General features: G+C 66.7%; 55 protein-coding genes, 1 tRNA gene and 3 pseudogenes (1 of these 59 only partly in view). 36 read left to right on the forward strand and 23 right to left on the reverse strand.

The window, feature by feature from the left end:
- Positions 1-65: 65 nt before the first annotated feature.
- Complete coding sequence (locus tag SCH01S_RS11500; protein WP_046348967.1) at positions 66-1,250, reverse strand: phosphoserine transaminase; 1,185 nt, start codon at positions 1,248-1,250, stop codon at positions 66-68.
- 222 nt (positions 1,251-1,472) lie between these two features.
- Between SCH01S_RS11500 and SCH01S_RS15905 the strand changes: the two genes are divergently transcribed.
- The 4 genes and pseudogenes from SCH01S_RS15905 (at position 1,473) to SCH01S_RS11520 (ending at position 4,578) form a co-directional block, all read left to right on the forward strand.
- A complete protein-coding gene (locus SCH01S_RS15905; RefSeq protein WP_052733916.1) occupies positions 1,473-2,117 on the forward strand; it encodes a PEPxxWA-CTERM sorting domain-containing protein in 645 nt (214 codons plus the stop codon).
- A 699-nt stretch (positions 2,118-2,816) separates the two neighbouring features.
- Positions 2,817-2,915, forward strand: a pseudogene (locus SCH01S_RS17485) (PEPxxWA-CTERM sorting domain-containing protein); the annotation flags it as partial.
- A 104-nt stretch (positions 2,916-3,019) separates the two neighbouring features.
- On the forward strand, positions 3,020-3,667 hold the full coding sequence (locus SCH01S_RS11515; RefSeq protein WP_046348969.1) for an extensin-like domain-containing protein: 648 nt from the start codon (positions 3,020-3,022) through the stop codon (positions 3,665-3,667).
- Between the two features lie 38 nt (positions 3,668-3,705).
- Complete coding sequence (locus tag SCH01S_RS11520; RefSeq protein ID WP_046348970.1) at positions 3,706-4,578, forward strand: LOG family protein; 873 nt, start codon at positions 3,706-3,708, stop codon at positions 4,576-4,578.
- A 3-nt stretch (positions 4,579-4,581) separates the two neighbouring features.
- On the opposite strand, the gene SCH01S_RS16190 is transcribed toward SCH01S_RS11520, so the two are convergent.
- From SCH01S_RS16190 to SCH01S_RS11540, 5 genes are read right to left on the reverse strand one after another with little or no spacing between them, the layout of a single operon-like run.
- Positions 4,582-4,842: a hypothetical protein gene (locus tag SCH01S_RS16190; RefSeq protein WP_084689536.1), complete on the reverse strand. Its 261-nt coding sequence runs from the start codon at positions 4,840-4,842 to the stop codon at positions 4,582-4,584.
- Between the two features lie 48 nt (positions 4,843-4,890).
- A complete protein-coding gene (aroC, locus tag SCH01S_RS11525; protein ID WP_046348971.1) occupies positions 4,891-5,958 on the reverse strand; it encodes a chorismate synthase in 1,068 nt (355 codons plus the stop codon).
- Entirely contained in the window at positions 5,958-6,761 is an 804-nt protein-coding gene (gene fabI / locus SCH01S_RS11530; protein WP_046348972.1) for an enoyl-ACP reductase FabI, read from the reverse strand. Before fabI ends, aroC begins: the two co-directional genes overlap by 1 nt.
- A complete protein-coding gene (locus SCH01S_RS11535) occupies positions 6,758-7,750 on the reverse strand; it encodes a YihY/virulence factor BrkB family protein (RefSeq protein WP_052733917.1) in 993 nt (330 codons plus the stop codon). The genes fabI and SCH01S_RS11535 overlap by 4 nt, the downstream gene beginning before the upstream one ends.
- A 5-nt stretch (positions 7,751-7,755) precedes the next feature.
- Positions 7,756-8,688 carry a DnaJ C-terminal domain-containing protein gene (locus SCH01S_RS11540; protein ID WP_046348973.1) on the reverse strand — a complete coding sequence of 311 codons (933 nt, stop codon included), beginning with the start codon at positions 8,686-8,688 and terminating at the stop codon, positions 7,756-7,758.
- A gap of 136 nt (positions 8,689-8,824) precedes the next feature.
- Here SCH01S_RS11540 and SCH01S_RS11545 point away from each other — a divergent pair, with 136 nt between their 5' ends.
- Complete coding sequence (locus SCH01S_RS11545) at positions 8,825-9,229, forward strand: hypothetical protein (protein WP_046348974.1); 405 nt, start codon at positions 8,825-8,827, stop codon at positions 9,227-9,229.
- Between the two features lie 49 nt (positions 9,230-9,278).
- Here SCH01S_RS11545 and SCH01S_RS17490 read toward each other — a convergent pair.
- The 4 genes and pseudogenes from SCH01S_RS17490 to SCH01S_RS11565 all read right to left on the reverse strand — a co-directional run.
- Positions 9,279-9,392 (reverse strand): annotated as a pseudogene (locus tag SCH01S_RS17490) (PEPxxWA-CTERM sorting domain-containing protein); the annotation flags it as partial.
- A gap of 1,772 nt (positions 9,393-11,164) precedes the next feature.
- Entirely contained in the window at positions 11,165-12,859 is a 1,695-nt protein-coding gene (locus SCH01S_RS17495) for a PEPxxWA-CTERM sorting domain-containing protein (protein WP_439645810.1), read from the reverse strand.
- A gap of 249 nt (positions 12,860-13,108) precedes the next feature.
- Positions 13,109-13,216: pseudogene (locus tag SCH01S_RS17500) on the reverse strand (PEPxxWA-CTERM sorting domain-containing protein); the annotation flags it as partial.
- A 1,809-nt stretch (positions 13,217-15,025) separates the two neighbouring features.
- Positions 15,026-15,928: a LysR substrate-binding domain-containing protein gene (locus SCH01S_RS11565; protein ID WP_046348978.1), complete on the reverse strand. Its 903-nt coding sequence runs from the start codon at positions 15,926-15,928 to the stop codon at positions 15,026-15,028.
- Positions 15,929-16,211: 283 nt separating this feature from the next.
- On the opposite strand from SCH01S_RS11565, the gene SCH01S_RS11570 reads away from it, so the two are divergent.
- Positions 16,212-18,509 carry a CDC48 family AAA ATPase gene (locus SCH01S_RS11570; protein ID WP_046348979.1) on the forward strand — a complete coding sequence of 766 codons (2,298 nt, stop codon included), beginning with the start codon at positions 16,212-16,214 and terminating at the stop codon, positions 18,507-18,509.
- A 19-nt stretch (positions 18,510-18,528) separates the two neighbouring features.
- On the opposite strand, the gene SCH01S_RS16510 is transcribed toward SCH01S_RS11570, so the two are convergent.
- Positions 18,529-18,678 carry a lmo0937 family membrane protein gene (locus SCH01S_RS16510; RefSeq protein WP_157032905.1) on the reverse strand — a complete coding sequence of 50 codons (150 nt, stop codon included), beginning with the start codon at positions 18,676-18,678 and terminating at the stop codon, positions 18,529-18,531.
- Positions 18,679-18,833: 155 nt separating this feature from the next.
- Here SCH01S_RS16510 and SCH01S_RS11580 point away from each other — a divergent pair, with 155 nt between their 5' ends.
- The gene (locus SCH01S_RS11580) at positions 18,834-19,220 is read left to right on the forward strand and encodes a DUF6632 domain-containing protein (RefSeq protein ID WP_046348981.1); all 387 of its coding nucleotides are present in this window, start codon (positions 18,834-18,836) and stop codon (positions 19,218-19,220) included.
- Positions 19,221-19,262: 42 nt separating this feature from the next.
- Here the strand turns inward: SCH01S_RS11580 and SCH01S_RS11585 are convergent, their stop codons facing one another.
- Positions 19,263-19,700 carry a DUF1810 domain-containing protein gene (locus tag SCH01S_RS11585; protein WP_046349076.1) on the reverse strand — a complete coding sequence of 146 codons (438 nt, stop codon included), beginning with the start codon at positions 19,698-19,700 and terminating at the stop codon, positions 19,263-19,265.
- Positions 19,701-19,775: 75 nt separating this feature from the next.
- On the reverse strand, positions 19,776-19,943 hold the full coding sequence (rpmG, locus tag SCH01S_RS11590; protein ID WP_046348982.1) for a 50S ribosomal protein L33: 168 nt from the start codon (positions 19,941-19,943) through the stop codon (positions 19,776-19,778).
- 467 nt (positions 19,944-20,410) lie between these two features.
- Between rpmG and SCH01S_RS16515 the strand changes: the two genes are divergently transcribed.
- The 8 genes from SCH01S_RS16515 to SCH01S_RS11625 all read left to right on the forward strand — a co-directional run bounded on the left by SCH01S_RS16515 (position 20,411) and on the right by SCH01S_RS11625 (position 27,708).
- Positions 20,411-21,154, forward strand: coding sequence for a P-loop NTPase family protein (locus SCH01S_RS16515; RefSeq protein ID WP_157032906.1), 744 nt, complete (start codon positions 20,411-20,413; stop codon positions 21,152-21,154).
- A 110-nt stretch (positions 21,155-21,264) separates the two neighbouring features.
- On the forward strand, positions 21,265-22,029 hold the full coding sequence (locus tag SCH01S_RS11595) for a hypothetical protein (protein ID WP_169746391.1): 765 nt from the start codon (positions 21,265-21,267) through the stop codon (positions 22,027-22,029).
- A 354-nt stretch (positions 22,030-22,383) separates the two neighbouring features.
- Positions 22,384-22,698 carry a hypothetical protein gene (locus tag SCH01S_RS11600; RefSeq protein WP_046348984.1) on the forward strand — a complete coding sequence of 105 codons (315 nt, stop codon included), beginning with the start codon at positions 22,384-22,386 and terminating at the stop codon, positions 22,696-22,698.
- 96 nt (positions 22,699-22,794) lie between these two features.
- Positions 22,795-23,292: a Dps family protein gene (locus SCH01S_RS11605; RefSeq protein ID WP_046348985.1), complete on the forward strand. Its 498-nt coding sequence runs from the start codon at positions 22,795-22,797 to the stop codon at positions 23,290-23,292.
- Positions 23,293-23,338: 46 nt separating this feature from the next.
- Complete coding sequence (locus SCH01S_RS11610) at positions 23,339-25,000, forward strand: formate--tetrahydrofolate ligase (protein ID WP_046348986.1); 1,662 nt, start codon at positions 23,339-23,341, stop codon at positions 24,998-25,000.
- The gene (locus SCH01S_RS11615; RefSeq protein WP_046348987.1) at positions 25,000-25,938 is read left to right on the forward strand and encodes a DUF808 domain-containing protein; all 939 of its coding nucleotides are present in this window, start codon (positions 25,000-25,002) and stop codon (positions 25,936-25,938) included. The genes SCH01S_RS11610 and SCH01S_RS11615 overlap by 1 nt, the downstream gene beginning before the upstream one ends.
- A 58-nt stretch (positions 25,939-25,996) precedes the next feature.
- Positions 25,997-26,839 (forward strand): subclass B3 metallo-beta-lactamase, encoded by an 843-nt coding sequence (bla, locus tag SCH01S_RS11620; RefSeq protein WP_052733918.1) that lies wholly within the window; start codon positions 25,997-25,999, stop codon positions 26,837-26,839.
- Positions 26,836-27,708 carry a LysR family transcriptional regulator gene (locus SCH01S_RS11625; protein ID WP_174436038.1) on the forward strand — a complete coding sequence of 291 codons (873 nt, stop codon included), beginning with the start codon at positions 26,836-26,838 and terminating at the stop codon, positions 27,706-27,708. The genes bla and SCH01S_RS11625 overlap by 4 nt, the downstream gene beginning before the upstream one ends.
- Here SCH01S_RS11625 and SCH01S_RS11630 read toward each other — a convergent pair.
- The gene (locus SCH01S_RS11630) at positions 27,683-28,255 is read right to left on the reverse strand and encodes an alpha-ketoglutarate-dependent dioxygenase AlkB (protein ID WP_046348989.1); all 573 of its coding nucleotides are present in this window, start codon (positions 28,253-28,255) and stop codon (positions 27,683-27,685) included. The genes SCH01S_RS11625 and SCH01S_RS11630 overlap by 26 nt on opposite strands.
- Before the next feature lie 3 nt (positions 28,256-28,258).
- Positions 28,259-28,417, reverse strand: coding sequence for a hypothetical protein (locus SCH01S_RS16520; RefSeq protein ID WP_157032908.1), 159 nt, complete (start codon positions 28,415-28,417; stop codon positions 28,259-28,261).
- A gap of 175 nt (positions 28,418-28,592) precedes the next feature.
- On the opposite strand from SCH01S_RS16520, the gene SCH01S_RS11635 reads away from it, so the two are divergent.
- The 10 genes from SCH01S_RS11635 to SCH01S_RS11675 all read left to right on the forward strand — a co-directional run bounded on the left by SCH01S_RS11635 (position 28,593) and on the right by SCH01S_RS11675 (position 37,880).
- Positions 28,593-29,144: an RNA polymerase sigma factor gene (locus tag SCH01S_RS11635; protein ID WP_046348990.1), complete on the forward strand. Its 552-nt coding sequence runs from the start codon at positions 28,593-28,595 to the stop codon at positions 29,142-29,144.
- On the forward strand, positions 29,134-30,078 hold the full coding sequence (locus SCH01S_RS11640) for a FecR family protein (protein WP_046348991.1): 945 nt from the start codon (positions 29,134-29,136) through the stop codon (positions 30,076-30,078). The genes SCH01S_RS11635 and SCH01S_RS11640 overlap by 11 nt, the downstream gene beginning before the upstream one ends.
- Positions 30,065-32,404: a TonB-dependent receptor gene (locus SCH01S_RS11645; RefSeq protein ID WP_046348992.1), complete on the forward strand. Its 2,340-nt coding sequence runs from the start codon at positions 30,065-30,067 to the stop codon at positions 32,402-32,404. Before SCH01S_RS11640 ends, SCH01S_RS11645 begins: the two co-directional genes overlap by 14 nt.
- Positions 32,391-33,143 carry a DUF2334 domain-containing protein gene (locus tag SCH01S_RS11650; protein ID WP_046348993.1) on the forward strand — a complete coding sequence of 251 codons (753 nt, stop codon included), beginning with the start codon at positions 32,391-32,393 and terminating at the stop codon, positions 33,141-33,143. Before SCH01S_RS11645 ends, SCH01S_RS11650 begins: the two co-directional genes overlap by 14 nt.
- A gap of 66 nt (positions 33,144-33,209) precedes the next feature.
- On the forward strand, positions 33,210-34,151 hold the full coding sequence (locus SCH01S_RS11655; protein ID WP_157032909.1) for a hypothetical protein: 942 nt from the start codon (positions 33,210-33,212) through the stop codon (positions 34,149-34,151).
- Positions 34,148-34,663 (forward strand): DUF2141 domain-containing protein, encoded by a 516-nt coding sequence (locus SCH01S_RS11660; RefSeq protein WP_245612246.1) that lies wholly within the window; start codon positions 34,148-34,150, stop codon positions 34,661-34,663. Before SCH01S_RS11655 ends, SCH01S_RS11660 begins: the two co-directional genes overlap by 4 nt.
- A complete protein-coding gene (locus SCH01S_RS11665; RefSeq protein WP_046348996.1) occupies positions 34,660-35,814 on the forward strand; it encodes a glycosyltransferase in 1,155 nt (384 codons plus the stop codon). Before SCH01S_RS11660 ends, SCH01S_RS11665 begins: the two co-directional genes overlap by 4 nt.
- Positions 35,811-35,969: a hypothetical protein gene (locus tag SCH01S_RS16525; RefSeq protein ID WP_157032910.1), complete on the forward strand. Its 159-nt coding sequence runs from the start codon at positions 35,811-35,813 to the stop codon at positions 35,967-35,969. The genes SCH01S_RS11665 and SCH01S_RS16525 overlap by 4 nt, the downstream gene beginning before the upstream one ends.
- 46 nt (positions 35,970-36,015) lie before the next feature.
- Positions 36,016-37,704: a DEAD/DEAH box helicase gene (locus SCH01S_RS11670; RefSeq protein ID WP_046348997.1), complete on the forward strand. Its 1,689-nt coding sequence runs from the start codon at positions 36,016-36,018 to the stop codon at positions 37,702-37,704.
- A complete protein-coding gene (locus tag SCH01S_RS11675) occupies positions 37,701-37,880 on the forward strand; it encodes a hypothetical protein (protein ID WP_046348998.1) in 180 nt (59 codons plus the stop codon). The genes SCH01S_RS11670 and SCH01S_RS11675 overlap by 4 nt, the downstream gene beginning before the upstream one ends.
- Here the strand turns inward: SCH01S_RS11675 and SCH01S_RS11680 are convergent.
- Entirely contained in the window at positions 37,877-38,077 is a 201-nt protein-coding gene (locus SCH01S_RS11680; protein WP_046348999.1) for a hypothetical protein, read from the reverse strand. The two genes, SCH01S_RS11675 and SCH01S_RS11680, sit on opposite strands and share 4 nt — an antisense overlap.
- 84 nt (positions 38,078-38,161) lie before the next feature.
- Here SCH01S_RS11680 and SCH01S_RS11685 point away from each other — a divergent pair, with 84 nt between their 5' ends.
- Positions 38,162-40,033 carry an ABC-F family ATP-binding cassette domain-containing protein gene (locus tag SCH01S_RS11685; protein WP_046349000.1) on the forward strand — a complete coding sequence of 624 codons (1,872 nt, stop codon included), beginning with the start codon at positions 38,162-38,164 and terminating at the stop codon, positions 40,031-40,033.
- Here SCH01S_RS11685 and SCH01S_RS11690 read toward each other — a convergent pair.
- From SCH01S_RS11690 to SCH01S_RS11700, 3 genes are all read right to left on the reverse strand, one after another.
- A complete protein-coding gene (locus SCH01S_RS11690) occupies positions 40,030-43,272 on the reverse strand; it encodes a tetratricopeptide repeat protein (RefSeq protein WP_052733920.1) in 3,243 nt (1,080 codons plus the stop codon). The genes SCH01S_RS11685 and SCH01S_RS11690 overlap by 4 nt on opposite strands.
- Positions 43,273-43,382: 110 nt before the next feature.
- Positions 43,383-43,469 (reverse strand) — tRNA-Leu (locus SCH01S_RS11695).
- Between the two features lie 81 nt (positions 43,470-43,550).
- Entirely contained in the window at positions 43,551-44,246 is a 696-nt protein-coding gene (locus SCH01S_RS11700) for an MJ0042-type zinc finger domain-containing protein (RefSeq protein WP_046349001.1), read from the reverse strand.
- A 120-nt stretch (positions 44,247-44,366) separates the two neighbouring features.
- Here SCH01S_RS11700 and ftsE point away from each other — a divergent pair, with 120 nt between their 5' ends.
- The 4 genes from ftsE to SCH01S_RS11720 are packed head-to-tail and all read left to right on the forward strand — an operon-like array spanning position 44,367 to position 47,156.
- Positions 44,367-45,071, forward strand: coding sequence for a cell division ATP-binding protein FtsE (gene ftsE, locus SCH01S_RS11705; protein ID WP_046349079.1), 705 nt, complete (start codon positions 44,367-44,369; stop codon positions 45,069-45,071).
- Complete coding sequence (locus SCH01S_RS11710) at positions 45,068-45,949, forward strand: cell division protein FtsX (RefSeq protein WP_046349002.1); 882 nt, start codon at positions 45,068-45,070, stop codon at positions 45,947-45,949. Before ftsE ends, SCH01S_RS11710 begins: the two co-directional genes overlap by 4 nt.
- Entirely contained in the window at positions 45,946-46,476 is a 531-nt protein-coding gene (locus SCH01S_RS11715; protein ID WP_046349003.1) for a YdcF family protein, read from the forward strand. Before SCH01S_RS11710 ends, SCH01S_RS11715 begins: the two co-directional genes overlap by 4 nt.
- Positions 46,477-46,481: 5 nt before the next feature.
- The gene (locus SCH01S_RS11720; protein WP_174436039.1) at positions 46,482-47,156 is read left to right on the forward strand and encodes a lysophospholipid acyltransferase family protein; all 675 of its coding nucleotides are present in this window, start codon (positions 46,482-46,484) and stop codon (positions 47,154-47,156) included.
- Between the two features lie 59 nt (positions 47,157-47,215).
- On the opposite strand, the gene SCH01S_RS16530 is transcribed toward SCH01S_RS11720, so the two are convergent.
- Positions 47,216-47,374: a hypothetical protein gene (locus tag SCH01S_RS16530; protein ID WP_157032911.1), complete on the reverse strand. Its 159-nt coding sequence runs from the start codon at positions 47,372-47,374 to the stop codon at positions 47,216-47,218.
- A gap of 125 nt (positions 47,375-47,499) precedes the next feature.
- Between SCH01S_RS16530 and SCH01S_RS11725 the strand changes: the two genes are divergently transcribed.
- Positions 47,500-48,246 carry a proteasome-type protease gene (locus tag SCH01S_RS11725; protein ID WP_046349005.1) on the forward strand — a complete coding sequence of 249 codons (747 nt, stop codon included), beginning with the start codon at positions 47,500-47,502 and terminating at the stop codon, positions 48,244-48,246.
- Here the strand turns inward: SCH01S_RS11725 and SCH01S_RS11730 are convergent, their stop codons facing one another.
- Together SCH01S_RS11730 and hisC are read right to left on the reverse strand one after the other, a co-directional pair.
- The gene (locus SCH01S_RS11730; protein WP_046349006.1) at positions 48,247-49,155 is read right to left on the reverse strand and encodes a prephenate/arogenate dehydrogenase family protein; all 909 of its coding nucleotides are present in this window, start codon (positions 49,153-49,155) and stop codon (positions 48,247-48,249) included. It abuts the gene before it with no gap.
- On the reverse strand, positions 49,155-50,255 hold the full coding sequence (hisC, locus tag SCH01S_RS11735; protein WP_046349007.1) for a histidinol-phosphate transaminase: 1,101 nt from the start codon (positions 50,253-50,255) through the stop codon (positions 49,155-49,157). The genes SCH01S_RS11730 and hisC overlap by 1 nt, the downstream gene beginning before the upstream one ends.
- Positions 50,256-50,312: 57 nt before the next feature.
- On the opposite strand from hisC, the gene SCH01S_RS11740 reads away from it, so the two are divergent.
- From SCH01S_RS11740 to metW, 4 genes are all read left to right on the forward strand, one after another.
- Entirely contained in the window at positions 50,313-51,428 is a 1,116-nt protein-coding gene (locus SCH01S_RS11740; protein ID WP_046349008.1) for an alanine racemase, read from the forward strand.
- Between the two features lie 37 nt (positions 51,429-51,465).
- Positions 51,466-51,816 (forward strand): RidA family protein, encoded by a 351-nt coding sequence (locus SCH01S_RS11745; RefSeq protein WP_084689553.1) that lies wholly within the window; start codon positions 51,466-51,468, stop codon positions 51,814-51,816.
- Positions 51,813-52,925, forward strand: coding sequence for a homoserine O-acetyltransferase MetX (gene metX, locus SCH01S_RS11750; protein ID WP_046349009.1), 1,113 nt, complete (start codon positions 51,813-51,815; stop codon positions 52,923-52,925). The genes SCH01S_RS11745 and metX overlap by 4 nt, the downstream gene beginning before the upstream one ends.
- A gap of 136 nt (positions 52,926-53,061) precedes the next feature.
- Positions 53,062-53,649, forward strand: coding sequence for a methionine biosynthesis protein MetW (gene metW / locus SCH01S_RS11755; protein ID WP_046349010.1), 588 nt, complete (start codon positions 53,062-53,064; stop codon positions 53,647-53,649).
- Here the strand turns inward: metW and SCH01S_RS11760 are convergent.
- Entirely contained in the window at positions 53,635-54,213 is a 579-nt protein-coding gene (locus tag SCH01S_RS11760) for a TetR/AcrR family transcriptional regulator (RefSeq protein WP_369385552.1), read from the reverse strand. The genes metW and SCH01S_RS11760 overlap by 15 nt on opposite strands.
- 151 nt (positions 54,214-54,364) lie before the next feature.
- Between SCH01S_RS11760 and SCH01S_RS11765 the strand changes: the two genes are divergently transcribed.
- Positions 54,365-55,152 carry the beginning of a TonB-dependent receptor gene (locus SCH01S_RS11765; protein ID WP_046349081.1) on the forward strand. It continues 1,579 nt past the right edge of the window, so the window shows 788 of its 2,367 coding nt (coding positions 1-788); its start codon is at positions 54,365-54,367; the stop codon falls past the right edge of the window.

A 55,152-nucleotide genomic window follows, 5' to 3' on the forward strand; every position in this document is an offset into this window, starting at 1 on the left:
GGACCGCCCTCACCCGTCTCGCTTCGCTCGCCACCCTCTCCCGCAAGCGGGAGAGGGGCTGCTTGTCAGGGTTGGATTGAGTGCCAGCCCCAGTCGAGCCACGGGCCGAGCGCTTCGATGTCCGCTGCGTCCACGGTCGCGCCGCACCAGACGCGCAGCCCGGCCGGGGCGTCGCGGTGGCCGGCGATATCGTAGGCGGCGTCTTCCGCTTCGAGCCTGGCGGCGAGTTTCTTGACCAGCGCCAGCCGGCCCTCCTCGTCCACCCCTGCAACCGCGTCGTCGGCGAACTTCAGGCAGACGCTGGTGGTCGAGCGGATCGCCGGATCGGCGACGAGATGATCCAGCCAGGGCAGCGCCTCGACGACGCGGTCCAATGCCTCGGCATTCGCAAGCGACCGCTCGATCAGCGCCTCGAGGCCGCCCAATTCCTTCGCCCATTCGAGCGCGAAGATATAATCCTCGATCACCAGCATCGACGGCGTGTTGATCGTCTCGCCCTGGAAGATGCCCTCGTTGAGCTTGCCGCTTTTGGTCATGCGGAAGATCTTGGGCAGCGGCCAGGCGGGCGTGTGGCTTTCCAGCCGCTCGACTGCGCGCGGGCCCAGGATCAGCACGCCGTGCGCCGCTTCTCCGCCCAGCACCTTCTGGAAGCTGAAGGTGGTGACGTCCAATTTGTCGAACGGCAGCGGCATCGCGAAGGCGGCGCTGGTCGCATCGGCGAAGGTCAGGCCTTCGCGGTCCGCCGGAATCCAGTCGCCGTCGGGCACGCGCACGCCGGAGGTGGTGCCGTTCCAGGTGAAGATCACGTCGTTCGAGAAGTCGACCGCGGAGAGGTCCGGCAGCGCGCCATAGGGCGCCTTCATCACCGTGGGGTCGAGCTTCAGCTGCTTGACGGCATCGGTGACCCAACCTTCACCAAAGCTTTCCCAGGCGAGCAACGTGACCGGGCGTGCGCCCAGCATCGACCACATCGCCATCTCGACCGCGCCGGTGTCCGATGCGGGGACGATGCCGATGCGGTGGGTGTCGGGCACCTGCAGCACTTCGCGGGTCAGGTCGATCGCGTGTTGCAGCCGGCTCTTGCCGAGCTTCGATCGGTGCGAGCGGCCGAGCGATCCGTGCGGCAGCCGTTCGAGCGCCCAGCCTGGGGGCTTGGCGCAGGGTCCGGATGAAAAATAGGGGCGCGCCGGCTTTTCGGCGGGGCGGTCCGGACGCAATTCGGGCGCCGGTTCAGTAAGCAGTCCACTCATCTAACTCTCCTTGCAGAGAGCACGCGCCGCGTTGGGACGGCGTGGCCCGCCGACGGAATTAGCGGCGGTGGGAGCGATGTCAATGCGGCCGAAGGACCGGACGACTCGCGAATCTGCTCCAGATTAATGTCATTTGAGTCCCCACGTCGGCCGATCATGTGTATGGTTAACGCAACAACAAAACAGGCACGGGAGTCGCGAACTCGAAGCAAGGGGGTTCCGATGAAGAATGCTCTCCTCTACGGCGCCGTGGCACTCGCCACGTTCGCATCGGCCGGCGCGGCCAGAGCAGCCACGATCATCCACAACAATGGCGCGCCCTATACCTACAAGGTGCACGCCAACAGCGCGGGATCGGGCAATTCGCTGGTTCTGCACACAAAGCAGATCCAGAGCTTCGTGACCGTTTCATCGACCGACATGATCGATGTCGGCAACGGCGACGGCGAAGCGCAGGTGAACGGCGTGGGCAGGTTCGACTTCGCCGACGTGACGATCAATCCGGACCTCAATTTCTCGATTATGCAATTCAAGGTCGACGGCCCGAACGGCAACACGCCGGGCCATGATTTCGATATCCTCGTCACCTTTGTCGGTGGCGCGACGCAAACCTTCTCGAACGTCCTGCTTCCGGCGAACGACAAGCTCGATATCGTCGCGGGGCTGGGCGAGGTGATGGACAAGATCACCTTCTCCGACATGCGGAGCGCTGCCGGGGCTTCGCAGGACTTCCGCGCGCTGAAGCAGATCTCATTCGAAGCGGCTCCCGCGGTGCCGGAGCCGGCGACATGGGCGATGATGCTGGGCGGCTTTGGCGTGCTTGGCGCCGCGGCGCGACGTCGGCGCATGGTGCGCACCCTCGCCTGACCAATTCATCTGCCTGGGGGTGGGAAAGGGCGTCCGTCGGGCGCCCTTTTTCATTACTGTCTAGAAACAAGACAGGTTTAACCGCGTTTCGCGCTCGTGGAGCTGCGAATAAGCTGGTAGACTCTCGGCAAGGCGAATGGTGCGGCGCTGCTGCCGCAGGAATTCGATTTGGGGGTATTCATGGTTCGTCGTTTTGCATTTTCCGTCGCGGCCGTGACGTGCCTGGCCGCAATTGGCGCTCCCGCCGCTGCCAGGCGGCATCCGGCACCCGCGCCAAGCTCATCGCCACCGCTCTGCAGCATGGCTGATATCGGGCTGACGACGGGATCGTGCAGCGGCTTCTTCCAGGGCAATCTGCTCGGCGGCGATTCGGCCAAGGTCAACGCCCAGTTCACCGCGCTTAGCGCGTTCAATTACTCCTGGGACAAGATCTGGACCACGGTCGACGCGACCAAGGTCTCGCCCGGTGACATCAGAACGCTGACGTATATGCAGCCGCTCTACGGCGAAACCGTGATCGGCATCCATTTCGGCGCGGCCGTGGGCGCCGGGGCGAACGGGATCGGCGTGCCCGGTGGCGGCACCGCCTTCTACCGCTTCGACGCGGGCGTGGCGGGGATCCAGCAACTGGCGCTGAAATACCAAGGTCTGTCCTCTGCGGTCATCTACAAGACCGGTACCTTCACGCCGCCGCCTTCGGTGCCGGAGCCGGCGACCTGGGCGATGATGATCGGCGGCTTCGGCCTGCTCGGCACCGCCGTGCGCCGGCGGCGGCGGACGGGAGCGGCTGCGGCATAGTCTCGGCCTGAACCTGGTCCGGTCCGCCGCGTTTCGACTCGCGACCGCCACGGCTCGCCGCGAAGGCGATTCTCGCGAGAGCCGGCTTGCGCCATGCTTTCCCGATGGGGCGGGAACGGGCAATCGTGGCGGCATGTTTGGGACTGGCCGCCTGCACCGGCGGCGTTCCCGAGCGGCGCGCGCCGGCACCCCAGCCGCCCAATCGGCTGACGATCGATTCGCCCCAAACGCGGGTCTGCCTCGCCAATCTCGGCCAGCTCGCGCGCTTCCAGACGTTGCCGGACCGGGATTACGGCGACGGCTGCTACATCTTCGCGAGCGTGAAGCTGAGCGACGCCGGCGTCCCTGTCGCGAATCTCGGGGCGATGACCTGTTCGCTCGCGGCAACCTTCACGGCCTGGGTGCGCAACGGCGTGATGCCGGCCGCGCGCCTGTATCTCGGCACGGAGCTGGCGCGGGTCGAGACGTTCGGCAGCTATTCGTGCCGCAACATCAACGGCCGGCAGAGCGGCAACCGGTCCGAGCACGCCACTGCCAATGCCGTGGACGTGAGCGGCTTCGTGCTGGCGGACGGCCGCCGGATCACGATCAAGCAGGACTGGGATTCGTCCGACCCGGCGGTGAAGAGTTTCCTGGCGGCGATCCACACATCGGCCTGCCGCCGCTTCAAGACGGTGCTGAGCCCCGAATACAACGCGTTGCACGCCGATCACTTCCATCTCGATATGGGCCGCGGCCCGTTCTGCCGGTGATTGCTCGTTAAGTATGTTGGGCCTAAGCCCGGCCGCTTATGACCGATACCCGAGTACCCGCCCGCGTCTTCCCCAATGCCCAGGACGAGGCCGAAGCCGCCAAGAACCTGACGCAGACGCCGCAGACCATGCACCCGGCCTATCGGCTGGCGTTCCAGGACACCGACTTCCTGTTGCGCGAGGATTTGCGGCCGGTCCGCTTCCAGCTCGAGCTGCTGAAGCCCGAGCTGCTGCTGGACGAAGCGCAGATCGGATCGACGTTCGTCTTCTATGGCTCGGCGCGGATTCCGGAGCCCGCCAAGGCCGAGCTGCTGCGCGAAGCGGCGACCGACGATTTCGGACGGCTGGTGGCCGAGCGGCTGATCGCGAAATCGCATTATTACGACGTCGCGCGCGAGCTCGCCCACCTGGCCAGCAATTGTCCGCGCGACCTGGAAGGGCAGCGGCATTTCGTCGTCTGCTCGGGCGGCGGTCCGTCGATCATGGAGGCGGCCAACCGCGGCGCGGAAGATGCGGGCGCGGAATCGATCGGCCTCAACATCATGCTGCCGCACGAACAGACGCCGAATCCGTACGTGACGCCGTCGCTCAGCATGCAATTCCACTATTTCGCACTCAGGAAGATGCACTTCCTGCTGCGCGCGCGGGCCGTCGCCGTGTTCCCCGGCGGCTTCGGCACGTTCGACGAGACATTCGAGCTGCTGACGCTGATCCAGACCGGCAAGGTCTCGCCGATCCCGGTGCTGATGTACGGCCGCGAATTCTGGGAGCGCGTCGTCAATTTCGAGGCGCTCGCGGAGGAAGGCGTGATCAGCCGCAAGGATCTCGGCCTGTTCCAGTTTGTGGAGACCGCCCAGGAAGGCTGGGATTATGTCCGCAAATGGTGGCGCGACCGGCCGCTCGCTGCGTAGGACTCAACGCTTGGGCGGCTGATCGTCGCGCGTATCGGCGGCGCTGTTGTCCGGATTTCGAACCGGCGGATTGTTCGCGTGCTGCAGTTCAGTGATCGTGGCCGGATCGGGTGCCGGCGGCCGCGCCGAAGGGGTCGGCGTGGCGCTGGGCGAAGGTGACACGGACGGTGTGGGCGTTGGAGTAGGCGTCGGAGACGGCGTGGTCTGACAGGCGGCGCTGCCGGCCAGCGCAATCACTATGATGCCGAAAACAGGCGTGCGCATGCGTCTGCTCCTTTGGTCAAGGAACGTGCGGCGCCGCGAATCTCTCCGTCAGCCGCACTGCGCGCGGTGGAGCAGCTTCTGGTCAGCCAGGACGAGCGCCATCATCGCTTCGACCACCGGCGCGCCGCGAATGCCGACGCAGGGGTCGTGGCGGCCCTTGGTCGCGATCTCAGCCGTCTCGCCTGAGCGCGTGATCGTCTCGACCGGGGTCAGAATGGAACTGGTCGGCTTGAACGCGACGCGCAGCCGCACCGGCTGGCCAGTGGAGATGCCGCCGGCAATCCCGCCCGCGTGGTTCGACAGAAAATGGGGACTGTCCCTATTTTCGGAGGGGCGCATCCGGTCGGCATTCTCTTCGCCCCGCAGCCGGGCCGCTGCGAAGCCGTCGCCGATCTCGACGCCTTTGACGGCGTTGATCGACATCGCCGCGGCGGCGAGTTCGCTGTCCAGCTTCGCATAAAGCGGTGCGCCCCAGCCCGCGGGCACGCCGTTCGCTTCGCAGGTGACGATCGCGCCCAGCGACGAGCCCGCCTTGCGCGCATTGTCGATCAGCTTTTCCCACCGCTCGGCGGCGGCGGCATCGGGGCAGAAGAACGGGTTGCGATCGATCTCGGCCGCATCGAGCGCCTCGGCCGCGTCCCCGCCGACTTCGCTCACCCACGCCCGGATCGAGACTTCCGGGATCACCAGCCGCGCGACCGCGCCCGCCGCGACCCGCGCCGCTGTCTCGCGTGCCGAGGATCGCCCGCCCCCGCGATAGTCGCGAAACCCGTACTTAGCGTCATAGGCGTAATCGGCGTGGCCCGGCCGATATGCCTGCGCGACCTCCGAATAGTCCTTCGATCGCTGGTCGACATTGTCGATGACCAGGCTGATCGGCGTGCCGGTCGTCCGCCCCTCGAACACGCCGGACAGGATGCGGACCTGGTCCGGTTCCTGCCGCTGCGTCGTAAAGCGGGACTGGCCCGGTCGCCGCTTGTCGAGCCAGGGCTGGATATCGGCTTCGCTTAAGCTCAGCCCCGGCGGGCAGCCGTCGATCACCGCCCCGATCGCCGGCCCATGGCTTTCCCCCCAGGTGGTGAACCGGAAAACGCGGCCGAAGCTGTTCCAGCTCATCAGACCAGCGCGATGTCGGGCGCGTCGATCTGCTTCATGCCGACAAGGTGATAGCCGGCGTCGACGTGGTGCGTTTCGCCCGTGACGCCGGCGGCCAGGTCGCTCAGCAAGTAGAGCGCGGAGCCGCCGACATCCTCGATCGTGACGTTTCGGCGCAGCGGCGAATTCAACTCGTTCCATTTCAGGATGTAGCGGAAATCGCCGATGCCGGAGGCGGCGAGCGTCTTGATCGGGCCGGCGGAGATACCGTTCACGCGGATGCCGTCCGGGCCGAAATCGTTCGCCAGATATTTGACGCTCGTTTCCAGCGCCGATTTGGCGATGCCCATGACATTGTAATGCGGGACGACCTTTTCGGCGCCGTAATAGGACAATGTCAGCAACGCGCCGCCGCGCGACATCATCTTCGCCGCCCGCTGCGCGACCGCGGTGAAGCTGTAGACGCTGATGTTCATCGTCATCAGGAAGTCGTCGAGGCCGACATCGCAATAGCGGCCGCGGAGCGCTTCCTTGTTGGTGTAGCCGATGGCATGGACGACGAAGTCGATCGTCGGCCAGCGTGCCGCCAGCGCCTCGAACGTGCGGTCCAGCGCCGCCATGTCCGACACGTCGCAATCGAGCAGGAAGTCGGAGCCGAGCTCGGCCGCCAGCGGGCGTACGCGTTTCTCGAGCGCCTCGCCCTGGTAGCTGAAGGCGAGCTCGGCGCCGGATTCGCGCAGCTTTTTCGAAATGCCCCAGGCGAGGGACCGCTCGTTGGCGAGGCCCATGATCAGGCCGCGCTTGCCCTTCATCAATTCGTTCACGTGACCCCTTCCTCCGGGCTTGGATCGCGCCCCTTTAGCGCGCTCTCAGGAACCACCGCTAGTGCGGCGTTCAGATGCGCTCCAAAGACCAGGCCGAGACCGATCGTGAAAAAGTAGATGAGCGTGATCGTCACGCCGGCAAGACCGCCATAGGTCAGGTCGTAATTGCTGAACAGGCTGAGCACCGGCGGCAGCAGCGAGGTGACGACCAGCCACCAGACCGCGACGAACAGCGGCCCCGGCCACTTCCGGCAGTCGGTCCCGCGATAGCGGCGCGGGGTCATCACCAGGAACAGCAGATACAACGCGCCGAAAATGAACAGGCCGGGAATCAGTTTCGACGCGTTGATGATCAGCAGCAGCGTTTCGTCCGCGAACGGGAACAGCCGCGTGATGCCCTGCTCCAGTGCGGTCAGCAACGCCTGCAGCACGAACGAGAACAGCACCAGCACGACCGACCCGATCACGGTCGCGGTGTAGCGCAGCCGGGCGCGCCAGAACGGCGCCTGGCTGCGCACGCCATAGGCGCGGTAGATGATGTCCTTGATCGTGGCGATGAAGCCGCCCGCGCTCCACAATCCGCCGAGCGCGCCCAGCCACAACAGCGTGCCGGACCGCGCGAGCAGCACGTCGTTGATCGGCTTTTGCAGCACGTCGGCGACATTGCGGGGCACCTGCGACAGGAACTCGGAGACGGCGCGCGCGGTGGTCGCGCCTTGCCCGAACGCATGGGCGAGCGCGGCGACGACGATGAAGAATGGAAAAAGGGTCAGCAGCGTCAGATAGGCGATATTCCCGGCGTGGCTGAAGCCGTCGTTCCACACGCCCGACAGGGCACGGTGCAGGATTTCCCGAAAGCGCGAGCCCGGCCCGAGGCGCTTCAGCGTCTCGTCCACCTTCGCATGGGCCTTGATCAGCCGCCGCCGCCGCGCCTCCGGACTTTGCGGAGCCGGGCCCTCGACCTGGAATTCTGTTTCGGCGTCGACCACCGGGCCTAGACGCCCAGCCCCGCGCGTGGGTTGCGCTCACCCGGGGTCCAGCTTTCGACGAAGGAGCGCAGCGCCGCATCGTCTGCGGGCACGTCGATCATCAGCGTGACGAGCTGATCGCCGCGCTCGCCGGCCTTGCGGTGAAAGCCCTTGCCCTTCAGGCGCAGCACCCGGCCGGAGCTGGAACCCGCGGGCACGTTCAGCATCACCGGCCCGTCGACCGTCGGCACCTTGACCTTGCCGCCCTGGACCGCCTCCGTCAGCGTCACCGGCAGGTCGAGCAGCACATTGTCGCCGTCGCGCTTGAAGAAGCGGTGTGGCTGGATGTCGATGGTGACGATCGCGTCGCCGGGCCCGCCGGGCCCCGGCTCGCCCTTGCCGGCCAGCCGCATCTGGGTGCCGGTTTCGGTGCCCGCGCGCAACTTAAGGTCAATCGTCTTGCCGTCTGCCAGCGTGATTCGCTGCGGCTTCAGAGTGGCCGCATCCTCGAACGACACGCGCAGCCGATAGGCGGCGTCGGCGCCGCGCGGCGGGGGCGCGGAGCGACGGCCGAAGCCGGACGTGAAGCCGCCGCCCGAGCGCCCGAACAGCCCTTCGAAAATATCGCCGAAATCGGACGCTTCGGTGCCGAAATCGAAGCCGGAGGCGCCGCCCGCGGTGCGGTAGGTCCCGCCCGCGCCGCGTCCGGCGCCAAAGCCGAATGGCGCCGTCGGATTGCCGTCGGCGTCGATCTCGCCCCGGTCGAACTGCGCGCGCTTGTCCTTATCGGTCAGCAGGTCATAGGCGGCCGTGACTTGCGAAAAACGCTCGGCCGCCTTGGGATTGTCCTGGTTGCGATCGGGGTGCAGTTCCTTGGCGAGCTTGCGATATGCCTTCTTGATATCGGCCTCGCTCGCGCCGCGAGCTACGCCCAGCACGGAATACGGATCGGCGGCCATCGAAATTCCTGTTTGCCTTCGTCGTTCTGCATAGTCCGATGTTGCATTCCTGCAACACGGGATTTGGGGAATCGGCCGGCAAGGTGCAAGGTGACCGCATATCCGCCCACGCGGTGGACCAGGAGAGGAGTGTCATGTGCCGACGATCCGCAATGCGATGCTGCTGGGGGCCGCCTTTGCCATGACCGGCGCCGCCAGCCCGCCGGCATCCCTGTCCGGCGTCTGGGGTGCGCGAGGCGCGATCCTGACGGTTGGCGTTGACGGCGCGCGCCTCGAACAGGACTGCGCCAGCGGCAGCTTCGGCCCGGTGCGCGTCGACGCGCATGGCCGGTTCAAGGCGACGGGTCGGTTCGAAACCTTTCAGCCGGGTCCCCAGCGCGCCGACATGGATGAAGCGCCGGGCGGAGGCGGCGGTAATGCGCGCTTCGACGGCGTCGTCGAGGGGAACACGATGCGGCTGACCGTGCATCCGGCCGGCGCCCCGGCGCAGGATCTGACGCTAACCAGGGGCATGCGCGTCAAGCTGATCCGCTGCTACTGACAAAAAAAGGGCGGGGCCGCAGCCCCGCCAAACGTGTCGTCCGAAAAGATCAGGCGTAGCTGATCGTCGGCCTGCGCGTGCGGCGCATGCCGAACCCGACGAAGCCGAAGCCCAGCATCATCATCGCCCAGGTTGCCGGTTCCGGCACCGAGATCTGGGAAATGACCGTGTTCCACCGGCCCGAATTCGGCGGCGCATTGCCGCCCCTCAGCCCGGGATATTCCTGGAACAGCCAGAATGTGCCGGTCAGCTGGTCCCACTGGACATCCGAATAGTCGCCCCAGCGATTGCGGTCGCCCCCCAGGGTCAGGACATAGCCCGGATCAAGGCCCTCCATGACCGTCAGTCGATTGCCGCAATGGGTCGACAGTGCCACCGAATCGAACGTGCAGACATTCGCATAGGCCGTGATCGCGTGGTCCGGGCCCGAGCCCGTATAGGCCAATGCGAAATATTTGCCGGTCGAATCGGGCGTGATCGACGAGTGGGTGAAATCCATGTTCGGGTCTTCGATATTGCCCTGCGCCACCACCAGGTTCGTCGTCGCATCGATGATCTCGTACGCGATCCCGTTGAAGTGTGTCGGCGCCCCGAACTGGCCGTCGCCATAGGTGTGGGTGACGTAGATATAATTCCCCACCTGGTGGACGTCGTTCGAAATGCGGTCACCGCCGCCGTCGAGCGGTGGTGAGACCAGCACCGGCTGCCGGCTGCCCCGCGTGTCGCCATCGTAAAGAATCGCCGTCGCGCCCTCGGGAGTCAGGCCGACGACGCGGCCGTTGCCGTTGAAGGCGAGTTGCGAAATATTCTCCTGATTGTAGGCGACGGCGGAAATGGCGACCAGCTTTTGCGTGCCGTTGGACGGACCGTCATTGTTGACGCCCTGGACCGCAAATCCGAACAGCGCCGGGTCGAGCCCCTCGAGCCGGGTCATGTTGGCGAGCGACGGCGCATTCTGCAGCAGGTCCGCCTTCGGAATCGAGAAGATCGAGACGCTCTGCAGACTATGATCGTCGAAGTCGTTGGTCGTGATCGTCAGCGCGTCACGCGTCAGGCCCAGCGTCGGGAAATCGCCGAACAGGCTCTGGCTGGTGTTGAACTTCACCGCGTTGAAGCCGTCCAGCGGATTGCTGGTCTTCGACACGAACACATAGATCGGATTGTTCGGCGTGCTGCTCACGCCTTGCTGACCGGGAACCGGATTGCCGTCGGGGCCGAGCAGGACGTTGTGAAGCTCGGCGCCTTCCGACTCGCCATCCTCACCTAGCTTGGGGAAATCGCGCCCATTGGAAGGAGCCATCGTTCCTCCCGGCGGTCCGACGGATTCCATCACGCCGAAGAAGCGCTTGCTGTTGGGATCATATTTCAGGCGAGGATCGAACGGGCTGTTCTGGAAACTGACGGGAACGCCCGCGGCCGAAATAAACTGGTCGGTTCGCTGGTAGCTCAGTCGATTCCCCGAGCGATCGAAAATCGCGACACCGCCATTCACGACCTGCATCACGTGCGTGTTCGAGACGGCGCCGGCCATGTCGGGCGGCGTGGTCCCGAATCCGTTTGAGGCGGTGATGAAATCGCGCAAGCTGACGCCGTCGAACTTCTGGAGGATCGTGGCGGCGGCCGAAGGCGAAGCGCCGAGGACAGAAACCGCGGCAGCCGAAAGCAATGCTGTTCCGAACTTGACCATGATTGAACCCCCTTCCGGCAGGCAAGCAGCAACGGAGAGGGCGTTTGGTTGTCAGCTGAAGGAAGCCCCCCTTCCGCTACGCAAACCCACATCGACTCGGGACGAGCCGAGCAACGAGTTCATACCTTGGCGCGAAACGAGTCAATCCGGCCTGTGCCGGAGCGGGATGACGCGTCTTGATTCGGGACGAAAAAGGGGCGGGCGAAGCATCGCTCCACCCGCCCGACGGACTTTTCAGAGGAGCGCGATCAGACGAAGCTGACCCGGGCCTTCTGCGAACGGCGCATGGCGAAACCGACCATGCCAAAGCCCGCGATCATCATCGCCCAGGTCGCCGGTTCCGGAACCGGGGCGAGCGCCGCGTTCAGGAAGCTGACTTCCGCGATCCAGGTGCCCCAGCGCGAGAAGCCGCTGCCGCCCGGATGTCCGTTCGCCGGCGTGTTGGCCTCGCGCGCGAACTGGCCGATCAGCCAGAATTTGTCCGGATCGGTCGGGTCGAGCGTGACCTGGCTGTAATCGCCCCAACGCTGCCGGCCGGCCGGCACCCCGGACGCTTCCGGATTGCCGTTCAGATAGCGATCGGTCAGGCTCTGCTTGATCAGCAGCTCGTTGCCCATCTGCTGCAGGTGGCCGGTCGCCGTCGTCTTGAACGTCCGCGCCATCACGCTGACCTTGCCGTCGCTGCCTTTGGCGGGGCCGCCGGACCGATTGTAGCTGATCACCACCTGGCCCTGGCTGTTGACCGCCAGCGATCCCTGGAAATAATCGAAGCCGCCGCCGGTGATCTCGCCCTGGTCGAGGATCGCATTGGTCGCGGAATCGATCACATAGTAGCGGATCTGGTCGAGATCGGTGCCCGCCTTCATCACCTCCTGCAGGCCATAGATCTTGCCGTTCACCTCGTAGACGCTGCTGCTCACGCGATCATCGAGCGCATCGATGTTGCGCAGCCCGCTTGGCTGGTGCGCCGGGCAGATATTGCCGCCGCACAGGCCGGTGTAGCTGCCGGTGGCAAGGTCGGTGATCGCGGACCTTGTATCGGCTCCGGTGCCGGCGTTCAGGATGTCGTACCGCTGCACGCCATAGTCGGTCGCCGACACGGTGAAGATGTGTCCGGTGCTCGAGCCATCATTCTTGCTGACGCCCTGGATCGCGAAGCCGGCGAACGAATCCGGTTGGCCGGCCGTGTTGAAGAAGTTCTGGAATTTGACGCGGTTTGTCGCATCCGGCCCGGTTGCGGCGAACACATCCGCGAGCGGAATGACGTTCAACGTCGTGCCGCGGAACGTCTGCGGGCCCGCCGCGGTGGACGCGGCAAAGTTGTTGGTGCCGATATAGACCGCGTTGTTGTCGAACCCGAGCGTCGGATAGTCGGCCACCGGCCTGAACAGCCCGGCCTGGCTATAGCCTTCGAACACGGTCGATTTCCAGCTTCCAGTCGCGTCCGCAGTGTCGGACACGCCGATCTGGATGTCCTTGCCGTTGGCACCGAAGCCGGTCGCGATCCAGCGTCCCATCTGCGCGTTGAAGCGGATGCGCGGATCGCCGCCGGTCGCCTGGCCGCCGGCCTTGGTGATCCAAAAATTGCTGTCGAGCATCGATTGCACCTTGGTGCCGGTCGCCTTGTCGTAGACCGCGAAGCCGCCGTTGATCAGTTCGACGAATTGGGTCGGGCCGACGGCGCCCATCGTGTCCGGCGGGATCAGGCCGACGCCGAATTGCCGCACGTCGTAATCGCTCAGGCCCTCGAAGCTCAGCAACACCGGAGCGCCCGGCGAGAATGTGGGCCCGGCAGCGGTGCCGGAGTTCAGATTGCTGTCGATAAAGGTGCCGGCGTCATCCTCCAGTTCCTGGTACCAGGGCTTCAAAGTCTGGGCGGAAACGGACGCGGCGGAACACAGCAGCAGCGCAGAGGCTGCTAGCGCAGCAGAGCGTATTGTCATGACAAAACCCCCTTCCCCTTCACAGCGAAGCTGTGGCGGATGGGGGCGGACCGTAAACCGAAGGGTGCCCCCTTCCGTTACGCAACCTCGTTTCGACTCGAAATGAGCCGAACCCCGAATTCGAACCTTATCCGAAACGGAGTCAATTGATCTGTGTGGGAAAGACCGACGTGTTTTTCGGACACGGGACATGAAAAGGGCGGGTGAAGCATCGCTCCACCCGCCCCAGAGCTTTTCAGAGGATCGCGATCAGGCGAAGCTGAGCTTCACATTCTGCGAACGGCGCATGGCGAAGCCGACCATGCCGAAGCCCGCGATCATCATCGCCCAGGTCGCCGGTTCCGGAACCGCGGTGGTGTCGATCCCCGCAATCCAGGTGCTCCAGCGCGAGCCGCCGGTGCCGCCCGGGTGACCGAACTGCGTCAGATTGTACTCGCGGGCGAACTCACCGATCAGCCAGAACTTGGTCGGATCGTTCGGGTCGAGCGAGACCTGCGAATAATCGCCCCAACGCTGACGACCGGCCGCCGCCTGGCCGTACAGGCTGCCATTATGGTAGTCGTTGGTCAGGCTTTCCTTCAGCATCAGCTCGCCGCTGGCCTGGTACAGATGGCCATTGCCGTCCGTGCGGAACACGCGTCCCATGAACGCAATCTTGCCGTCCGTGCCCGAACCGGACCGGTTGTAGCCGATCACGACTTCGCCGTTCGCGTTGACCGCCAGCGAGCCCTGGTAATAGTCGTGGCTGCTGTCACCGATGTTGATTTCATCGATGGTGGCATTGGTCGCCGCGTCCGTCACCAGGATACGCACATGGGCGTGGTCCGTGGTCGTCAGGACATTGCCCTGGGCGTCGAAGGTGGCCGGATCGACGGTGTACAGCGAGTAGATCTTGCCGTTCGATTCGTAGACGCTGCTGCTGACGCGTTCATCGAGCGTGTCGATGATCCGCCCGTTGGCCGCGATGTCCGTCGGCTGACGGCCCGGACCCGCATTCACGAAGCCGCTCTCGTTGAAATAGGTGACAGCGCTCCGGCTGGAGCCGGTGGCGTCGGTCGAGCTCAGCCCGGTCACGTCATACGTCATGGTGTTGTAGTAATAGAGCGACGTGCTGACGACCTTGCCGGTGCTGCCGGCCGAGCTGCTGTTGACGCCCTGGATCGCGTAGCCGCGGTCCTCACCCGATGCCAACGTCGTCGTGAACTGCTTCATGTTGGCGGTGGTGGGCCCGGTCGCATTGAACAGGCTATCCAGCGGGATCACGTTGAGCGTGGTGCCGCGGAAGCTGTTCGAGCCGGTCGCCGAGGCCTTCGCGAAGTTGTTCGTGCCGATATAGACCGCGTTCTTGTCGAGCGCGAGCGTCGGATAGTCGGCAGTCGCGCCGAAGCCGAACCCGGCATAGCCTTCGAACTTGGTCGACTTCCAACCGCCGAGCGCGTTGTCGGTATCCGACACCGCGATCTGCAGATCCTTGGTGTTCGCGCCGAACGCGACCATGATGTAGCGATGGGCGTCCGCGTTATACATGATGCGGGTGTCGCCATTCGCACCGGTCTGGCCGGCGCCCGCCCAGAAAGCGGTGTCCGACATGATCCCCAGCCGGTTGCCGGTGGCCTTGTCATAGACGCTGTACGAGCCGTTGGTCGTCACCACATATTGCGATCCGCCGACGGTGCCCATCGTGTCGGGCGGAATGAAGTTGCGGGCCAGCGTCGCATTGTCGAACTGCGTGCTGCCTTCGAAGCCGATGAACACGGCGGAGCCCGGCGCGTTCAGCTGCGGGCTCAGCCGCGTGCCGCTATCGGTCAGATCGCCCGGAATCTGAATTGTCGGGCCCTGGACGCCCTTGGTCGCCCACCAGGCGTGCTTGATTTCCTGCGCCGAAGCAGCAGTTCCGCAGAGCAGCGCGACAGCAGCCGCACTGAGTGCGGTTACACCCATTTTTGACATGACTTCCCCTTCCCAATCGGGGAGCGATACGCACGGCGAACGGCCGAACCCCCTCACCCCCTGAAGCGACTCATGACGAGCCGCCCCGCAGTTCAGACGCGCCGATTGAGCTTGTCAATTGAGGTTGTTGAAATATTAACCAAATTACGGCCCGTTTCGAGACACTTACTAAGCAGGTTAAGAATGGGCGTCTCGGATTCGGACGCTTAAGGCGCGTCACGCCGCGGCGCGCTCTCCCGCGGTCGTGAACAGGGCGGTCAGCCAGTCACGGAACAGCCGCACTGCCCTGCTTTCCAGCGCGCGGGGCCGGCAGGCGAACCAATAGCTGTAGGGGCTGTCGACCTGCACATCGAACAGCCGCACCAGCCGGTCGTCATGGGCATTCTCGAAGTGGCTCTCGTGCATGAACGCGACGCCCAGCCCCTGCGCCGCCGCTTCGAGGATCAGCTGGCCCGAATCGAAGTGATCGATCGCCAGCGGCTCCAGTCCCGCGATCCCCAGCGCCTGGCAAAAGGCCTCGAAGGTTTCCGGCATATCGCGGTGCAGGAACACCGTCGTTCGCGCCAGGTCGGCCGGCCGGGTGATCGCGCCGGGACCTTTCGCCAGGCTTTTCGCGGCAATCGCGAGCACCCGGTTGCGATCGAGCCGGCAGGCATAGAGCGCCGGATCGATGTCGCGCGCCAGCACGATCGCCGCGTCCAGCCCGTCGCCGAGCCGCGCGAGCGCGTGGCCGCCGGTGTCGATATCCAGGTGCAGCTCCGGATGCAGCGCGCGCAGCTCGGCGAGATGCGGAAAGATCTGTTGCGACGCGAACAGCGGCAGCACGCCCAGCCGCAGGCGCAGCACATTGCCTTCGGTGGTCAGGTCCTCGATCGCATCGGTCAGGCCGTTGATGTGCGGCGCAATCGCGTCCAGCAGCTTCTCGCCATCGCCATTCAGCCGCATCGCTCCCGGCGCGCGGTCGAACAGCGCGCGTCCCAGGAACCGCTCCAGCGCCTGGATGCGCCGGCTCAGCGCAGGGGAGGACAGCGCGAGTTCTTCGGCCGCGATCTTGATCGAGCCCAGACGGGCAACCTGCACAAAAGCCTCGATGGCGGTCAGCGGCGGCAAGCGGCGCAAGGTTTCAGCTCCTCATTGTGCATTGCAGCAGCTTCTTATGAGCCGATCGGCAACGCAGTTCCTGAAAGCACTTAGAGCAGATCGGTTGCGTTTCGTGCAACAACCCTTTTGCCGTTCGCACTTGCAACATAATCTGCTGCGCTGCACATGGGGCGGGCCTTTCAGGCATCCTCTCCTATAAACTTTGCAGGGCCGGCCTTTCGGGGTCGGCCCATTTTTTTGTGCCCGCCCTCGCAACGATCGGACCCGCCACCTAGTTAAACGCCTCAACCGGAGGTGAGCGATGGCGGACAGCGAAGATCAGGTGCGGCGGGTGCAGGTCGCCAATGCCCGGCCGGAAGACAGCGGTCGCGGCCTGGCGCGAATCCCGCGCGCGCTGATGACGGCGCTGGGCCTGCAGGAAGGCGATGTCGTCGAGATCACCGGCAAGCGCGTGACCCCGGCGCGTGCGGTGCTGCCCTATTCCGAAGACGAAGGGCTGGAGATCATCCGCCTCGACGGCCTGCAGCGGGCCAATGCCGGCGTCGGATCGGGCGATTTCGTCGAGCTGCGCAAGGTCGAATCGCGCCCGGCGACGCGGGTGGTCTTTGCGCCGGCGCAGCAGAATCTGCGCCTTCAGGGCAGCAGCGCGGCGCTGAAGCGGAGCTTTTACGGCCGGCCGCTGACCGCCGGCGACGTGGTTGCGACCGCAGGGCAGCAGCGCGTGCAGCAGGGCGACATGCCGCCCCAGCTCCGGCAGATGCTGGCCGCGCCTGCTTATGCGCTGCAGGAAATTCGCCTCGTGGTCGTGTCGTCGACCCCGAAGGGCGTCGTGCACATCGACGAGAATACCGAGGTGGAGCTGCGTCCCGAATATGAGGAGCCGCAGAACCGTCGCGCCGACGTCACCTATGACGACATCGGCGGACTCGCCGGCGCGATCGACCAACTGCGCGAGATGGTCGAGCTTCCCTTGCGCTATCCCGAGCTGTTCCAGCGCCTCGGCGTCGATCCGCCCAAGGGGGTGCTGCTCCATGGCCCGCCCGGCACTGGCAAGACGCGGCTGGCGCGCGCGGTCGCGAACGAGAGCGATGCCGAATTCTTCCTGATCAACGGCCCCGAGATCATGGGCTCTGCCTATGGCGAAAGCGAAAAGGCGCTGAGGGAAATCTTCGAGCAGGCAACCCAAAACGCCCCCTCGATCATCTTCATCGACGAGATCGACTCGATCGCGCCGAAGCGCGGGCAAGTGACCGGCGAGGCTGAAAAGCGGCTGGTGGCGCAGCTGCTGACGCTGATGGACGGGCTGGAGCCGCGCGCGAACCTGGTCGTGATCGCGGCGACCAACCGGCCTGAGGCGATCGATGAGGCGCTGCGCCGGCCGGGGCGCTTCGACCGTGAGATCGTCATCGGCGTGCCCGACGAACGCGGGCGGCGGGAAATCCTTGCGATCCACACGCGCGGCATGCCGCTCGACAGCGGCGTCGACCTCGATGAGCTGGCGCGCACGACCTACGGCTTCGTCGGCGCCGACCTCGGTGCGCTCGCTCGCGAGGCGGCGATCGAGGCTGTGCGGCGGATCATGCCCCGGTTGAACCTGGAAGAGCGGACGATCCCGCCGGAGGTGCTCGACACCCTGTCCGTAGTGCGGGACGATTTCCTGGAAGCGCTGAAGCGCGTCCAGCCGTCGGCGATGCGCGAAGTGATGGTCCAGAAGCCGAATGTGCGCTGGGAGGATGTCGGCGGGCTGGACGAGGCGCGCGAGCGTCTGCGCGAAGGCGTCGAGCTTCCCCTGAAAAATCCCGACGCGTTCCGCCGGCTTGGTATCCGCCCGGCCAAGGGATTCCTACTCTATGGCCCGCCCGGCACCGGCAAGACCTTGCTGGCAAAAGCGGTCGCGCGCGAGGCGGAGGCGAACTTCATCGCCACCAAATCGTCGGACCTGCTCAGCAAATGGTACGGCGAGAGCGAGCAGCAGATCGCGCGGCTGTTCGCCCGGGCCCGGCAGGTGGCGCCGACGGTCATCTTCTTCGATGAGCTCGACAGCCTCGTCCCCATGCGCGGCGGCGGGCTGGGCGAGCCGCAGGTGACGGAGCGGGTCGTCAACACGATTCTCGCGGAGATGGACGGGCTGGAGGAGCTGCAATCCGTCGTCGTGATCGGCGCGACCAACCGGCCGAACCTTATCGACCCGGCGCTGCTGCGGCCCGGTCGGTTCGACGAGCTGGTCTATGTCTCGGTGCCCGATCAGGCCGGGCGCGAGCGCATCCTGGAAGTGCACACGGCGAAGATGCCGCTCGCGAGCGATGTCGATCTCGGCTCAATCGCGGCGCGGACCGAGCGCTTCACCGGGGCCGATCTCGAGGACCTGGTCCGGCGCGCGGGCCTGTCGGCGCTGCGCGAATCGCTCGGCAACGAGAGCGTGACGATGGCGCATTTCGAAAAGGCGCTGGGCGATACCCGCGCGTCCGTCACGCCCGAGATGGAGCGCGACTACGAACAGATCGCGGCGAACATTAAACAGGATGCGCTGTCGCTGCAGCCGATCGGCTTCATCGCGCCCGGCATGCTCACGCCGCGCGGGCCGAAGGGCGGGGACTGAGATCCCCGCCCGCTCGGGGCTAGACGGAACGGCGGCCGGTGAAGAGCTGGATCAGCCCGACGATGATCGCGAGCACCAGCAGGATGTGAATGAGCCCGCCGGCGATGTGAAAGGCGAAAAACCCGAGCAGCCACAGCACGAGCAGGATGATGGCGATCGTCCAAAGCATGTCTTTTCTCCCGAACGGCCGCCCCAGCGCGGCGCTCGGGCGCAAGAACGCTCGCGAAACGAATCGCGTTCCGGTCGCGATTTGCCGCGCCTGCTCAAACTCGATAGCATTCGACAAAACGAGGGTCGCGTTCACCCATTGACGGGAGTTCGCAAATGTCTCGCCATTCCCTGCTCCAGGCTGCGCTGATCCTGTTCGGCGTGGTGTTCTGCCTGGTTTATCCGCTCGCGATGGTCTGGCCGTCGGGCTGGGCCTGGCACGAAGGGCCACCCGCGAGCTCGCAATATTTCATGATGATCGTCGGCATTTACGCGACCTTGGGCGTGTTCCTGATCCGCGCCGCGCGCGACCCGGCCGCGCATCGTTCGCTGATCGAGTTCACGATCTGGTCGAGCCTGGTCCACGCGCTGATCATGACTGCCCAGTCGTTCGGCGCGCCCGGCCATATGGGGCACATGCTGGGAGACGTGCCCGCGTTGTTGCTGGTCACCCTCGTCCTCGGCGTGCTGCTATACGGAGATCGCCGCGCGGCCATGGCCTGAGCCGGGTCAGCGGTCGAACGCTGCTCGCATCGGGCGGGATCCTTACTCTCGCCTCAGCAGGTCCAGCGTCATCCGGTCGCGCATGCCCTGGTAAAAGCCATCCAGCACGGCCGCGAAGGCAGCCGGGTCGTCGGCGACTGCTTCGAACAGGGTCATCGACGATCTGAGCTTCAGCGCGTCGATGCTGCCCAGGATTGCCTCGGCAGCGGCGCCGCGGTGACGCAGCAGCGCCGCGCAGCACGCACGCAGCCTGGGGCCGAGCAGCGGATGCGCGAGATAGGCCCGCGCCTCGTCTGCCGATCGGATGCCGAAGAACCGCGCGGTCTCGCTGCGGCCAAGCCCGGCGAGCTGGGGAAAGATGAACCACATCCAGTGCCTCCGCTTCCGTCCCGCCTCAAGCTCCGCCAGCGCATCGGTGTAGCTGGCGGCCTGCGCCACAACGAAGCGCTCGAGGTCGAAGGGATCGGACGCGCCGGGCATCGGCCCGTCCTTCACGCAAAACGCGCGCCCGGCAAGGGCCGGACGCGCGGGAAAACCAACGGGCCTTGCGGCGCGTTACTTGATCTTGGCTTCCTTGAACTCGACGTGCTTGCGCGCGACCGGGTCGTATTTGCGGAACGACAGCTTTTCGGTCTGGGTGCGCGGGTTCTTCTTGGTCACGTAGAAAAAGCCCGTGTCGGCGGAGCTGACGAGCTTGATCTTGACGGTGGTCGGCTTGGCCATGGCGGGGCTCTCTTCGAATGTCGCTAAACAAGAAAAGCGGCGTCGCCGCCGCTCTGTCAGCCGCGCCCCATGCGCGCTCCAACTTCATGAGTCAAGGCGGATGGCTTAACGGTGGTGCGACTTTGATGACGGAAGAACGCCATTCCGCGATGCTGGTATTGGATTTCACAGTAATTTGGCATCCAGCTTGCCGAGAGAGCCTCAAAGCCCCTGTTCCTAATCGAAGCCACGGACGCGTAGTGGTCCTATTGGGATCGACTCATGGCCCGTCACGGGATCAGGTTCGCGGTGGAAGAAATACGCTGGGCCTGGCTGAATCCAAGCAGCGCATCGCCTCTCGTGAAGAGGTTCTGGCATCCTTCCCGCCTCGTTTCATACGAGGGTGGACCTGTCTCGAGTTCGCCGTTGCAATTAGGCTCCAAATGCCGAACGTTCTTCGCCTTGGGGAATAGGGGGTCGTTATATAGATGCGTAGGTTAAGCTTCGTAGCTGCCGTTCTCGCGGTTGTTCTTTCATCCTGTAACAAGAGCGGCGGCGATGCTGCCTCCCTGTTTACCGGGATTGGACAGAAATCCGTTGGGCAACTGCTAAGAGACGGTGACGCCAAAGCTTGCGCTGACGCAGCGGTCCAGTCCCAATTGCGGGAAGCGATACAAGCACCGTTCGAAGCAAACCAGTCGATGTCCGCAGAGGAAATCCGTGCCGCTGTCTCGCAAGCCCCTCAAGTTAAATTCACTGACTTTCAGGCCACCGAGGTAAAGAAATCGATTGGGGAGGCTCACTGCGAGGTGAATGCCGCAGTGGCGGATAGCTCTGTCACAGTGCCGTTTGTTCTGAGGCAATCATTAGAAGACAATAGCGCGTTTTTGCTCAACGGCGACTTCGATCAAGCGATCTTAATGTGGCGCAACGTCGCCTTCGCCTCACTCGCGCGCCTCACGGAACAGCGCAATTTGCAGCGGGCACAAGCAGAAGGGAGTGAAGCCGCCGCACGGCGGCAAGCCGAAGAAGAACAGTGGGCGGCGAAAGATCCTGCGCGATGGGCATGTTGGCAGAGAGTCAAAGACTCCAATGATCAGAATGAGAAGAATGCCTGCCTGACTAAGACCGTGCAAAGTGCTTCCCCATACGACTATCCGGGTGCAGATCGACCGCCACAGGACGCGCCTAATCCGTCGCTCTTGCCCGCTAACGCTACGCAGCCTCGCTAAGGACACGCCGCCGATCAGCGCGAGTGAGGAGCGGGAGCTAAGCGATGGGACCATTCGAAACGGAGTTGCGGCGCTTCCACGCTTTGGATTGGCGGAGTTGCGTTCGGGCCTTGGATACTTCTCTCGCCATCGATCGCAGACATTCCTCCGGGCTAGAAATGTCACCGCCGTCAATAATTACCGGCGATCCATTCGCGCTCGAGCCGGGCAGGTGTATCCTAGTCGTCGGCATCAACCCTGGCTGGCCCAATGCCGAGATGCAAAAGACTGACTGCGTTCCTGCTCATCAAGCGTGGGAAAGCGGATTCGACGGATACAGGACTCATCGCAGGGTCTACTTCCAAGAGATGACGGGAGAGCCGGGCCGGACCAAGAACGCCGACCCTCGCTACAATGGGCGCCACTTCTCGCGGCTGGGGAACACGCTTGCGAGGGCGCTGGGTGTGGCACATGAGCATTGGGACGCCGGCGCGAACGCCCGCCAGTTTTTCCGACAGCGCGCGGCAATACTCGATTTAATCCCTTATTGGTCGCGCAACACTAAGAACCTTAACCTAGCGGCTGCGCTGCAAAAAGATTGCATTCGTCAATGGTGCGAAGTCGTTTCAGCCTTCATTCGAGAGAAGCGCCCCCAAATCATTGTCGTAAATAATCGGGGCGAGCCTGTCGTGATCAACGGGATGCTCGGGTGCGAGATTGCCCCGGTCGCCGGTGTCGGCTTGTTGGGTGGGCGTACTGGCGCTGACAATCTTGCTACTCCGGTGTTGGCGCATCCCTTCTTGAGCCGATGGCGAATTACGAGGCAGACCTACATCGAGCAGTTCACAGAAGCCTTGCGTATCCTCGGCGTGCCCCGTCCCATACTCGGGCCATGATCAACAGTTATGTGGCATGGTGACACTATCCGCCCCTGCGCCAATGTTCGACGGTGAGCAGGACGGCAGTCTGATGGAATCTGGTCGTCAGGCGTCGCTCTACTTGCTTGGCGCTGATGGCTGCGGGCGGTCGATCATGGCCGGCACGTCGCGAGAACAGGTCGGAAATGCCAGCTTTTGTGCACGATCGCGGTTGCTCATAGCGTGGCTTTTTCAGGCCGAGGTGCCCGGCCAACTCGAAACGGGCCGATGGCAGTTTCCAAAACCCGTGATTTCAAACTGAGGCACCACCGCCTTAACCCGGCCTTCACGGACCATGAATAGCGTGCCTGTAAAGGTCTGGAAGGGGCAGGCATGCAGCAGGACGGGATGCTCAAGGCGCGCGCGGAGCTGTGCGAGCGAATCGACGGGCTCAGGGCGGCAATCGCCAATGGCCCGATCGCGGGCCTGTGCGACAAGGCCTCGGACGTGCGCCACCTCGCCCAGCGCTATCAGCTGCGGCCGGTCGCCGATCTCGCCTGGAAGCTGGAGGGCCGGCTCGCGCGTGGCGAGCGGGGACCGAGCGTGATCGACATGCTGTCGCTGATGCGCGAGGCGAGCGAGAACGGCCGCGCAGCCCCGCACGCGGCGAGCCCTTCGGTCGCGGCCGCATCGGCCCGGGTGATGTAGGCCGCCGATCAGAGCGATCGCTATTATTGCAGGAGCCCGTCTCTTGCCGATCCGTTGTGAAGGGCTCATTTCCCCATCGCAACGAAGGAGGCAGGCATGGCGACGACGCCCACCGAGCTCAAGACCCCGACCGATCTGTCCGGCAATCGGACCAAGAGCGCAGCCGACGCGCTGAACGGCGTGCTCGCCGATGCCTTCGCGCTGTATCTGAAGACCAAGAATTTCCACTGGCACGTCTCGGGTCCGCATTTCCGCGATTATCATCTGATGCTCGACGAACAGGCGACGGAGATCATCACGGTCACCGACGACATCGCCGAGCGCGTGCGCAAGACCGGCAACACGACGCTCCGCTCGATCGGCGACGTCGCGCGCCGGCAGACCATCGCCGACAATGATCGCGATTATGTGCCGCCTGCCGAGATGCTGGCGGAGCTGCGCGAGGACAATCTGAAGCTGGTTCACCGCATCCGCGAAGCGCGCGAGGCGGCAGAAGCGGCCGGCGACACCGCAACCAGCTCCATGGCCGACGACTGGATCGACCAGGCCGAAAAACGTGCCTGGTTCCTGTTCGAAGCGAGCCGGAACGCCTGACGCGGCCTCTGGCTTAGACCGCCGGCCATCTTTAGGACCGGCGGCCATGCAGCCTTCCGATCTCGAGATCGCGCGCGCGACGCCGCTTCAGCCCATTGCCGCCATCGCCGCGAAGATCGGCATTCCGGAGGACGCGGTCGAGCCTTATGGCCGGCACAAGGCGAAGCTCGATATCGCCCGGCTGTCCCACGTCCCGCGCGGCAAGCTGATCCTGGTCACGGCGATCAACCCGACGCCGGCCGGCGAGGGCAAGACGACGACCTCGGTCGGGCTCGCCGACGCACTGAACCGATCCGGCCGCACGACAATGCTCTGCGTGCGCGAACCGTCGCTGGGCCCCTGTTTCGGCATGAAGGGCGGCGCGACCGGCGGCGGGCGCGCCCAGGTCGGGCCGATGGAGGATATCAACCTCCACTTCACCGGCGATTTTCACGCCGTCACCAGCGCGCACAATCTGCTCGCGGCGATGATCGACAATCACATTTATTGGGGAAACGTGCTCGGCATCGACGTGCGGCGGGTGGTCTGGCGGCGGGTGCTCGATATGAACGACCGCGCGCTGCGCGACATCGTGCAGTCGTTGGGCGGCACCGCGAACGGCTTTCCGCGCCAGTCCGGCTTCGACATCACCGTCGCGTCCGAAGTGATGGCGATCCTCTGCCTCGCGCGCGACGTCGACGACATGCGGGCGCGGCTCGGGCGCATCATCGTCGGCTACACGCGCGACCAGCAGCCGGTCACAGCCCACGACCTGAAGGCAGACGGCGCGATGGCGGCGTTGCTCGCAGAGGCGATCAAGCCCAATCTGGTGCAGACGCTCGAGGGCAATCCGGCGCTGCTGCACGGCGGCCCGTTCGCCAACATCGCCCATGGCTGCAACTCGGTGATCGCCACGACGACGGCACTTGCGCTCGCTGACTATGTGGTGACGGAGGCCGGCTTCGGGGCCGATCTGGGCGCCGAAAAATTCATGAACATCAAATGCCGCCAGGCCGGGCTCGCGCCCGACGCGGCCGTGATCGTCGCCACCGTCCGCGCGCTGAAGATGAACGGCGGCGTCGCCAAGGCAGAACTGGCCGCCGAGAACGTGGAGGCCGTGCGCGCCGGGGCGGTGAATCTCGTTCGTCACATCGAGAACGTCCATCAGTTCGGCGTGCCGGCCGTGGTCGCGATCAATCACTTCGGCACCGACACCGACGCGGAGATCGAGGTCGTTCGCGAGGCCGCGGCCGCGCATGGCGTGCGCGCGATCCTCTGCCGGCATTGGGCCGAAGGCAGCGCCGGCACGGCCGAGCTGGCCGAAGCGGTCGCCGACCTTGCCGACAAGGGCGCGCAGTTCGCGCCCTTGTACGACGACAGCCTGTCGCTCTTTGACAAGATCGACACGATCGCGACGCGCATCTACCGCGCCAAGCAGGCCGTCGCCGAACCGTCGGTGCTGGCGCAGCTGAAGCGGTTCGAAGAGATGGGCTTCGGCCATCTTCCGGTCTGCATCGCCAAGACCGCCTACAGCTTTTCCGCCGATCCGCATCTGCTCGGCGCGCCCACCGGGCACGTGCTGCCGGTGCGCGAAGTCCGGCTCGCCGCCGGCGCCGGCTTCGTGGTCGCAATCTGCGGTGAGATCATGACCATGCCCGGCCTGCCGCGCCATCCGGCCGCCGAGCATATCCATGTCGATGCGGCCGGGAACATCGAGGGCCTGTTCTGATGGCATCGGGGCTGTTCGCCCTGCTCGACGACGTCGCCGCGATCGCCAAGCTCGCGGCGGCGTCGCTGGACGATGTCGGTGCCGCGGCCGGCAAGGCGGGCGCCAAGGCCGCCGGCGTCGTGGTCGACGATACCGCCGTCACGCCGCGCTATGTGAGCGGCGTCACGCCCGACCGCGAGCTGCCGATCATCGCCCGGATCGCGCGCGGGTCGCTGTTCAACAAGCTCGTGATCCTGCTGCCGGCGGCGCTACTGCTGACCGCGCTTCTGCCCTGGGCGATTACGCCGTTGCTGATGCTGGGCGGCGCCTATCTGTGCTTCGAAGGCGTGGAGAAGCTGATCGAGGCGATCGGCGGCCACGACGCGCCGGACGAGCCCAATGAGACTGCGCAAGGATCGGCCGAAGTCGAGAAGGCGATGGTCAGCGGCGCGGTTCGCACCGACTTCATTCTGTCGGCCGAGATCATGGCAATCGCCCTCGGCGAGGTCGCCGGCCGACCGCTGCTGGTGCAGCTCGGCGCGCTTGCCATCGTCGCGCTGGCGATCACGATCGCAGTCTATGGCGTGGTCGGGCTGATCGTGAAGATGGACGATATCGGCCTGCACCTGGCGCAGCGGCGCGCGCGCGGTGTGCGGGCGGTGGGGCGCGGGCTGGTGCTCGCGATGCCGCGGGTGATGAGCGCGCTCGGGGCGATCGGCGTCGCCGCGATGATCTGGGTCGGCGGCGGCATCCTCGTGCACGGGCTGGAGGTGTTCCGGCTCGATGCGGTCCCGCACACGCTGCACGGCTGGAGCGAACGCGCGGCCGAAGCCTTTCCAATCGCGGCCGGGCTCGTCGGCTGGCTGGTCACCGCGCTCGGTTCCGGCGTGGTCGGGCTGGTGGCGGGGGGCGCGATCGCCGGCGCGCTGCACCTGATCCCGCCCAAGGGACACGCCTAAAGGCAGCGTTTAGCTTTTCTCGTTTGCGGGCGGCACATCGCGCGCCGAAGCTCGCGCCATGCTCCCACCTATGCTTCTCGCCCTCGCCGCTTCAGCCCCGCTTTCGGCAGAGGAGGCTCGCTGGAATGCGCCGGTCGCGCCGTTCCGGATCGCCGGGAACCTCTATTATGTCGGGACCGCCGAGCTCGCCTCGTATCTCGTGGTCGATCCGCAAGGCATGATCCTGCTCGACGGCGGACTGGAGGCGAGCGCACCCCTGATCCTCGACAATATCCGCGCGCTCGGTTTCGATCCGAAGCGCGTGCGCTACCTGATCAACAGCCAGGCACATTACGATCACGCCGGCGGGCTCGCCGCGCTGAAGGAGGCGACCGGTGCCGAGCTGCTCGCTTCGCCAGCCGATGCCGAATTGCTGGAACGTGGCGGCAGCGGCGATTTTCAATGGGGCGACCGGTTCATCTATCCGCCAGTCCAGGTCGATGGCCGGCTGCGCGATGGTGCGGAGCTGAAGCTCGGCGCGATCCGGATGACCGCGTACCTGACGCCCGGCCATACGCGCGGCTGCACGAGCTGGACGATGCCGGTGCAGGTCGACGGCCGCGCGCGCCAAGCCCTGTTCGTTTGCGGGGCCAGTGCGCCCGGCTACACGCTGGTCGGCAACGCGGCCTATCCATGGATCATGGACGATTTCCGCCGTTCCTTCGCGACCTGGCGCAAGCTGCCGTGCGACCTCTTCCTCGGCGCGCATGGCAGCTATTTCGGTCTGGCGGAGAAGCGGGCGCGGATGGCGCCGGGGCGGCCCAACCCGTTCGTGGATCCGAAAGGCTGCCGCGCCTTCCTGCAGGGTGCCGAGCAAAGGATCGAGGCGCAGGCCGCAAAGGGCGCTATGCAGGGCGGATGATCCGGCCCTACCTGCCGCTCAACAATCTGCGCGCATTCGAAGTGGCGGCGCGCCATTTGAGCTTCACCAATGCGGCCATCGAGCTACGCGTCACGCCGGCCGCGCTCAGTCATCAGGTGAAGGCCCTGGAGGACAGGCTGGGCCTGCCGCTGTTCCACCGCCTCCCGCGCGGCCTTGCGCTGACCGATGAAGGCCAGGCGATGCTGCCGGCGCTCAGCCGCTCGCTCGACGAGATCGCGGTGACGCTGGAGCAGTTGACCGGTAGCAGCCAGGCCGTGCTGAGCGTCGGCGCGGTGGGCACCTTCGCCGTCGCCTGGCTGCTGCCGCGGCTCGACCGGTTTCGCGCGGCGCACCCGGACATCGACCTTCGGCTTTCGACCAACAACAACCGCGTCGACATCGCGGAGGAAGGCCTGGATTTCGCGATCCGCTTCGGCGACGGCGCGTGGCACGGAACGGACGCGGAGCGGCTGCTTGATGCGCCCGTGACCCCGCTTTGCGCGCCTGAGATCGCGGCGAAGCTGTCGCGGCCGGAAGACCTGCCGGGCCAGACGCTGCTCCGCTCGTACCGCGTCGACGATTGGGTGCAGTGGTTCGCGGCGGCGGGCCTGAAGGCGCCGGTCTTGCGCGGGCCGATGTTCGATTCGTCCCGGCTGATGGCCGATGCCGCAATCGAGGGCCTGGGCGTCGCGCTCGCACCGCACGCGCTGCTCCAGCGTGAACTGGGGGATGGCCGGCTGGTGCGGCCGTTCGCGATCGAGGCCGATATTGGCGCCTATTGGCTGACCCGGCTCAAGTCCAAGCCGCTGTCGCGCGAGATGGAGGCGTTCCGCGCCTGGCTGTTCAGCGAGGCCGCTCCCTGTCCGTGAAACTGCGGAAGGTGATCGACCAGCGCGTCTCTTCGATCGGTGCGATGCTGTGTTCCCAGCCGTGCCGGGCCTCGTCCGACAAATGATAGGCGCCGCATGGGGGAAGCGGCAGCGAGCGGCGTTCGAATCCGCGCTCGATCCGCCGCCGCAAGCGCATCACCGCCGGCGCGCCGAGCGAGATGCCGACCACATGCTCGAACACCGGCCGGTCGCGATGCCAGCCGATGCCCGCGCCGGGATCGTAGCGGATCAGCAGAGCCTGAACGAGATCGTCCCGGCCCAGCCCCGCAAAGGCTGCGGCGCGCGCCTTGAGCGGCGTGAGCCAGTCCGGCATCGGATCGGTCTCGCCCAATCGTGCCGTGTCGAAATCATAGCGCCAGCCATAGGACGCGGTCAGCCGCTTGCCGGTCCAGCCCTGGAATCGGAATGGCGAGAGCGGAGCGGAGTCGATCGCCGCGATCAGGGCCGCTTCTTCGTCGGGGGCGATCAGATCGTCGACTGTCGCGAGGCCCGGCAGAACGGGCGTCCCGAACAGGTCGGCGGGCATGGTCTAGAGGCGGAACTCGACGCCTTCGCGGATTCGCCGTTCCAGCGCCTTCTTCATCGGGGCAACGTCGGGGGCAGGAACCGGGCTCGTCCGGGTCAGCAGCAGCGCGCAGAACACCGCGACGGCCGTGAAGACGATCAGAAAAACCGAGATCCAGATCATGTGCTACTCCCGGTCGCACCATCGCATGGTACGCGCGTTGGTTCCGTGCCGCTGTGCTGGACGGCACAGGGTCAGGACAAGGCTAATAGGTGGTTAATCGGGCGGCGGCGCCACATTGCCCGCGGCCGCCCCCGCGGTTAAGGGGCGGAAGCCCTGTCCGAGCGAGCGCGAATTGATGGTGGCCGATTCAGGGCTCAAACAGCTGCTGTTCGAGATGCGGGCGCCGCTCATGCGGATGCTGGCGGCGCGCGGCGCGACGTCCGACGAAGCCGAGGATCTGTTGCAGGAGCTGTTCGTCCGCCTAGAGACGCAAGCGATCGGGCCGGTCGGCGAGCCGCGCGCCTATCTCTACCGGATGGCGGACAATCTGTTCCTCGACCGGCGGCGCGCGGAAACGCGGCGTTCGGCGCGCGAGCAGCGCTGGGGCGAACAGGAGAGCGAGCCGCGGCCGACGCCTGAGCGCGAGCTGCAGGGACGTGAGCGGCTGGCGATGGTCTCGGCAGCACTTGCCGCCCTGCCCGAACGGACGGTCGATATCTTCCGCCGCTTCCGCCTCGACGGCGACTCGCAGCGGCTGATCGCCGGCGACCTCGGCATCAGCCTCAGCGCCGTCGAAAAGCATCTCCAGCGCGCCTACCGGACCGTGACCGACATTCGCGCCCGGCTGGATGCGGAAATCGAGGCGCCGCGGCGTCCTTCGTGCGATGACGGCCAGGATGACAGCTGAGGAGAGCATCAGGGCGCAGGCAATCGCCTGGCGCGTCCGGCTGGCCGATGGCGACGCCGCGGCCTGGGAGAGCTTTGTCGCCTGGCTTGAGCTCTCGCCCGATCACGCGCACGCCTACGACCTCGTTGCGCTCGGCGAAGGCGATGCGGTGCGCGCGCTTGCGGTGCCCGCGACGGTTCCTGTGGCCGCCAATGACGAGGGACCGCGGCCGGCGCGCCGGCTGTGGATGGGGATCGGCGGGGCTGCTGCGGCCGTCATGCTTGCGATCGTCGGCGCGCCGATGCTCCAGTCCGGCGCCTATGCGGTCGAGACCGGTCCGGGCGAGCAGCGGCAGATAGCGCTGGCGGACGGCACCCGCATCACCCTGAACGGCGGCACTCGGATCGAGCTCGACCGCTCCCGCCCGCGGCTGGCCCGACTGGATTCCGGCGAGGCCCATTTCGCAGTGGTCCATGACGCCGGGTCGCCGTTCCGCGTGAAGCTCGGCGACGCGGTGGTGCAGGATGTGGGCACGACGTTCGACCTCGTGCGCGACGATGCCGGAAACCGGGTCGAGGTTGCCGAAGGCGCCGTTCGCTATAATCCGGATCGCGAGAATGTCTCGCTGACCGCGGGCCAGACATTGGTCGATCCCGCCGGTGACGATCCTTTGCGCGTGGGCCAGCGCCGCCCGTCCGCCATCGGCAGCTGGACCAGCGGCCGGCTCAGCTACGACCAGGAGCCGCTGGAGCGCGTCGCGGCCGAGCTGTCGCGCACGATCGGTGTTTCGATCGCTGTCGCCCCCGAAGTCGCGGCGCGCAGCTTCTCCGGAACGATCCGGATCGGTCATGACCGCGCCCGGGTCGTGGAGCGTGCGGCGGCCTTGCTCGGCCTGGCGGCGCGGCGCACAGCGACAGGATGGATATTCGAATCCCGTCTGCGTGAGACTCGCTGACCTGCTCTTGTTGACGGCGGGCACATGCGTCTGCGCCGGTGCTGCGAACGCGGCCGAGCCGCGTGCGTTCGATATCGACTCGGGGCGGCTGAGCGGCGCGCTCGTTCATTTCGGCGAGCAGGCGGGCGTGTCGGTGGGCCTGACCGACGCCCGGCTGGCGCGCCGGCATACGCGCGGCGTCCAGGGCCGGATGAGCAGCGAAGTCGCGCTCCAGCATCTCCTTGCCGGCACCGGCGCGACCTATCGGTTCGTCGATGCAGAAACGGTGCGCATCGTCGCTGCGCCGTCCCGGCACGCAACGGCCTTCCGGACCTCCGTGCCAGCTTCGTCCGACGATGCGCCGGAACCCGACATCGTCGTCGCCGCGAGCAAGCAGGCGCTTCCGCTGGCGCAATTCCCCGGCTCAGTCGTCCGCATCGCGCTGGATCTGGACCAGGCCGGACGCGCCACGTCTGCCGGCACGCAGGTGCTGGTCGACGGCCTGCCGACACTCGCCTCGACCCATCTTGGTCCGGGCCGGGACAAATTATTCGTGCGGGGGATTGCCGACAGCAGCTTCAACGGGCCGACGCCGGCGACCGTCGCGCAATATTTCGGCGATGTGCGCCTCAATTACGCGGCGCCCGATCCCGATCTCAATCTGTACGATATGGCCAGCGCCGAAGTGCTCGAAGGCCCGCAGGGGACGCTCTACGGCAGCGCCGCCCTGGGCGGCATCGTGCGCCTGGTGCCCAATGTTCCAAAGCTTGGGCAGGCGCAAGGCTCGGCGGTGGTCGGGCTCTCCGATACCGCGCATGGCGAGTCCGGTGGAGATGCCGCCGCGATGCTCAACCTGCCGTTGAGCTCGGACCTGGCGATGCGGGTCGTCGGCTATGGCGCGCGCGATCCCGGCTATATCGACGATATCGGCCGCGGGTTGAACGACGTGAACCGGACGACCAGCTATGGCGGGCGGATCGCGTTCCGCTTTGCACCCCATGATGGCCTGACGATCGATGCTGGTGCAGTGCTTCAGAATCTGGCCAGTCGCGACGGCCAATATGCCGAACGCGGCCTGCCGCCGCTCACCCGCCGATCCGCCATCGCGCAGCCGTTCGATAATGACTATCGCCTTGGATATCTGAGCATCTCGACGGACGTCCGCGGGGCTTCGCTGACGTCTTCGACCGGAATCGTCCGGCACGACCTCGAAACCGTGTTCGATGCCACGCCGCGGTTCGGAACGCCGGCCGCCTATACCGAGGATCTGCGGATCACCCTCCTGACCCACGAGACCCGGATATCGGGCGGCGACGCGCGCGGCTTCAACTGGCTCGCGGGCCTGAGCGCACTTCACAACGAGACGCGGTCGGCGCGCAAGATCGGTCCCGATGACACAGCCGTTCCGCTGCTCGGCGTTCGCAACGACAATAATGAAATCGCGCTGTTCGGGCAGGCCTCGATCCCGCTGCTCGATGACGTCATCCTGACCGCCGGCGCGCGCGTCAATTATGATGAAGCGAGCGGGCAGGTGATCGGCGAAACTGTTCCCAAGCGGTCGGAGCCCAAGCGCCGCAATCTGCGCTGGCTGCCGATGGCGGCGATCGCGTGGCGGCCGAGCGCGCGCTGGCTGGTCTTTGCCCATTATCAGGAAGGCTTCCGCCCCGGTGGACTGTCGATCACCGGGCGGATGACCGCGGACAAATTCGTGTCCGACTCGATCTCCACGATCGAGGCGGGCTTCCGGTTCGGCGACAGCGGCATCGATCGCTTCGCCGCCGCAGTCACTGTGTCGGGTGCCCGCTGGGACAGCATCCAGGCCGACCTGATCCGTCCCAACGGCCTGCCCTTCACCAGCAACATCGGCGACGGGCATGTGCTTGGCCTGGAAGGGCAGGTCGACTGGCGGCCCACCGACGCGCTCGGCCTTCAGGCCGGGTTGTTTCTCAACACCTCGTCGCTCGATGATCCCGCCCCGCCCTTTGTCGCCGCGGACGAGCGGGAGTTGCCGAATGTCGCCGAAGCCGGCGGCCGCATCGGCATTTCCTATCGCCGCCAGCTCCGGCGTGGCCTCGCGCTTAATGCGGGAGGATCGCTCCGCTATGTCGGCCGCTCCTCGCTCGGCATCGGCGCGCCGATCGACGTGCGCCAGGGCGGCTATGCGGAAGCGGCGTTGAACGCGCGGGTCGGCAGCGACCGGGTGGGCGTGTCACTCTCCGTCACCAATCTAACCGACGTGCGCGGCAACCGCTTTGCCTTTGGTGATCCGTTCGCGATCGCGGCGCGCAACCAGATCACGCCGCTTCGCCCCCGCACCATCAGGATCGCAGTCGATGGCCGGTTCTGACAGGCTGCTGCTCGCCTCGATCCACGACGTCGGGCCGCGCTTCGAGCGCGAGGTGGACACGCTCGCAGCCGCGATCGAGCGGGCGACCGGCAGCACGCGCTTTGCAATGCTGGTCGTGCCGGATCACTGGGATTCGGCGCCGATCGCGCGTGACCCGGCCTTTCAACGGCGCCTTCGGGGCTGGTCCGATGCGGGGATCGAGATGTTCCTTCATGGGTGGCGCCACCGCGACGACCAGCCGACCGGCTTCAAGGCGCGCCACCTGACTGCAGGCGAGGGCGAGTTCCTGCACCTGGACGAGGCCGAGGCCGCGCGCCGCATGGTCGAAGGCCGCAAGCTGGTTGAGGACGTGATCGGTCGGCCGGTTGCCGGCTTCGTCGCCCCGGCCTGGCTCTACGGCCCCGGCGCCCGTGCAGCCCTAAACGAGCTGCGTTTTCTCTTGGCGGAAGACCATTTTCGTGTGTGGCAACCCACCGACGGCGCGGTTCTCGCGCGCGGCCCGGTGATCAGCTGGGCCAGCCGCAGCCGGGCGCGAATCGCCAGCTCGCTGCTGTTCGCCGGCGTCGCGCGCAGCGTGCTCGCCCCGCAGCGGGTGGTCCGTATCGCCCTGCACCCCGGCGACACCGGCGTCCCCTCGCTGATGGCGAGCATCGATCGCACGCTCCGCCACTTCGCGCGCACGCACCGGCCGGCCGGCTATGCCGATCTGGTGCGGGAAAGAGACATGGGCGCCGTCTAGCATGCCGCGCAGTGCGGGTCCTGGACGTCCGCGGCGTCTTAGGCCTGACAACAAGCGAGGGCCTGCGTGTATTTCCCCGAAGCGACAGTTCCAGCCCCGGCCCAGTTCATCGAATTGGGCGGGGCGGAACGCTCCGGTCCGCTCGATCGGCTCAAGGCCAGCGGCCCGATCGCCTGGATCGGCGCCGCGATCACCCTGGGCGTGCTTTGTGCCGTTCTGTGGCAATTGCGGACGCTGCACATCCGGCAAATCCTCGAGGACATTCCGAGGACGCCTGTCTTCTGGATGCTGTTCGGCGCTTATTACGTCACCGCGCCGCTGGCGGATTGGATCATCTTCCGCAGGCTCTGGCGCATCCCCGCGGCCGGCTTCGCGGCACTGACCCGCAAGCTGATCGGCAACGAGCTGCTGCTCGGCTATTCGGGCGAGCTGCATTTCTATAGCTGGGCGCGGTCGCGGACCGACCTGCCGGGCGCCCCGTTCGGCGCGATCAAGGACGTCGCGATCCTTTCCGCCGTCGTCGGCAACGTGACGACGCTTGCGATGCTGGCCTTCGCCTATCCTGCGTTCGTGTCGCTCAATCTGGGCATGCGGGGCGGCACCTTCGCCTTGTCCGTCGGCATCATCCTGTTGTCGTCGCTCGCCCCGATGCTGTTCCGGCGCAGGCTGTTCGGCCTCGCCAGAGCCGACCTGCTGTTCATCTCTGCCGTCCATTTCGCCCGGATCGTCACGATGACCACGCTCGCCGCATTGATGTGGCATGTGGTGCTGCCCGGCCAGCCGGTAGGGCTCTGGCTGCTGCTGGCGACGATGCGGCTGCTGATCTCGCGCCTGCCGCTGCTGCCGAACAAGGACCTGGTCTTTGCCGGCATCGCCGTCCTGATGATGGGCCATGATGTCGAGATCGGCACCATGATGACGATGATCGCGACCCTGATTTTGACCACGCATTTGACCGTCGGCGCGGCGCTGGTCGGGTCGGAAATCGCGAGCTGGGGTCGGCGGTGATTGCCGCTGTCGCACTCGCTGTCGCTGCGCTGCCGTCATCGCGACCGGATCTCGGCGTCGCGGAGGGACACTGCCGGCACGACGAACCCGGCCCTGCATTCCTGGTCGATGTGGTTGGGCTGAAGGACCGCAAGGGCCTGATCCGGCTCGAGCTCTATCCGGCAAATGACGAGGACTTCCTGGCCGACGACAATGCGCTGGTCGCGGCCGGGAAGACGTTCCGCCGCGTCGAGCGGCTGGTGCCGCAAACCGGGCCGGTCGAGTTGTGCATTCGCGCGCCCGCCCCCGGCGTCTACGCGCTGTCGCTGCTCCACGATCGCGACGGCAACCGCAAATTCAGCTTCCTGAGCGACGGAGTCGGTTTTCCCGGCGATCCGCAGCTTGGCTTCCGCAAGCCGCACGCGGCCGCGGCCAGCGCCGAAGTCGGCACCGGCGTCCGCCGCCTCAGCGTGCGGATGAACTATCGCCGCGGCCTGTTCTCGTTCGGCCCGATCACGGGCGTCCGGCGATGAAGATCGTCGACGTCTGCGCCTTCTACGCGCCCAAGGGCGGCGGCGTGCGGACCTATATCGACCGCAAGCTCGCCGCCGCACCCTCCTTCGGCCATGAGCTCACGGTGATCGCGCCGGGCCCGTGTGACCGGGTCGAGCAGCGCGGCCCCGGTGCGTCGATCCGCTGGATCGCGGCACCCGCTTTTCCGCTCGACCGCAACTATCGCTATTTCGGCCATCCGGTTGCGCTGCACGACGCGCTCGATGCGGAGCGGCCCGACATGGTCGAGGTCTCCTCGCCCTGGCGCAGCGCCGCTACCGTTGCCGGATGGCGCGGGCGGGCGCCGCGTTCGCTGGTCATGCATGCCGATCCGCTGTCGGCCTATGCCTATCGCTGGTTCGAGCCGGTCGCTTCGCGCGCGACGATCGACCGCCACTTCGGCTGGTTCTGGCGCCATCTGCGGCGGCTCGACGAAAGCTATGCCCAGGTGGTCAGCGCGAGCGGGGAGCTGTCGCGGCGGTTGCGCGACGGCGGCCTTCAGAATGTCGTGACGATCCCGATGGGCGTAGATCCGGGGATTTTCTCGCCCGGCCTGCGCGATGAAGGGCTGCGTGCCTCGCTGCTTGCCGATTGCGGTCTTGGCGCCGATGGGCTGCTGCTGCTCGGCGTCGGACGGCTGGCGCCCGAGAAGCGCTGGCCGATGATCGTCGAAGCGGCGGCCGCGGCCGGCAGCCATGCCCCGGTGGCGCTGTTGCTGGTCGGCGCGGGGCGGGAGCGCGCGCGTATCGTCCGGCAGATCGGCGGCAATCCGCATATCCGGCTTGCCGGCCCGGTCGGTGATCGCGCGGCGCTGGCGCGGCTGATGGCGAGCGCCGACGCGCTGGTGCATGGCTGCGAGGCGGAAACCTTCTGCATGGTGGCCGCCGAAGCGAAGGCGTCGGGCCTGAACTTAATCGTCCCCGATCAGGGCGGCGCATCGGATCAGGCGTGCGGTCCCGGCGACGTCCGCTTCCGCGCCGGCTCCGCCGCGGACGCCGCCGCCGCAATCGTGCGCTTTGCCCTCAGCCCGCCGGCCGCGGCGTTGACGCACCGCCCGCGCGAGATGGACGATCATTTCCGGGAACTGTTCGACAGCTATCGCGCCATCGTTGCCGAAAGGTGTGCGGCGTGATCCTCGAAGAACTGAGCAAGCCCCTGGCTCCCGTCGCCGAACCGCCGGCTTTGCGCCGGCTCCGCCCTGCCAGGCGACGCAACCAGCTCGATTGCGGCTGCCTCGCCGCGATTGCGCGCCTGATGATCTGGGCCACCCGCGGCAACGGCCGCTGATTGCACTCTAGGTTTTTGGGGCGGCGCACACCATCTATGCGCCTTCATGCCTTTTCCAGACCTTCCCCCCTCGCTCGCCGAAGCGCTTGTCGCGCGCGGCTATCAGACGCCAACCCCGGTCCAGGCCGCCGTTCTTGAAGAAAGTGCGCGCGGACGTGACCTGATAGTCTCCGCCCAGACCGGCTCGGGCAAGACGGTCGCGTTCGGCCTCGCCATGGCGCCCGAGCTGCTGGACGACGGCGGGAGCCCCGGCCGGCCGGATGTGCCGCGTGCGCTGGTGATCGCGCCGACGCGCGAGCTGGCGCTGCAGGTCAGCCGCGAGCTGATCTGGCTCTATGGCAAGGCCGGCGCGCGGATCGCCACCTGCGTCGGCGGCATGGACGCGTCGAAGGAGCGGCGTGCGCTGTCGCATGGCGCGCACATCGTGGTCGGAACGCCGGGCCGGCTGCGCGACCACCTCGAACGCGGCGCGCTGGAGCTGTCCGGTTTGCGTGTCGCGGTGCTCGACGAAGCGGACGAGATGCTCGACATGGGTTTTCGCGAGGATCTAGAAGAAATCCTCGACGCGACCCCGAGCGAGCGCCGCACCCTGCTGTTCTCGGCGACGATGCCCAAGCCGATCGTTGCGCTCGCCAAGCGCTACCAGCGGGATGCGCTGCGCATCTCGACCGTGGGCGAGGATCGCGGCCATGGCGACATCGAATATCAGGCGCTCGCCGTCGCGCCGTCCGACGTCGAGCATGCCGTGGTGAACCTGCTGCGCCTGCACGAGGCGGAGACGGCGATGCTGTTCTGTGCGACGCGCGAGAATGTCCGGCACCTGCACGCAACCCTGGTCGAACGCGGTTTCGCCGCCGTCGCGCTGTCGGGCGAGCACAGCCAGAACGAACGCAATGCGGCGCTCCAGGCGCTTCGCGACCGGCGCGCCCGCGTCTGTGTCGCAACCGATGTCGCCGCCCGCGGCATCGACTTGCCGTCGCTGAGCCTCGTCATCCATGTCGAGCTGCCGCGCGATGCCGAGACACTGCAGCACCGTTCGGGCCGCACCGGCCGCGCGGGCAAGAAGGGCACTGCCGTGCTGGTGGTGCCGTTCCAGCGTCGCCGCCGGGTCGAGATGATGCTGCGCGGCGCCCGCATCCCGGCGCGCTGGATCGACCCGCCGACGCCCGAGGCGATCCGGCTTCAGGACCGCGAGCGCCTTGTCGCGGCCTTGCTCGAACCGGTCGAAATCGATGAAGAGGACCGGGCGATCGCGGCGCGGCTGATTGCCGAGCGCAGCCCGGAGGACATTGCGGCCGCCCTCGTCCGCGCCCATCGCGCCGCGCTGCCCGAGCCGGAGGAATTGCTCGGTCACAGCGCGCCGGCCGAGCGCCGCGACGAGCGCGGGTATCGTGGCGGATTCGAGGATACGGTCTGGTTCCGGATCGATATCGGCCGGCGCCACAACGCGGATCCGCGCTGGATCCTGCCTTTGCTCTGCCGGCGCGGGCACATCACCAAGGCGGAAGTCGGCGCGATCCGGATCGCGCCTTCGGAAACCCAGTTCGATGTGCCGCGCGCCGTCGCCGATCGCTTCATCGCGTCATGGAAGCGCACCGCGGACAAGGGCGACGACGAAAGCGGCATCGCCCTCGCCCTGGTGCAGGGTGGGCCGATGAAGCACGAGCCGCGCAAATCCTACAAGCCAAAGCCCTTCGCGCATGGCAGGAAGCCTCAGCGGAAGGGGAGAGCATGAGCGAGAAATTCGAACGGCACCGGCAGCCGTGGCGGCCGGACGAAGTCCAGAAGCTTCACACGCTGGCGAAGAAGGGCATGGCGCTGAAGGCGATCGCCAAGGCGCTCACCCGCAGCGAGGAGTCGGTCAAGGACCGCGCCAAGCTCGACGGCCTGTCGATCGCGAAGCTCCGCTAATCGAGCAGCTTGCGGACGCGGTCCCGCACCGCGCGGATGCGGCTCGCGGCTTCCTCGAAGGTCTGCACGTCGGCCCGGTTGCTGTTGGCGCGCGCGTCCTTGGCGGAATCCATATAGCCTTCAAGATCCGCGTCGAGCGCATCCACGATGATCTCCGCTTCGTCTTCGGTGAGCTTCAGCTGGATCGACTTCGTCATCTTTGTCCTCGGTCTGACAGGTTTCCGCCGCCCATAACGCATGGGCTTGGGCCTGTGACCCCCCGATGCTAGGGACGCGCCTTCATGCTCAACCTGTCCGACATCACCGTTCGCCTGGGCGGACGCACGATCCTCGACGGCGCCACCGCGGCGCTGCCGCCCAAAAGCCGCGTCGGCCTGATCGGCCGCAACGGTGCCGGCAAGACGACCCTGGTGCGGGTGATTGCGGGCATGCTGGAGCCAGACATGGGCGCCGCTGAGATGCCGCGCGGCACGCGGCTCGGCTATATCGCGCAGGAAGCACCCGCCGGCACTGCGACGCCGCTGGAGACGGTGCTCGCCGCCGATACCGAACGCGCGGAGCTGCTGGCAGAAGCGGAAACCAGCCATGATCCCGATCGGCTCGGCGAAGTCCATGAGCGGCTGAACGCGATTGCGGCGCACTCCGCGCCGGCGCGCGCGGCCCGCATCCTGGTCGGCCTCGGCTTCGACGAAGAGGCGCAGGGGCGGCCGCTCGACAGCTTCTCGGGCGGCTGGCGCATGCGCGTGGCGCTGGCGTCGCTGCTGTTCTCCGCGCCCGACGTGCTGCTGCTCGACGAGCCGTCGAACCATCTCGACCTGGAGGCGGTGCTCTGGCTCGAGGATTTCCTGCAATCCTACCCGGCGACGATCCTGATCGTCAGCCACGAGCGCGATTTCCTGAACAAGGTCGTCGACCATATCCTGCACCTCGATCGCGGCAAGCTGACGCTCTATCCGGGCGGCTATGACGCGTTCGAGCGGCAGCGTGCCGAACGTCAGGCGCAGCTCGCATCGGCGCGCGCGAAGCAGCAGGCGGAACGCGAGAAATTGCAGGACTATATCGCCCGCAACAGCGCCCGCGCCTCCACCGCCAAGCAGGCGCAGTCGCGCGTGAAGGCGCTCGCGCGGATGCAGCCGATCGCGGAACTGCTCGACGATCCGAGCCTGAGCTTCGACTTTCCGAGCCCCGGCGCGCTGCGGCCGCCGCTGATCACGCTCGACATGGCCGACGTCGGCTATGGCGACACGCCGGTGCTGAAGCGGCTCAATCTGCGCATCGACCCGGACGACCGGGTCGCGCTGCTCGGGCGCAACGGCAACGGTAAGACCACGCTCGCGCGGTTGCTGGCCGCCCAGCTCGCGCCGATGGCGGGCGCGATGGCCGCGTCGGGCAAGATGCGGGTCGGCTATTTCACGCAGTATCAGGTCGAGGAGCTCGATCCCGCCGATACGCCGCTTGAGCACATGACTCGCGTGATGGGCGGCGCGACTCCGTCGGCAGTACGCGCCCAGCTCGGCCGCTTCGGCTTTTCGGGACCCAAGGCCACGACCGAGGTCGGCCGGCTGTCCGGCGGCGAGCGGGCGCGGCTGGCGCTGGCGCTGATCACGCGCGACGCGCCGCATTTGCTGATCCTGGACGAGCCGACCAACCATCTGGACGTCGACGCGCGCGAGGCGCTGATCCAGGCGCTGAACGGCTATTCGGGCGCAGTGCTTATCGTCAGCCACGATCGTCATATGCTGGAGATGACGGCGGACCGGCTGGTGTTGGTCGACCAGGGCAGCGCGCGGGAGTTCGACGGCTCGCTCGACGATTATGTCGCGCTGATCCTCGCCGGCGATGCGGAGGCGAGCGACAAGGCCGAGGCGAAGGCGAACCGCAAGGACGCGCGCCGTGCCGCCGCCGAAGCGCGCGAGCAGACCAAGGCCTTGCGCAGCCGCGTCAAGCAGACCGAAGCCGAGCTCGCCCGCCTCACGGCCGAGCGGAGCGCGATCGATCTCGCGATGTTCGATCCCAAGGCCGCCGACCCGAAGCTCGCCAACCGATCGATGACCGAGCTGATGAAGCTGCGCGCCCGGATCGAGACGCAGATCGAGGAGACGGAAGCCAGCTGGCTGGAGGCCAGCGGATCGCTGGAGGACCTGGCTGCCTAGAGTTTGACGCCGAATTCGTCGAAGCGCTGTTCGACCTTGGGGTCGATCTTCACCGCCAAGTCATGATCCTTCAGCGCCCGGGCCCGGTCGCCCTTGCGGCTCCACGCCACCGCGCGACCATAGAGTGAGGTCGGCATCTGCGCATTCGCCGCCAGAACCTTGTCATAATCGCTGATCGCGTCATCGAGCTTGCCCAGTCGCAGCAGCACGAGGCCACGGCTGTCCAGATAGGCGGGCGAGTCCGGCACTTTCTCCAGCGCCGCGTTGCAATCGAGCAAGGCCGATTCGAGCCCGATCCCCGCCGTCGCCTTGCGCCAGCACATATTGTTCAGCGCGGTCGCGTCCTTCGCCGCCGCGCGCGCCGCCGCGAAATCCTTGTCGGCCAGCACCGGCTGGTTCGACTTGGAGTAGAGAATTCCGCGCGCGGTGAGCAGGCCGGCATCGGACGGGCTCTCCTTCACCGCTGCCGTATAGGAAGCGATCGCTGCCGGGAGGTCGCCAGTTTCTGCCTGCAGGTCTCCTCGGGCCGCGAGCGCATCGAACCTTTTTGGATCGAGCTTGAGAGCCGCGTCCAGATCGGCCGAGCGGCCGGTAATGTCAGCCTTGGGCCGGCTAAGCGCGCGATTGAGATAGATATACGCTTCGGGCTGGATCGCCAGTGCCCGGTCAAATTCCGCGAGAGCTTCTGCATCTTTGCCGAAGGAACTGAGAATCCGGGCGGCGGCGACGTGGGCATAGGCCATATCGGGATTGGCCTTAATCAGCAGGCCAGCCTGGGCTTCCGCTTCCTTCGGCTTGCCGAGGCGGCGGTAGAGGTTCGCGCGGAGCACATAGCTTTGGACTGCGCTCGGGAACAACGCGATATACGCGTCGGCATCAGCCAGGGCGCGTTCGTAATCGCCCGATTCCCACAGGGCGCTTGAGCGCAGCTCCAGCGAATACAGGTCCTTGGGATCGAGTGCGATCGCTTCGTTGAGCGCAGCCATCGCAGCCGCGCGATCATTGGTCCGGCTGGCCAGAAACGCGCGACCGTGCAGCATCACGAAATTTTTCGGATCAATCGCCGCCGCGGCATCGAGATCGGCCTTTGCAGCGGTCGTCTCCCCCTTCCAAGTGCGCGCGATGCCACGATTGGCAAGCGCCCAGGCATTCTTTGGCTCCAAAGTTGCTGCTTTGGTGAGTGCCTCGATCGCTGCATCGTAGCGCCCATCATCCATTAGCAGCACGCCGCGGTCGACGAGACCGGTGGCGGTGGTCGGCGTTTCCTTCAGCACTGCGTCGCGCTCGGCCCGAGTGCGGACATAGCCGGCGGGCTCCATCAGATAGACCGCCTCCTTGCCGAGCGCGCGCAGCCGCGCCTGCGCCGCTGCAGCTTCGGTGGCCGCGAACTCTGGCGCGGCGCTGCGTTCCGTCTTCTCGATCGTGAAGACATTGCCCTTCAGGCTCGCTTTGCGCCGATAGGCAATGCCGGCGATCGTCTCGTCCAGATCGGCATTGGTGCCCACCTGGAAACCTGTGTTGCCGGGGGGCAGCACAATCGTTTCGATCGTCCGCGAAAAATAGGGATAGGCCACGGCGAACGGCGCATCGTGGAAGGCGCCGGGCTCGCGCGTGAAATCCGCCGTATAGCCGACACTAGTGCGGTCGGTTTCGTAGCGGTTGTCCGACCAGTCCATCTTCGCCGTGCCATCCATCGTAATCCGCATCTCCCCGGTCTTCGGATCGAACGCGGAATTTGTGGTCTTCACCTCGACGAAATCGAAATTCTTCTTCCAGAAGTCCTTCAGGCTCCGGTCCCGGACCTCTGGCGTGAGGTTCGACAGCGCAAGATTCAGGCCCATCGCAGCGTCGCCGCGATAGACCCAGTCGATGTGGGTCGGCGCCGGCAGCGACAGTCCGGCCGACGCATCGATGCGGATCGCGAGGTCCTCTTGCGGTGCCGTCAGGGGTGTCGGGACAAGGCGCGTCAGCGTCGCCAGGCTCTCCTGCACCGGCAATGCCCAGCCGAACGCCGGAGTCGGGATGCGATCCAGGTCGCTATCACCCAGGCGCGTGCCGTCCAGCCAATAGGTCCGGCCCGCAATCGTCGCGCGCACGATCACATGGTCGAACAACCCGACGATCGGCAGCCGCTCGTCCAGCCCGTCGCCGAGGACGGTACTGACCAGCACCGGCTCCGCCTCGATATCGAGCCCGTGCAGCAGCGCGACCAGTAGCGCGGACTTCCCCTTGCAGTCGCCGAACCGGCGCGACCAGGTCGTATCGGCGTCGGCCGGAACATAGTTGCCCGTGCCGAGCTGCAGCGCGACGTAACGCACGCGCTCCTGCACCAGCGCCAATGCAGCCTCCGCACGGGCCTTGGGTGATGGCGAGGCTTGCTTGATCCGGGCCAGCTCCGCCGCGAGCGGGCCGGCGGGCGCGATCTGCGCGGCCTTGATGTACAGCGGCGCCATCAGCGCCGAAATCTGCGACCAATCCTTGAAATCGGTGGCCTCGATCAGCCGCCCCACCGCAAACCGCGTCGGCGCGCCCTTGGGCGGCTGGAAGGGCTTGGTCTGCTCCAGCGTCAGCTCGGCGCTTGCGACCGCGCCCGACTTGACCGTCTTCAACGCCGGCAGGATCTGCGTTTGCCGCAGCCGGATCGGCATGGTGCTCGGCCATTGCATGCGCAGATGCGCGACGCCGACCGGAACCTGGTTCCACGCGCCGGCGACCTGCTCGGCATGGCCCTTCAGCGTCGGGTCGCTGGAGGTGATCGAGGCTGAAAATTCCAGCACGTCGCCGACCTGCAGCCCTTCCGGCTGGATATTCGCGGTGAGCACGCCATCCAGCGTCGCGCTGTCCAGATTGGGCTCGCGGCGCACCACCGTGAAGGTCTGGCCGCTACCAAGCACGTCGATCACCTTGTCGCCGCGCCGGATCAGCAGCGAATGGATCTTCAGCGTGTCGGTGTCGGGGCGCCACGGAAGCGAGATATTGCCGGCGGCCAGGCCCTGCGGCGTCTGGATCTTGATCGCGCTGGCGAAATAGCTGGTCTGCCGGTCGGGCTCGAACAGGACCTGCTGGTCCGCGAGCAGCATGCTGACCGCCGCACCTTCGTTGCCGGTAACGGAGGCTGCCGGGCTCACCGGCTTCACCCAATCGGGGCGGGGCGCGATGATCGGCTTGTCCTCGGCGCCGGCCGGGGCGGCAAGCGCCAGCAGCGAAAAGCCGACGAGCAGCGATAGACGAATGGCCATGTCGAACCCCCTGTGAGCGGGGGTTGTAACGGGCAGGCGTTGCCCACGGCTAGAGGAATTCCGTCGCGAGCCGACGGTTAACTGTCTCTCAGCTTACGAGAAAACCTGTCTGGTGCGGTCGAGAAGACTCGAACTTCCACGTCCTTTCGGACACAACGACCTCAACGTTGCGCGTCTACCAGTTCCGCCACGACCGCACTCGAGACACTTCACCGGACGGGTCCGGCGCTGGCAAGGCGGTGCCCCTAGCAGAGGGTTCAGGCCCTCGCAACCGCCCTTTAGGATGCCTCGCCGACGAAGCTCAGCTTCAGCTCGCGCGCGCCTTTGGGGACGTCATACACGGCGGCGTCGAACTGGGCCGAGGCGCCGGGGGCCAGTGTGCGCGAAGGCGGCGTGATGATCCAGTTGTAGACGACGCGCCCCTGCGCATCCTGCAGCTCGGCCTGGATATCGGGCACGCTCTGCCGCTCCCGGGTCGGGTTCACGATCCGGCCGGTCAGCGCGAACAGCTCGTTGCCGCTGGCGAGCGCGCGCCGCTCGGGCTTGCGCGGCACTTCGAGCAGCAGCGCAGCCGACGATCCACGCTGCGTCATGCCGAGCTGGGCGCGAACGCGGTCGAACCCGACGAATTGCAGCGACGCCACCCCGACAAGCAGCAGCAAACCGATGACCACGGCGACAATCGTCCAGCGCACCGCCGGATTGCGGCGGCGGGGCGTGTCGTCCTCGTCATCGTCCTGATAGACGGGTCGGTCCGGTTCGGCGGACATGTCGGTGCCCTGCGGCGGAGCGGCGAGGTCCGCTTCGTCCGCGTCCGACATCTGGCCGCTCGGCACCGCCTCCGGCTCATGCCCGGCCGGCCATTGATGCCAGCTATGCCCGCATTTGGCGCATCGGACCGCGCGGCCGTTGACGCCGACCGCGTCGTCCGGGACGGTATAGCGCGTGCGGCACGCTGGACATTCGAGGATCATCTGGCGCGGCCCCTTCTCCGACGCCTTCTAAACGCCCCGCGACTCGCCACGCAAGCACGGTGCTTTACCTGGGCGGCGGGGCCGTGCGATGGCGTCATGAAAGGGCCGAAGGCGAGGGCGTTGGCGAGCATCGTGCAGTTCGAGAATGTGGGTCTGCGTTACGGAATGGGCGCGGAAACCCTTTCGGACATCAGCTTCACGCTCGCGCCGGGCGCGTTCTACTTCCTCACCGGGGCGTCGGGTGCGGGCAAGACGTCGCTGCTGAAATTGCTCTACCTCGCCCAGCGGCCCAGCCGCGGCCTCATCCGCCTGTTCAACGAAGACGTCGTGACGATGCCGCGCGAGCGGCTGCCCGTGCTGCGCCGCCGGATCGGCGTGGTGTTCCAGGATTTCCGGCTGGTGCCGCACCTGTCCGCCTTCGACAATGTCGCGCTGCCGCTGCGCGTGGCCGGCGTCGATGAAGGCGAGATTGCCGACCGGGTGGGCGAGATGATCGCCTGGGTCGGCCTCGGCGGCCGGGCGAGCGCGCGGCCGGCGACGCTGTCGGGCGGCGAGCAGCAGCGGGTCGCGATCGCGCGCGCGGTGATCGGCCAGCCGGAAATGCTGGTCGCCGACGAGCCGACCGGCAACGTCGATCCGGACATGGCCGCACGGCTGCTCCACCTGTTCGACGCGCTGAACAAATTCGGCACCACGATCGTCGTCGCAACTCACGACATGCACCTGGTCTCGCGCGTGCCGAGCGCGGCGATCATGCGGCTGGAACGCGGACGGCTCGAAGACCCGACCGGCGCGCTGCGCTATCCGCCGCGCGTGCCGGCATGAACCTCCCGTTCGCCTTCACGGCCGCCGACCGGCGCCTGCTGCCGGAGGGACGCGCCGCCGGCCCGATGCCGTGGGTGATCGCGATCATGGTGTTCCTAACCGTGCTCGCCGCCGCTGCGGGACTGGCGCTGGCCGGGTCGGCCCGCGCGCTGGGCGACCAGATCGCCGGCCGCGTGACGATCCAGATCGTCGAGGCGGACCGCGTCGCGCGAAACGCGCAGGCCGAAGCGGCGGTCAGGGCCGCGCGCGCGCTGCCCGGCGTCGCGACCGTGCACCGCATCGGCGACGATGAAATCGCCCGTTTGCTCGAACCTTGGCTCGGACCGGGCGGTCTCGAGCTGCCCGTGCCGGCTCTGGTCGACATCGACCTCGGCGATCCCGCAGCGCTGCCCAGGTTGAAGGCGGCGGTCGCGGCCGTTGCCCCGGCGGCGCGGATCGATGCGCATGCACAGGCGCTTGCGCCGTTGCGCGACCTGGTCGGGAGCTTGCGCTGGCTTGCAGGTCTGCTGGTGCTGCTGATGGCGATCGCAACCGCGGCGTGCGTGGTGCTGGCCGCGCGCGCGGCGCTCAACACGCACCGAGAAACGATCGACGTTCTGCACCTTCTGGGGGCCACCGATATCCAGATTGCGCGCCTGTTTCAGCGCCGGATTGCGCTCGACGCGCTGTTCGGCGGCGGGCTGGGCTTCGCGGCCGGCGCGCTGGTGCTGATTTTGCTCGCGGGCCGTATCGGTGCGGTCGGGTCGGAACTGGTCGGATCGGTCCGGCTCGAGCCCGCCGGCTGGCTGGCACTGGCTGCGGTGCCGATGGCCGGCGCGCTGCTCGCGACGGCGGCGGCGCGGCTGACGCTCGAACGTGCATTGAGGCGCATTCTGTGATCCGGCGTATCGTGTCCGCATTGGTGCTGATCTGGGTGATCGGCTTCGTCTTCTTCGTCGGCCTGCTGCCGCGCCCGGCGGGCGACCAGCGCACTGACGGCATCATCGTGCTAACCGGGGGCCCCAACCGCATCGAGCACGGCCTGATGCTGATGCGCGAAGGCAAGGCGAAGCGGATGCTCGTGTCGGGCGTCAACATGGAGGTCGCACGGCGTGACTTCCTGAAGCTGTTCCGTCCGCCGCTGCCGCTGTTCGATTGCTGCATCGACCTGGGTCACGAGGCGGTCGACACCCGCTCGAATGCCGCCGAGTCGGCCGACTGGATCGAAAAACACCATTATCGCAGCATCCGGCTGGTCACGACCGACTGGCACATGCGCCGTGCGCGGTTCGAGCTGCGCCAGGCGCTGCCGGAGCATGTGACGATCGTCACCGACGCAGTGCACAGCGAACCGGACCTGAAGGTGCTGCTGACCGAATATCACAAATATCTGCTGCGCCGCGCTGCCGCGCTGGCCGGATATTGAGCGGCATGCGCGCGCTCTTGTTCAAGGCGATCTTCTATCCGGGCAGCGCGATCTTCGTGATTCTTGCGCCGCTGGTCGCGCTCGCCGGGCGCGGGCCGCTGATCCGCCACGTCCAGGGCTGGGCCGTGTTTCACGACTGGTGCGCACGCACGTTGCTCGGCATCCGCTGGCGCCTGCAAGGAACGGTACCACAGGGCCCGGTGCTGATCGCGATGAAGCACGAGGCGATGTATGAAACCATCAACGCCCTCCTGTTTCTCGATCGGCCCGCTCCGGTGTTCAAGCGCGAGTTGATGGATATCCCGCTCTGGGGCCGCGCCTGTCAGCGCTATGGCGGCATCGTCGTCGAGCGCGATGCCGGCGCCAAGTCGCTGCGCGCGATGCTTTCCGAAGCCAAGGCGCTGATTGCCGAAGGCCGCCCGATCCTGATCTTTCCGGAAGGCACGCGCGTGCCGCACGGCGAAGCGCCGCCGCTCAAATCGGGCATGTCCGGCCTGTATCGGCTGCTAAACCTGCCGGTTGTTCCGATCGCCTGCGACAGCGGTCTTCTGCTGCCGAAAAATGGGCCCAAGCACCCCGGCACCATCACATTCCGGGTTGGCGAGACGATCCCGCCCGGCCTGCCGCGCGAAGAGGTCGAGGCGCGCGTCCACGCCGCGATCAATGCGTTGAACGACTGATCTTCAAAAGAAAACGGCCGGCTCGAAGGAGCCGGCCGTTTTGTTCAGGTGGTCCGCTGTCAGCGGCTGCTGCGGTCCGATCCACCCTTGTGGCTGCCGCTGCTGCTGCCGCTGTGTTGACGGCTGCTGTCGCTGCCTTGCTGCGACTGCTGGCGGTTGCGGTCGCTGCTCGATCCGCTCTGCTGCTTCTTGTCGCGGTCGTGGTTCTTGTTCTGCATGGTCAGGCTCCTTACGCCTTGCTCTGCGCCTTGGGGACGCGGCTGTAGGAACGCTTGCCTGCCAGCGCGGTTTCGAGAAATCGGGCGGAGCCGGGGCGAAAGCGGCCAGTCGAGGAGTATGGCGGATGACCTATTGCCTGGGGATGCTGCTCGAATCCGGGCTGATCCTGATGGCCGACACCCGCACCAATGCCGGCGTGGACAATTTCTCGACCTTCCGGAAGCTGCACGTTCTGGCCGACGGCCCGGATCGTCAGATCTATGCGGCGACGGCCGGCAGCCTGTCGGTCAGCCAGTCCGTGATCAGTTCGCTGCAGGAAGATCAGCTCGCCTCCGAGACCAGGGAGCATGGCCGGTCCCTGAGCGAGGCGCCGACGATGTTCCGCGTTGCGCAGCTGGTCGGTGAGGCGGTGGAGCGGGTCGGCGCGACCGTCGGCGCGGCGCTCGAGCGCTCGCATATCGACGCCAGCACCGAGCTGCTGGTCGGCGGCCGGATCGGGGACGGGCCGCTGAAGCTCTACCTCGTCTACAGCATCGGCAATTTCATCGAGTGCACGCCCGACGTGCCGTTCCTGCAGATCGGCGAGACCAAATATGGCCGGCCGATCCTCGATCGCGCGCTCCGCTACGAGACGCCGTTGGCGCCGGCGGTGAAGATGGGCTGCCTGTCGTTCGACAGCACGATGAAATCGAATCTGGGCGTCGCCATGCCGATCGACCTGCTGGTGCTGCCCGCCGATCGCGCGCAGCCGGGCATCAGCCGGCGGATCGAGCGGGGCGACCGCTATTTCGAGGCGCTCGCCGACCGCTGGGCCGAGCTGATCTACGAAGCTGCAACCGGCCTGCCGAGCCCGCCCTGGATGGACGACTGACTATTCGTGCGAGCGTCCGAAATCGGGGCGGGCTTCGTCCTGACCCTGTTCGATGATGGATCGCCGGATCGCGCGGGTGCGGGTGAACAGGTCGAACAGCGCGTCGCCGTCGCCCCAGCGGATCGCGCGCTGAAGGGCGGTCAGGTCCTCGCTGAAGCGCTGCAGCATCTCCAGCACCGCATCCTTGTTGGCCAGGAACACGTCGCGCCACATCGTCGGGTCGGACGCGGCGATGCGGGTGAAATCGCGAAACCCGCCGGCCGAATATTTGATCACTTCGGAGCACGTGACCTGCTCCAGATCGGATGCGGTGCCGACGATCGTATAGGCGATCAGGTGGGGCAAATGGCTGGTGACTGCCAGCACCAGGTCGTGATGCTCGGGCGTCATCGTCTCGACATTGGCGCCGAGCGCCTGCCAGAACGCCTCGACGCGCGCCACCGCGGCGGGATTGGTGCCCTCGACTGGGGTCAGGATGCACCAGCGGCCGTGGAACAGGCTTGCGAAACCGGCTTCCGGCCCGCTGTTTTCCGTGCCCGCGACCGGGTGCGCGGGAACGATCTGCGCGTCGGGAAGCGCGGCGCGCAACGCAGCGGCGACGCCCGCTTTGGACGATCCGACATCGCTGACGATCGCGTCCGCCGGCAGGTCCGCCGCGAATTCGGCCGCGGCCGCGCCCATCGCGCCGACCGGCACGCAGAGCAGGACGAGGTCGGCATCGGTGACCGCCGCGCCGGCAGTGTCGGCGATATCATCGCACAGCTGAAGCCGCTCGGCGGTCGCGCGGACGGTCGGGTCGGCATCGTGGCCCGTTAGCCTTACGGTCGGCATATGCTGCCGGACCGCGCGGGCGACCGAGGAACCGATCAGGCCCAGGCCGATGACAGAGACGCGCGCGAAGGGCAGCATCAGCCCGCGTCCGCCACGAGCCGGCGCAGCGCCTCGGTCAGGCCGCGCATATCGTCTTCGGTGCCGATCGTGATCCGCAGGCCATGGCCGAGCTTCTGGCCCGGCAGCCAGCGCGTGATGTAGCCCGCGTCCATCAGTCCCTTATAGGCTGCTTCCGCGGTCAGCCGGCCTTCGAATAGCACCAGCAGGAAATTGGCCTTGCTCGGCACCGGGCGAAGGCCGGCATTGCCCATGCTCGCGATCTGCTCGGCGAACCAGGCGCGCCACCTGGCATTGTGTGCGCGTGAGTGCGCGACGAAACCGCTGTCATGAAGCGCGGCGACGGCTGCGCGCTGTCCGGCGATCGTCATGTTGAACGGCAGGCGGATGCGGTGCAGCGCCTCGACGATGTCGGCCGACGCATAGCCCCAGCCGATTCGCTCTGCAGCAAGCCCGTAGATTTTGGAAAAGGTGCGGGTGACCAGCACGTTCTGCGCGGTCCTGGCCAGCGCCAGCCCGCCATCGTCTTCGCTTGGGTCCAGATATTCGGAATAGGCGTGGTCGAGCACCAGCAGCACATTGCCGGGAAGACCCGCGTGCAGCCGGGCGATCTCCTCGCGCGACGTATAAGTGCCGGTCGGGTTGTTCGGATTGGCAATGTAGACGATTCGCGTCCGCTCGTTCACGTGGCCGAGGATTGCGTCGGTGTCGGTCGCATAGTCCTTGTCCGGCGCGACAACGGGCACCGCGCCGACCCGGCGTGCGGCGATTTCGTAGACGGAAAAGCCATAGCGGACGAAGATCACTTCGTCGCCCGGCCCCGCGAACGCGCCGGCGGCGAGATGCAGGATCTCGTCCGATCCGTTGCCGTAGATCACCCGCGCCGGATCGAGGTCGTACATCTCCGCGATCGCCTCGCGCACGATCGTGCCGCTTGCGTCCGGATAGCGTTCAAGGCTGTCCGCGGCGGAGCGGAAGGCCTCCTTGGCCTCCGCGCTGGTGCCGAGCGGATTCTCGTTCGACGAAAGTTTCGCGACCTTGCGCCCGTCGTCAGTCGTCGCGCGGCCCGGCACATAGGGCGCGATCTCCATGATCCAGGGCTTGGGCGCGGGGGCGAGCATGGGCCGCGCGTCTAAAGGAGATTGCCGCCGACGCAAGCGCACCGATAAGGGCGTGTCATGCGCCTTGCCGATCTGGAAACGCCCGCCCTGCTGCTCGATGCGCCCCGGATGCGCGCGAACATCGCGCGGATGGACGCGGCGATCGCGCGCCATGGCGTCACGCTGCGGCCGCATCTGAAGACGGCGAAGTCGGTCGAGGTCGCCCGCGCGATGACGAACGGCTGGGCGGGCGGCGTGACCGTCTCGACCCTGAAGGAAGCGGACCAGTTCTTCGCGGCCGGCTTTCGCGATCTTCTCTATGCGGTCGGGATCGCGCCCAACAAGCTGCCGCATGCTGCCGACCTGATCCGCCGCGGCGCCGACCTGACGCTGATCCTCGACAGCGTCGCGGCGGCGGACGCGGTCTCGGCGTTCGGGCGAGCGGAAGGACTCACGCTGCCGGTGTTGATCGAGATCGACAGCGACGGCCACCGCGCGGGCGTCGCGCCGGACGACAGCGCAACACTCGCGGCGATCGCATCGAGCCTCGCGGAGGGAGCCGAACTGCGCGGCGTGATGACGCATGGCGGCGGCTCCTATGACGCGCGGGGCGCGGAACAGCTCGCCGCCCATGCGGAGCTGGAGCGGTCAGGCGCGGTCCGCGCGGCCGAGGCCTTGCGCGCCGCCGGGTTTCTCTGTCCCGTCGTCAGCGTCGGCTCGACGCCGACCGCGCTGTTCGCACGCGACCTGGGCGGCGTCACCGAAGTCCGCACCGGCGTCTATGCGTTCCAGGATCTGGTCATGGCGGGCCTCGGCGTCTGCGCGGTCGAGGATATTGCGATTTCGGTCGCGACGACAGTCATCGGGCATCAGGCGGAACGGGGCTGGCTGATCGTCGATGCCGGCTGGATGGCGCTGTCTCGCGATCGCGGCACACAGGCGCAGGACGTCGATCAGGGATACGGCCTTGTCGCCGGGCACGATGACCTGATCGTGATTTCCGCCAACCAGGAGCATGGCATCGTCGCCGATCGCCACGGCCGGCCGCTCGACCTTGCGCGCTTTCCGATCGGCACGCTGCTCCGCATCCTGCCGAACCATGCGTGCGCCACCGCCGCACAGCACGACCGCTATCATGTGATGGACGAAGCGGGGGAGGTCCTTCACGTCTGGCCGCGGTTTGGAGGCTGGTGACTTGGACGATCGCATCGAACTGATCCAATCACCAGAGATGCCCCCCCCGGGCGGCCATTATTCGGCGGCAACGGCGTTCGGCGATCTCGTCTTCGTCTCCGGCCAATTGCCGGTGCTGGCCGACGGCACGCATGATCCGACGGCTCCCTTCGACGACCAGGCGCGCCGCGCCGTCGGCAACTTGCTCGCGGTGCTGCGGGCGGCAGGGTCTTCGCCGGAGCGGGTGCTGAAAGTCACGGCCTATGTGGCGGGCATCGACCATTGGCCCGCCTTCAATCGCGTCTTCGCCGAGCTGTTCGGCGACGCCCGCCCCGCCAGGGCAATCGTGCCCGTCCCGCCGCTTCATCACGGCTATCTGGTCGAAGTGGAGGCGATCGCGACGCGATGACGGACACGCGCTTCGGGCTCAACCGGCAGGCCCGCCTGACCGGCTCGCTGATGCTCGACGGCGGCGCTTCGCTGCCGGAGGTCGAGATCGCGTATGAAACCTATGGCGTGCTCGATGCCGATGCCTCGAACGCGATCCTGATCTGCCACGCGCTGACCGGCGACCAGCATGTCGCGTCGCCGCACCCACGCACTGGCAAGCCCGGCTGGTGGCAGCGCGTTGTCGGACCGGGCAAGCCGATCGACACCGACACGCATCTGGTCATTTGCGCCAACGTGCTCGGCAGCTGCATGGGGTCGAGCGGACCGGCCAGCCTCGATCCGGCGACGGGGAGGCCGTTCGCCATGCGCTTTCCCGTCATCACGATCCGCGACATGGTGCGCGCGCAGGCGGCATTGCTCGATCATCTCGGCATCCAGCGGCTCAAGGCCGTGGTCGGCGGCTCGATGGGCGGCATGCAAGCGCTTCAGTGGGCGGCGACCTATCCGGATCGGGTCGCGGCGGCGCTGGTGATCGCCTCGTCCGCCCGTCATTCCGCCCAGAACATCGCGTTCCATGAAGTCGGGCGGCAGGCGATCATGGCCGATCCGAACTGGCGCGGCGGCGAATATTACGACGCCGCACCGCCCGCCGCCGGGCTCGCGGTCGCGCGCATGGCCGCGCACATCACCTATCTGTCGGAAGCGGGGCTGACCGAGAAATTCGGCCGCCGGCTGCAAGCGCGCGACGCGAAGAGCTTCGGCTTCGACGCCGATTTCCAGGTCGAGAGCTACCTGCGCCACCAGGGGATCAGCTTCACCGACCGGTTCGACGCAAACTCTTACCTCTATATCACCCGCGCGATGGACTATCTCGACATCGCCGAGGAGCATGGTGGCAGCCTGGCGGCGGCATTCCGCGGCACGAGCACGCGGTTCTGCCTGATCAGCTTCGACAGCGACTGGCTGTACCCGACCGCCGAATCCCGCGCGATCGTCCACGCCCTGAACGCCGCCGGCGCACCGGTCAGCTTTGTCGAGCTGTCGAGCCCGTTCGGCCACGATGCGTTCCTGCTGGAACAGCCCGAGATGGACCGGGTGATCGCGGGGTTTTTGGGGGTGGGAGCGTGAAGCGATCCATCTCAGCCCTCTCCCCACCGGGGAGAGGGAAGGTCGCGAAGGGACCAGGGAGAGGGGCAGAGTCCCGCACAGCCACTCTCCCGGCCTCGCTTCGCTCAGCCACCCTCTCCCCATTGGGGAGAGGGTTATGAATCTAAGACCCGACCTCGCGATCATCGCTGCCAACGTCGCGCCGGGCGCTCGGGTCCTGGACGTGGGCTGCGGCGACGGCGCGCTGATGGCGGCGCTCCGGGCCGAGCGTCAGGTCGATGCGCGCGGGCTGGAAATCGATCCTGCCAATGTGGCCGCGGCTGTCGCGCGCGGATTGTCGGTGATCCAGGGCGATGCCGATACCGACCTTGCCGACTATCCGGCGGACGCGTTTGACTATGCAATCCTCAGCCAGACGCTGCAGACCACGCGCCGGCCCGACCAGGTGCTCGATCAGTTGCTCCGGATCGGGCGCAAGGCGTTCGTGTCCTTCCCGAACTTCGCACATTGGCGGGTGCGGCTGTCGCTTTTATGGGGCGGGCGGATGCCGGTCACGCGCCTGCTGCCGCTCAAATGGTACGAGACGCCCAACATCCACCATACGACCATCGACGACTTCCGCGCGTACGTCCGTGAGCGGGGGCTGACGGTCGACGGCGCCTGGTTCCTGTCGGGCGACAAATTGACCAGCGCGGCCGCAGCCAATTTCCGCGCCGAACACGCCGTCTTCCTACTTCGGCGCTAAGCCTTTCGCGAGGAAATCGTTGGCGATCCTCGCGACTTCCGACAAATCGCCGTCGTCGCTCCACACGCCGTAGCGCAAGCCCAGGAACACGTTCATCCCGCCGATCGCCCAGGCGTGAATCTCGCCGACATCGGCGCGCACCTCGCCACGCTCGGCCGCGGCCTCCAGCCGCTTGCGGATGCGCGCGACCGTGGTTTCATAGTGGAAGCGGAAACTGTCTTGGTCGACGAATTCGGCCTGGTCGATGATCCGGTAGATTTCCCTGTGCTCGCGGGCGAAGTGCAGGAACCAGTCGAGCCCGCGCCGTTCCGCATCGATCTGATCCGTCGCGTCGGCGATGGCGCGGCCGGCGCCCTCGCGCACCTTGTCCGAAAAGTCGCGGACCAGCGCCTGGAACACGTCCTCCTTGGAATCGAAATAGGTGTAGAAGGTGCCGAGCGCGACGCCGGCGCGCTGGGTGATCTGGATGATCCCGGTCTCATGGAATCCGCGATCGCCGAACTCGGCGGCCGCGGCGTCGAGGATCGCGCGCAGCGTCCGCCGGCCGCGCTCGGTGCGAGGCACCTTGCTCCCGGGTGTTGCAGCGTCGCTACGCTCGCTCGTCTTTTTCACCTTGCCCCGCCGAGAAGTTGAAACCCGGTTCAGGTTTCAGTATAGCCGCCGCGACGACGGGCACAAGCCGCAGGGAGGCGGCCCGCTGGGAGGGGATAGCATGATGAAGATTTCGACGCGTGCGCTGTTCAATCTGGGCGTCGCAGCCGCCGCGCTGACCGCGACGCCGGCCTTCGCGCAGCAGTCGACCGCCGACACCGCGCCGCAGGTCGCAGACAGCGCCGGGAACGATCTGAGCGGCGAAATCGTCGTCACCGCTCGGCGGCGCGAGGAAAGCCTGCTCGAAGTGCCGATCGCGATCACCGCCTTTTCGGGCGCGACGCTGGAAAAGCAGGGCGCGCTGGATATTACCGATGTGGGCAACACCACGCCGAACGTGACACTTGAAGTGTCGCGCGGCAGCAACTCGACCCTGTCCGCCTTCATCCGCGGCGTCGGCCAGCAGGACCCGGTCGCCGGCTTCGAGCAGGGCGTCGGCATCTATCTCGACGACGTCTATCTGAACCGTCCGCAGGCCGCCGTTCTCGACATCTACGACGTCGAGCGGATCGAGGTGCTGCGCGGTCCGCAGGGCACGCTTTACGGCCGCAACACGATCGGCGGCGCGGTGAAATATGTGACGCGGCGCCTGAGCGCCGACCCGACCGTCTCGCTGCGCGCCAATCTCGGCACCTATCAGCAGGCCGATGTGATCGCCAGCGCCAGCACCGGCGTCGGATCGGGCCTGCTGCGGTTCGGCGGCTCGGTCGCGCGGCTGAGCCGCGGCGGCTTCGGCAAGAATCTGACGACGGGCCTTGAGAACTATAACAAGGACATCTGGGCCGGCCGCTTGAGCGCCGAGATCAACAACGAGAGCACGATCTTCGTGCGCCTGTCCGCCGACTATACCGA

This window comes from Sphingomonas changbaiensis NBRC 104936, from assembly GCF_000974765.1.
Classification (GTDB): Bacteria; Pseudomonadota; Alphaproteobacteria; order Sphingomonadales; family Sphingomonadaceae; genus Sphingomonas_B; species Sphingomonas_B changbaiensis.

Bases quoted from the DNA above. Each gene is read 5' to 3' on its own strand.
- aroC (WP_046348971.1), bottom strand. From the start codon at position 5,958: ATGAGCTGGAACAGCTTCGGCCGCGTTTTCCGGTTCACCACCTGGGGG.
- metW (WP_046349010.1), top strand. From the start codon at position 53,062: ATGAATCTAAGACCCGACCTCGCGATCATCGCTGCCAACGTCGCGCCG.
- bla (WP_052733918.1), top strand. From the start codon at position 25,997: ATGCTCCCACCTATGCTTCTCGCCCTCGCCGCTTCAGCCCCGCTTTCG.
- SCH01S_RS17495 (WP_439645810.1), bottom strand. From the start codon at position 12,859: ATGACAATACGCTCTGCTGCGCTAGCAGCCTCTGCGCTGCTGCTGTGT.
- SCH01S_RS11690 (WP_052733920.1), bottom strand. From the start codon at position 43,272: ATGGCCATTCGTCTATCGCTGCTCGTCGGCTTTTCGCTGCTGGCGCTT.
- SCH01S_RS11725 (WP_046349005.1), top strand. From the start codon at position 47,500: ATGACCTATTGCCTGGGGATGCTGCTCGAATCCGGGCTGATCCTGATG.
- SCH01S_RS11670 (WP_046348997.1), top strand. From the start codon at position 36,016: ATGCCTTTTCCAGACCTTCCCCCCTCGCTCGCCGAAGCGCTTGTCGCG.
- SCH01S_RS11580 (WP_046348981.1), top strand. From the start codon at position 18,834: ATGTCTCGCCATTCCCTGCTCCAGGCTGCGCTGATCCTGTTCGGCGTG.
- hisC (WP_046349007.1), bottom strand. From the start codon at position 50,255: ATGCTCGCCCCCGCGCCCAAGCCCTGGATCATGGAGATCGCGCCCTAT.
- SCH01S_RS11615 (WP_046348987.1), top strand. From the start codon at position 25,000: ATGGCATCGGGGCTGTTCGCCCTGCTCGACGACGTCGCCGCGATCGCC.
- SCH01S_RS11720 (WP_174436039.1), top strand. From the start codon at position 46,482: ATGCGCGCGCTCTTGTTCAAGGCGATCTTCTATCCGGGCAGCGCGATC.
- SCH01S_RS16510 (WP_157032905.1), bottom strand. From the start codon at position 18,678: ATGCTTTGGACGATCGCCATCATCCTGCTCGTGCTGTGGCTGCTCGGG.
- SCH01S_RS11515 (WP_046348969.1), top strand. From the start codon at position 3,020: ATGGGGCGGGAACGGGCAATCGTGGCGGCATGTTTGGGACTGGCCGCC.
- SCH01S_RS16515 (WP_157032906.1), top strand. From the start codon at position 20,411: ATGCGTAGGTTAAGCTTCGTAGCTGCCGTTCTCGCGGTTGTTCTTTCA.
- SCH01S_RS11570 (WP_046348979.1), top strand. From the start codon at position 16,212: ATGGCGGACAGCGAAGATCAGGTGCGGCGGGTGCAGGTCGCCAATGCC.
- rpmG (WP_046348982.1), bottom strand. From the start codon at position 19,943: ATGGCCAAGCCGACCACCGTCAAGATCAAGCTCGTCAGCTCCGCCGAC.
- SCH01S_RS11675 (WP_046348998.1), top strand. From the start codon at position 37,701: ATGAGCGAGAAATTCGAACGGCACCGGCAGCCGTGGCGGCCGGACGAA.
- SCH01S_RS11665 (WP_046348996.1), top strand. From the start codon at position 34,660: ATGAAGATCGTCGACGTCTGCGCCTTCTACGCGCCCAAGGGCGGCGGC.
- SCH01S_RS11625 (WP_174436038.1), top strand. From the start codon at position 26,836: ATGATCCGGCCCTACCTGCCGCTCAACAATCTGCGCGCATTCGAAGTG.
- SCH01S_RS16190 (WP_084689536.1), bottom strand. From the start codon at position 4,842: ATGCGCACGCCTGTTTTCGGCATCATAGTGATTGCGCTGGCCGGCAGC.
- SCH01S_RS11600 (WP_046348984.1), top strand. From the start codon at position 22,384: ATGCAGCAGGACGGGATGCTCAAGGCGCGCGCGGAGCTGTGCGAGCGA.
- SCH01S_RS11630 (WP_046348989.1), bottom strand. From the start codon at position 28,255: ATGCCCGCCGACCTGTTCGGGACGCCCGTTCTGCCGGGCCTCGCGACA.
- SCH01S_RS11605 (WP_046348985.1), top strand. From the start codon at position 22,795: ATGGCGACGACGCCCACCGAGCTCAAGACCCCGACCGATCTGTCCGGC.
- SCH01S_RS11585 (WP_046349076.1), bottom strand. From the start codon at position 19,700: ATGCCCGGCGCGTCCGATCCCTTCGACCTCGAGCGCTTCGTTGTGGCG.
- SCH01S_RS15905 (WP_052733916.1), top strand. From the start codon at position 1,473: ATGAAGAATGCTCTCCTCTACGGCGCCGTGGCACTCGCCACGTTCGCA.
- SCH01S_RS11640 (WP_046348991.1), top strand. From the start codon at position 29,134: ATGACAGCTGAGGAGAGCATCAGGGCGCAGGCAATCGCCTGGCGCGTC.
- SCH01S_RS11685 (WP_046349000.1), top strand. From the start codon at position 38,162: ATGCTCAACCTGTCCGACATCACCGTTCGCCTGGGCGGACGCACGATC.
- SCH01S_RS11680 (WP_046348999.1), bottom strand. From the start codon at position 38,077: ATGACGAAGTCGATCCAGCTGAAGCTCACCGAAGACGAAGCGGAGATC.
- SCH01S_RS11520 (WP_046348970.1), top strand. From the start codon at position 3,706: ATGACCGATACCCGAGTACCCGCCCGCGTCTTCCCCAATGCCCAGGAC.
- SCH01S_RS11700 (WP_046349001.1), bottom strand. From the start codon at position 44,246: ATGATCCTCGAATGTCCAGCGTGCCGCACGCGCTATACCGTCCCGGAC.
- SCH01S_RS16520 (WP_157032908.1), bottom strand. From the start codon at position 28,417: ATGATCTGGATCTCGGTTTTTCTGATCGTCTTCACGGCCGTCGCGGTG.
- metX (WP_046349009.1), top strand. From the start codon at position 51,813: ATGACGGACACGCGCTTCGGGCTCAACCGGCAGGCCCGCCTGACCGGC.
- SCH01S_RS11635 (WP_046348990.1), top strand. From the start codon at position 28,593: ATGGTGGCCGATTCAGGGCTCAAACAGCTGCTGTTCGAGATGCGGGCG.
- SCH01S_RS11740 (WP_046349008.1), top strand. From the start codon at position 50,313: ATGCGCCTTGCCGATCTGGAAACGCCCGCCCTGCTGCTCGATGCGCCC.
- SCH01S_RS11730 (WP_046349006.1), bottom strand. From the start codon at position 49,155: ATGCTGCCCTTCGCGCGCGTCTCTGTCATCGGCCTGGGCCTGATCGGT.
- SCH01S_RS11500 (WP_046348967.1), bottom strand. From the start codon at position 1,250: ATGAGTGGACTGCTTACTGAACCGGCGCCCGAATTGCGTCCGGACCGC.
- SCH01S_RS11745 (WP_084689553.1), top strand. From the start codon at position 51,466: ATGCCCCCCCCGGGCGGCCATTATTCGGCGGCAACGGCGTTCGGCGAT.
- SCH01S_RS11540 (WP_046348973.1), bottom strand. From the start codon at position 8,688: ATGGCCGCCGATCCGTATTCCGTGCTGGGCGTAGCTCGCGGCGCGAGC.
- SCH01S_RS11710 (WP_046349002.1), top strand. From the start codon at position 45,068: ATGAACCTCCCGTTCGCCTTCACGGCCGCCGACCGGCGCCTGCTGCCG.
- SCH01S_RS11610 (WP_046348986.1), top strand. From the start codon at position 23,339: ATGCAGCCTTCCGATCTCGAGATCGCGCGCGCGACGCCGCTTCAGCCC.
- SCH01S_RS11650 (WP_046348993.1), top strand. From the start codon at position 32,391: ATGGCCGGTTCTGACAGGCTGCTGCTCGCCTCGATCCACGACGTCGGG.
- SCH01S_RS16530 (WP_157032911.1), bottom strand. From the start codon at position 47,374: ATGCAGAACAAGAACCACGACCGCGACAAGAAGCAGCAGAGCGGATCG.